Annotated in this window: 36 protein-coding genes and 1 pseudogene (1 of these 37 cut by a window edge); 15 read left to right on the top strand and 22 right to left on the bottom strand. The window is 66.2% G+C overall.

All coding sequences use genetic code 11. From position 1 onward, the window contains the following. Positions 1 to 155: 155 nt before the first annotated feature. On the top strand, positions 156 to 1808 hold the full coding sequence (locus tag D9601_RS13790) for a ShlB/FhaC/HecB family hemolysin secretion/activation protein (protein WP_232474207.1): 1653 nt from the start codon (positions 156 to 158) through the stop codon (positions 1806 to 1808). Positions 1809 to 1870: 62 nt separating this feature from the next. Here the strand turns inward: D9601_RS13790 and D9601_RS13785 are convergent, their stop codons facing one another. Continuing rightward, positions 1871 to 2536, bottom strand: coding sequence for a cell wall hydrolase (locus D9601_RS13785; protein ID WP_198354626.1), 666 nt, complete (start codon positions 2534 to 2536; stop codon positions 1871 to 1873). 155 nt (positions 2537 to 2691) lie between these two features. Further along, complete coding sequence (locus D9601_RS13780; protein WP_198354625.1) at positions 2692 to 3744, bottom strand: zinc-dependent alcohol dehydrogenase; 1053 nt, start codon at positions 3742 to 3744, stop codon at positions 2692 to 2694. 179 nt (positions 3745 to 3923) lie between these two features. Between D9601_RS13780 and D9601_RS13775 the strand changes: the two genes are divergently transcribed. From D9601_RS13775 to D9601_RS13755, 5 genes are all read left to right on the top strand, one after another. Then, a complete protein-coding gene (locus tag D9601_RS13775; RefSeq protein ID WP_198354624.1) occupies positions 3924 to 5432 on the top strand; it encodes an MFS transporter in 1509 nt (502 codons plus the stop codon). An 87-nt stretch (positions 5433 to 5519) separates the two neighbouring features. Next, positions 5520 to 7745 (top strand): hypothetical protein, encoded by a 2226-nt coding sequence (locus D9601_RS13770; RefSeq protein ID WP_198354623.1) that lies wholly within the window; start codon positions 5520 to 5522, stop codon positions 7743 to 7745. A gap of 3 nt (positions 7746 to 7748) precedes the next feature. Beyond that, the gene (locus D9601_RS13765; RefSeq protein WP_232474205.1) at positions 7749 to 8483 is read left to right on the top strand and encodes an SDR family oxidoreductase; all 735 of its coding nucleotides are present in this window, start codon (positions 7749 to 7751) and stop codon (positions 8481 to 8483) included. Positions 8484 to 8776: 293 nt separating this feature from the next. Then, a complete protein-coding gene (gene uxuA / locus D9601_RS13760; protein WP_332838002.1) occupies positions 8777 to 9982 on the top strand; it encodes a mannonate dehydratase in 1206 nt (401 codons plus the stop codon). Next, positions 9979 to 13158, top strand: coding sequence for a glycoside hydrolase family 2 TIM barrel-domain containing protein (locus D9601_RS13755; RefSeq protein WP_198354622.1), 3180 nt, complete (start codon positions 9979 to 9981; stop codon positions 13156 to 13158). The genes uxuA and D9601_RS13755 overlap by 4 nt, the downstream gene beginning before the upstream one ends. Before the next feature lie 16 nt (positions 13159 to 13174). Here D9601_RS13755 and D9601_RS13750 read toward each other — a convergent pair whose 3' ends face one another. Next, entirely contained in the window at positions 13175 to 15367 is a 2193-nt protein-coding gene (locus tag D9601_RS13750; RefSeq protein ID WP_198354621.1) for a GH92 family glycosyl hydrolase, read from the bottom strand. A 127-nt stretch (positions 15368 to 15494) separates the two neighbouring features. Between D9601_RS13750 and D9601_RS13745 the strand changes: the two genes are divergently transcribed. Next, positions 15495 to 18233: a glycosyl hydrolase 115 family protein gene (locus D9601_RS13745; RefSeq protein WP_198354620.1), complete on the top strand. Its 2739-nt coding sequence runs from the start codon at positions 15495 to 15497 to the stop codon at positions 18231 to 18233. Here the strand turns inward: D9601_RS13745 and D9601_RS13740 are convergent. Both D9601_RS13740 and D9601_RS13735 read right to left on the bottom strand, forming a co-directional pair. After that, complete coding sequence (locus D9601_RS13740; RefSeq protein ID WP_198354619.1) at positions 18217 to 19803, bottom strand: rhamnogalacturonidase; 1587 nt, start codon at positions 19801 to 19803, stop codon at positions 18217 to 18219. The genes D9601_RS13745 and D9601_RS13740 overlap by 17 nt on opposite strands. 73 nt (positions 19804 to 19876) lie before the next feature. Next, the gene (locus tag D9601_RS13735) at positions 19877 to 22891 is read right to left on the bottom strand and encodes a TonB-dependent receptor (protein WP_198354618.1); all 3015 of its coding nucleotides are present in this window, start codon (positions 22889 to 22891) and stop codon (positions 19877 to 19879) included. Positions 22892 to 23049: 158 nt separating this feature from the next. Here D9601_RS13735 and D9601_RS13730 point away from each other — a divergent pair, with 158 nt between their 5' ends. Beyond that, positions 23050 to 23802, top strand: a complete 753-nt coding sequence (locus D9601_RS13730) for a FadR/GntR family transcriptional regulator (RefSeq protein ID WP_198354617.1) — start codon at positions 23050 to 23052, stop codon at positions 23800 to 23802. A 309-nt stretch (positions 23803 to 24111) separates the two neighbouring features. Next, the gene (locus D9601_RS13725) at positions 24112 to 24798 is read left to right on the top strand and encodes an HAD family hydrolase (protein WP_198354616.1); all 687 of its coding nucleotides are present in this window, start codon (positions 24112 to 24114) and stop codon (positions 24796 to 24798) included. Between the two features lie 28 nt (positions 24799 to 24826). Here the strand turns inward: D9601_RS13725 and D9601_RS13720 are convergent, their stop codons facing one another. From D9601_RS13720 to D9601_RS13705, 4 genes are all read right to left on the bottom strand, one after another. Continuing rightward, on the bottom strand, positions 24827 to 25342 hold the full coding sequence (locus D9601_RS13720; RefSeq protein ID WP_198354615.1) for a DUF3833 family protein: 516 nt from the start codon (positions 25340 to 25342) through the stop codon (positions 24827 to 24829). A gap of 13 nt (positions 25343 to 25355) precedes the next feature. Next, on the bottom strand, positions 25356 to 26018 hold the full coding sequence (locus D9601_RS13715) for a Dps family protein (protein ID WP_198354614.1): 663 nt from the start codon (positions 26016 to 26018) through the stop codon (positions 25356 to 25358). 96 nt (positions 26019 to 26114) lie between these two features. Continuing rightward, a complete protein-coding gene (locus D9601_RS13710; protein ID WP_198354613.1) occupies positions 26115 to 27470 on the bottom strand; it encodes a sensor histidine kinase in 1356 nt (451 codons plus the stop codon). Then, positions 27457 to 28134: a response regulator transcription factor gene (locus tag D9601_RS13705; RefSeq protein WP_198354612.1), complete on the bottom strand. Its 678-nt coding sequence runs from the start codon at positions 28132 to 28134 to the stop codon at positions 27457 to 27459. Before D9601_RS13705 ends, D9601_RS13710 begins: the two co-directional genes overlap by 14 nt. Positions 28135 to 28284: 150 nt before the next feature. Here D9601_RS13705 and D9601_RS13700 point away from each other — a divergent pair, with 150 nt between their 5' ends. Then, positions 28285 to 29559, top strand: a complete 1275-nt coding sequence (locus D9601_RS13700) for a TolC family protein (protein WP_443024755.1) — start codon at positions 28285 to 28287, stop codon at positions 29557 to 29559. Then, on the top strand, positions 29556 to 32732 hold the full coding sequence (locus D9601_RS13695; RefSeq protein ID WP_198354611.1) for an efflux RND transporter permease subunit: 3177 nt from the start codon (positions 29556 to 29558) through the stop codon (positions 32730 to 32732). The genes D9601_RS13700 and D9601_RS13695 overlap by 4 nt, the downstream gene beginning before the upstream one ends. A 213-nt stretch (positions 32733 to 32945) precedes the next feature. Here the strand turns inward: D9601_RS13695 and D9601_RS13690 are convergent, their stop codons facing one another. After that, positions 32946 to 35762 (bottom strand): exo-rhamnogalacturonan lyase family protein, encoded by a 2817-nt coding sequence (locus tag D9601_RS13690; protein ID WP_198354610.1) that lies wholly within the window; start codon positions 35760 to 35762, stop codon positions 32946 to 32948. A 159-nt stretch (positions 35763 to 35921) separates the two neighbouring features. Here D9601_RS13690 and D9601_RS13685 point away from each other — a divergent pair, with 159 nt between their 5' ends. Further along, on the top strand, positions 35922 to 38921 hold the full coding sequence (locus D9601_RS13685; protein WP_198354609.1) for a TonB-dependent receptor: 3000 nt from the start codon (positions 35922 to 35924) through the stop codon (positions 38919 to 38921). Between the two features lie 172 nt (positions 38922 to 39093). Here D9601_RS13685 and D9601_RS13680 read toward each other — a convergent pair whose 3' ends face one another. The 4 genes and pseudogenes from D9601_RS13680 to D9601_RS13665 all read right to left on the bottom strand — a co-directional run bounded on the left by D9601_RS13680 (position 39094) and on the right by D9601_RS13665 (position 43020). Beyond that, positions 39094 to 39738 (bottom strand): IS6 family transposase, encoded by a 645-nt coding sequence (locus D9601_RS13680; RefSeq protein WP_198354608.1) that lies wholly within the window; start codon positions 39736 to 39738, stop codon positions 39094 to 39096. Between the two features lie 920 nt (positions 39739 to 40658). Next, positions 40659 to 41084, bottom strand: coding sequence for an RHS repeat-associated core domain-containing protein (locus tag D9601_RS13675; RefSeq protein ID WP_232474250.1), 426 nt, complete (start codon positions 41082 to 41084; stop codon positions 40659 to 40661). A 62-nt stretch (positions 41085 to 41146) separates the two neighbouring features. Further along, a pseudogene (locus tag D9601_RS13670) lies at positions 41147 to 41841 on the bottom strand (transposase); the annotation flags it as partial. A gap of 207 nt (positions 41842 to 42048) precedes the next feature. Next, positions 42049 to 43020, bottom strand: a complete 972-nt coding sequence (locus tag D9601_RS13665; protein ID WP_232474204.1) for a DUF4365 domain-containing protein — start codon at positions 43018 to 43020, stop codon at positions 42049 to 42051. Between the two features lie 510 nt (positions 43021 to 43530). On the opposite strand from D9601_RS13665, the gene D9601_RS13660 reads away from it, so the two are divergent. Then, positions 43531 to 44430 (top strand): hypothetical protein, encoded by a 900-nt coding sequence (locus D9601_RS13660; protein WP_198354606.1) that lies wholly within the window; start codon positions 43531 to 43533, stop codon positions 44428 to 44430. 206 nt (positions 44431 to 44636) lie between these two features. Here D9601_RS13660 and D9601_RS13655 read toward each other — a convergent pair whose 3' ends face one another. The 3 genes from D9601_RS13655 to D9601_RS13645 form a co-directional block, all read right to left on the bottom strand. After that, positions 44637 to 46010: an efflux transporter outer membrane subunit gene (locus D9601_RS13655; protein ID WP_198354605.1), complete on the bottom strand. Its 1374-nt coding sequence runs from the start codon at positions 46008 to 46010 to the stop codon at positions 44637 to 44639. A 77-nt stretch (positions 46011 to 46087) separates the two neighbouring features. Then, entirely contained in the window at positions 46088 to 47254 is a 1167-nt protein-coding gene (locus D9601_RS13650; RefSeq protein WP_198354604.1) for an efflux RND transporter periplasmic adaptor subunit, read from the bottom strand. Next, positions 47247 to 50450 (bottom strand): efflux RND transporter permease subunit, encoded by a 3204-nt coding sequence (locus tag D9601_RS13645; RefSeq protein WP_198354603.1) that lies wholly within the window; start codon positions 50448 to 50450, stop codon positions 47247 to 47249. The genes D9601_RS13650 and D9601_RS13645 overlap by 8 nt, the downstream gene beginning before the upstream one ends. Before the next feature lie 185 nt (positions 50451 to 50635). Here D9601_RS13645 and D9601_RS13640 point away from each other — a divergent pair, with 185 nt between their 5' ends. Beyond that, entirely contained in the window at positions 50636 to 51520 is an 885-nt protein-coding gene (locus tag D9601_RS13640) for a LysR substrate-binding domain-containing protein (protein ID WP_198354602.1), read from the top strand. 185 nt (positions 51521 to 51705) lie between these two features. Here the strand turns inward: D9601_RS13640 and D9601_RS13635 are convergent, their stop codons facing one another. From D9601_RS13635 to D9601_RS13620, 4 genes are all read right to left on the bottom strand, one after another. Beyond that, positions 51706 to 51879 carry a hypothetical protein gene (locus tag D9601_RS13635; RefSeq protein ID WP_198354601.1) on the bottom strand — a complete coding sequence of 58 codons (174 nt, stop codon included), beginning with the start codon at positions 51877 to 51879 and terminating at the stop codon, positions 51706 to 51708. Positions 51880 to 51926: 47 nt separating this feature from the next. Beyond that, the gene (locus D9601_RS13630; RefSeq protein WP_198354600.1) at positions 51927 to 53396 is read right to left on the bottom strand and encodes an OprO/OprP family phosphate-selective porin; all 1470 of its coding nucleotides are present in this window, start codon (positions 53394 to 53396) and stop codon (positions 51927 to 51929) included. 112 nt (positions 53397 to 53508) lie between these two features. After that, positions 53509 to 54828, bottom strand: a complete 1320-nt coding sequence (locus D9601_RS13625) for an MFS transporter (protein ID WP_232474203.1) — start codon at positions 54826 to 54828, stop codon at positions 53509 to 53511. Further along, positions 54825 to 55682 (bottom strand): substrate-binding domain-containing protein, encoded by an 858-nt coding sequence (locus D9601_RS13620; protein ID WP_198354599.1) that lies wholly within the window; start codon positions 55680 to 55682, stop codon positions 54825 to 54827. The genes D9601_RS13625 and D9601_RS13620 overlap by 4 nt, the downstream gene beginning before the upstream one ends. Positions 55683 to 55870: 188 nt before the next feature. On the opposite strand from D9601_RS13620, the gene D9601_RS13615 reads away from it, so the two are divergent. Further along, the gene (locus D9601_RS13615; RefSeq protein WP_198354598.1) at positions 55871 to 57079 is read left to right on the top strand and encodes a cation:dicarboxylate symporter family transporter; all 1209 of its coding nucleotides are present in this window, start codon (positions 55871 to 55873) and stop codon (positions 57077 to 57079) included. Here the strand turns inward: D9601_RS13615 and D9601_RS13610 are convergent. Then, positions 57050 to 57671: the 3' portion of a LysR family transcriptional regulator gene (locus tag D9601_RS13610; protein WP_332838001.1), read on the bottom strand. 365 nt of this gene lie beyond the right edge of the window; 622 of the gene's 987 nt are visible here — the last part of the coding sequence; the start codon falls outside the window, past its right edge; it ends in the stop codon at positions 57050 to 57052. The genes D9601_RS13615 and D9601_RS13610 overlap by 30 nt on opposite strands.

Raw genomic sequence — 57671 nt, 5'->3', positions numbered from 1 at the left:
CCCTTTTCGACGCGCGTCACACGACGCGGACCAGGCCGCTTGCACGGCAGCCGCTTAGGACGGGGTTCGCAGACAAAGTTAACGCGATGAAAGGGCTAACTAACCATTTGCAAACGCTTGCTTGCTACCGCGGGGTGATCAGCAGAGGGAACAAGATGCGCCGCATTCCAAGTTGGGCGTCGATCGCTATCGGCACCACGAGTATCGCCATGCCGGCCGTCGCGCAGGTTCGCCTAGATCGGGCTGACCCGACGATCGTCGAACGGGCTCTGCCGGGTCAGGCCGCAACCCCAAGGCCGTCGTCCACGGCGGTGACGGTGGCGCCGAATGCGGGATCTTCGGCAAGCCAGGCGCCGTTACCAGCCCCGCGCGCGATCATCGTCGTTGGCAACGAGGCGGTCGCTACGGAGGCCTTCGCGCCGGCCCTGGTGCCGTTCCTGGGGCGAGCCCTGTCTCCCGAGGACCTCTCCGCATTGGCTGGGGCGGTCGCTTCCATCGCACGGGACGAGGGTTATCCCTTCGCCAGCGCGACGATCCAGCCACAGACCACGGCCGACGGGCTGTTGCGCGTCACACTGGACGAGGGGCGGATCTCTGCGGTGCGCGTGACCGGCGCCGTCAATTCCGTCGCCGACAAGCTCTTGACCGACGCTCTAGTCACGGCCTCGCCCGTTCGACGGAGCACTCTGGAACGCGCGATCCTTCTGGTCGGCGACATGGCGGGGGTCACCGTCAAGGAGACGCGTTATGTCCGGCAGGATGGGTTCGGCATCCTCCTGGTCACGATCGCGCAGGACCGCGCCGCCGCCTATGTGCAGATCGACAATCGCGGGTCGAAGGAAATCGGCCCGTTGCGCGCGACCGCGCTGGCCAGCGTGCGTGGGGTCGCGCAAAGCGGCGACGAACTGAGGCTCCTTGCCGCCACGACGCCAACCGATCCACAAGAATTTGGCTTTTTACGCGCGGCGTATACCGCGCCCGTCGATATGCGCGGAAGCTCGCTTTCCGTATCGGCATCAGCAGGTCGCGCGCGACCGGGCGGCTTTCTGAAACCGCTCGACGTCGTCGGCGACAGCATCGACGTCGCGATCGCTTTCAACACGCCGTTGCAGCGCAGCCGGGATCGCAGCGTCTGGGCGAACGTCGAACTGCGCGCCTTGAAGACCGACCAGTCCTTGCTCGGCAGCATGTTGCGCGACGATCGGATCGTCACTTTGACGGGTTCCCTCGTCGGCACGGCCCGTCTGGGCGGAGGCATCCTGAACGGCACCGTCGCGATGGTTGGCGGCTTACCGCTGGCCGGGGTGACGCAAGAGGGGGATCGCCTGGCATCCCGCCCCGATGGCGACGCGCGTTTCGCGGCGTGGAACTATGCCATCGACTGGACGACGCCATTGCCGGGGCCGTTCGCCCTGTCGCTGGCCTCGACCGGACAGGTGGCATCGCGTCCCCTGCTCGCCACGGCCGAGATCGGGGTCGGCGGCCCGGGGTTCGGCCGAGCCTATGATTACGCCGAGCGGACCGGGGACGATGGCGTCCTCGCATCCGCAGAGTTGCGCACAAACTTCGGCCACATCCCCGGTGCGATCGACAGGGTGATGCTCTACGGCTTTGTCGATGGAGGCTATGTCCACAATCTCCGCGGCGGTTTGGGAGGCGGCTCCCTGCTCTCGACGGGAACCGGGGCGCGGTTGGGCAACGGCCGGTTGGACGGCATCGTCGAAATCGCCTTCCCGTTGAACGAGGATCGCCTCGATACCGGCACCCGCAGCCCCCGGGTCTCGTTTCGCCTCGCCCGCAGCTTCTAGCGGCAACGCTCAGCGCATCGCTCGTCCGTCGCGGGCGGCTCGGCACTCTGCCCGAGCCGCCTTCAGCCGCGTACGTAGAAGAGGTGCGTGTCGACCTTGGCGACTTTGATCATCGTGTCACGCCAATATGGCACCATCCAGTCCGCGTGATAATGCGTGGCGCGGCCCACATTGGCGAAGACCCTTCCCGCCAAGCCTCTCGTCGCGTTTCGTCGCGCCGCAGACCAGCCGAGATGCTTAGTGCGTCGCCGGATCGACCCGTCGCACGTGAACGAGAACTGGCAGCCCGACGTGCGATCGAACCCCTGATAGACGACGCCGCAGATCGTCTTCGGAAAGCCGGGCGCCCGCGCGCGGTTGAGAATGACCTGGATGACCGCCCGTTGCCCGCGCGGGTCGTCCCCCACTTCGTAGAGGGCGGCCGTGGCCAGGCAGTCGACCGCCTGCGCGCGCTCCGCAGGTCCGCCGCGAAAGCGGTAGGGTGCGGCCGTGACGCGCGCCTCCGGGACGATGGGGACCTCGGCATTCGACGCCCGGGCCTCCGCCATCGTCATCTGTCTCGCGCGCTGCGATTTCGGCTTGAAGGCGGCGGGATTGAAAAAGCTGCTGGCGACGGCCAGCGCCGTTTCGACCATGATCAGCAACAGCCATCGATCGGCCACCGCATCACGCTTCACCGGGCGGCGTCTGACGCTGGATGAGGTTCGCCCGGATGCCATCACCAACATGCTAGCGCATCTAGCGGCGTGAAGCAGCGACTAACGCGCTTGCTGCGCAATCAGCACGAGCCTGCGCATGCCTTTCGCCTTTGACGCCTTCCGACGAGTCCACCAACGCCGCATCGCATCGCGGCCGGCACCCTGCAGGGCCGCGGCCGGCGGGTTCAGATCTCCAGGCCGACGAAGATGGCCTTCGTCCGGCCGCGATCCTGTGCCACCTCGAACGCCTCGTTGATACGGTCGAGCGGATATCGGTGGGTGATCAGCTCCTGCGTTTTCAGCACCCCGCGCGTCACCAGATCGAGCGCTTCGACCTGTTCGGCATGGATGTCGTGGAAGGCGAAGCTGGCGCTCGGGATCAGCGTGATTTCGGAAATCTGGATACGCTGCCATTCCAGCGGGATGGCGGTCGCCCCCGCATCGAAGCCACCCACGATGACGACCTTGCCGCCGCGCCGCGCCAGCCGCGTGGCGAGGGGCAAAGTCTCGGGCATGGATTCGCCGCCGGCGCATTCGAACACGATGTCGGCACCCCGATCGTCGGTCAGCCCCAGGATCACGTCTTCGGCCTTCTCCTGATCCGATCGCACGGTGCGATCCGCGCCGAGCCGTGCGGCCAGGGTGAGGGCGTGCGGCATCTTGTCGATGATCGTCACGGTCGCTCCGCTGGCCTTGGCGAGCATCAACTGGCCCAGCCCGATCGGTCCTGCCCCGATGATCGCCACGCGCGACCCGATGGTCAGACCCGACAGATGCTGAGCATGCAGCGCCACGGCATAGGTGTCGAGCAACGCCGCGTCGTCGAAGCCGACCCTGTCGGGTAACGGATGGAACTTGTGCTGCGGCCCGACGACATATTCGGCATAGGCGCGCGAGACGCTGGCGCGCCGGGTCGGATAGAGGTCCGGACAGCGGTTATATTGCTGCACCCGGCACCAGGCGCAGTGGCCGCAGCCGAGCACGGATTCGATCAGCACCCGGTCGCCGACCGCGACCCGCGTCACGGCCTCCCCGATTTCGATCACCTCGCCCGCCAGTTCATGGCCCATGATGCAGCAGTGCAGTTCCTCCTCCGCCTTTTCCCAATGGCGCAGGTCAGTGCCGCAAATCCCCGCCATCCGCACCCGCGCCTTGACCCAATCGTCCGCGGGCAAGCGCGGCTCCTCGACCTCGGCGATCTCGAAACGGCCATCGGCGGTCTTGCGGGCGGCTTTCACGGTATGTCTCCCGAATGAGCGGCAGGCGACGGACTCGCCATCATCGCCGGGCAAACCCGCGAAAGCCGCGATGGTGGCACGGCAAGCAGACTAATAGTCTTAAATCTCAACGACATGGATCAAGGTCTATGGATGCCGATGGCAACCCGCATCGTACACCGGGCGTTGCCCCGCCTCGCATGCCCCTGGACCCGCAAGCCGAATTGACCACCGCCGACCGTGAGCGCGGATTGCGGCTGCTCGTCGTCGAGGCGGGATTCTCGGGCGGGGCGGCCGCACTCACGAGCGGGGTGATCCTGACCGCCTTCGCGCTTCATCTGGGGGCGTCGAACGTGATGGTCGGCATCCTCGCCGCGATGCCGTTCCTGGCGCAACTGCTGCAATTGCCCGCCATCCAGCTGGTCGAGCGTTGGCGTCGACGCAAGAAGATCGCCGTGCTGTCCAGCCTAGTCGGCCGGACGATGCTGGCGGTGATGGCGGTGCTCGCCTTCTTCAGCGGGACGGCGGCGCTGCTGATCTTCCTGGCGGCGCAGATGCTGTTGTGCGGTTTGGGTGCGGTCGGCGGTTGCGCATGGAACACGTGGATGCGCGATCTTGCACCCGACGATCGGCTGGGCGACGTCTTTGCCCGGCGGACCGTCCGGCTGACCGCGATCAGCCTGATCCTGGGTCTGGTCGCCGCGCTGGCGCTCGACCGGACAACCGCCGGTTCCCCGGCCCGTGACATGGTGTTTGCGGCGATGTTCGCGACCGGTTGCGTCACCGGCCTGATCAGCGCGCGGATCGTCGCGATGATGCCGGAACCGCTGATGCCGCCGGCCAGGGGCGCCGTCGCGTTGCGCGCCTTGCTGGCGCAACCGCTGCGAGACCGCAATTTCCGCCGCTTGCTCGTCTTCGTGGGCAGCTGGCAATTCGCGATCAATCTCGCGACGCCTTTCTTCACCGTCTTCATCGTCCGGCAATTGCATTTCGCCGTCAGCTTCGTGCTGCTGCTCAGCGTCGCCAGCCAAATCGCCAACATGCTCGCGCTTCGCCTCTGGGGGCGGCTCAGCGACCGGTTCGCCAACAAGTCGGTTCTGGCAGTGTCCGCCCCCGCCTACATCCTGGCCATCGTCGCGATGATCGGCGCGTCGCAGCTGGGCGATCGGGGCGCGGTCAAGCTGTGGCTGATCGGGCTCCACCTCGTGATGGGCGCGACCGTCGCGGGCGTGACGCTGGCGAGCACCAATATCGCGCTGAAGCTGTCGCCCAAGGGGGCCGCCACCGCCTATGTTGCCGCCAATGCCATGACCACCGCCATCGCGGCCGGGATCGCACCGATCCTGGGCGGCTTGCTTGCCCAGTTCTTCGCCGCACGCCAGTTCGAGCTGATAGCGCGATGGCGCAGCCCGAACGGCATTTCCACCCTGCCGATCGTGCTGACCGCCTCGGACTTCTATTTCCTGCTTGCCGGGCTGATCGGCCTCTATGCCATCCACCGCCTGTCGCTGGTGCGCGAGCATGGGGAGATCGAGCGGCGGGCGATGGTCGGGCAGGTGCTGAACGAAACGCGGCGCAGCATCCGCAACATATCCTCGGTCGCGGGCCTGCGCGCCGCGACCGATCTGCCCGCGACTCTGTTGCGTGATGCCCGCACGCGTATCCGGCTGAAACGGGCTCGATCGGCGCGCACGGCACGAATGCACTGACCCAGTTTAAACACCGCCCCTTTTCCCGGAACTGCGCGCTTTATCAGGTGATTAGAGGTCAACCGCGTCATCCTTTCGGAGTTTCCCATGCCCCGAACAGCGACGGCCGAAGCGCCGCCCGCGATCAGCCCCCATCTGCTGGACCTGCGCGAACTGCTGCGGGACGAGCCGGCGCCGGTGGTCTATTTCACCGTCGGCGACCTGATGATCCGGCTGCACCGGACCGCCACGTCGGTGTTCGCGATCGTCCGGCGTCGGGGCAGCGCGGGCGGGGTGGCGGTCCGCGCCGCCTTCCTGCCGACCAGCTTCGACTGCGCCGTGCTACCGCCGGAGGAGGGCGAAGTCGCCAGGCTCCGGCTGACCAGCGCCATGGGCGAGCATATCGTGTCCTGCCGCGCCGATCGGCTGGCCGTGGAGCGCCTGCGCATCGCAACGCGCTTCATCCCTGCCCGGCCGATGGTCATGCCCCCCGCCCCGCGCGACCTCTATCCTTTCGGCGCCGGCGATGACCCCTTGCGCGCGCAGGGCGTGGTCGAGGCGACGCAACGCGGGCTGAACACCGGCCTCGTATACTTCCGGATCGACGCCCCCGCCTTCGGCAACGTCCTGTACGTCCAGAATTTCACGGCATCGAACGGCTATTTCCGGGCGACCGGCACCGTGCCCCGCGAAGCCGTCGGGGGCAGCTGGCCCGAACTCGGCTATGCCCTGCCCCTGTCCGATGCCAATGCCGATCCGGCCGAGGTGGCGCTGCCGGCCGGCGAGTGCGTGACGCTGTCCGACATGATCCTGGTCTTTCGCCACCACGCCCCCCCGCATGAACGCGAGACCGCCCGCCAGTTCGTCCAGATGCTGGGCAGCGCCTACGACCTGATCGAGCCGCCGCCGGTCGCCTATCGCGACTGGATCGACCGTGCCGAGCGGGCGGCACGCGACCTGGACGAAGCGCCCGACGCGACGATCCGCCACTACGGCCACCGCTATGTCCATCCCTATACCGGGGCGGAATATCCGGACATCATGGTGCAGATGTCGGTGATCGCCGCGCTCCACCGATGGGGCCGCTGGCGGGGCGAGCCGGACCCGCTAGAGGCAGAGTTCAAGGCCGGGCTGCCGCGCTTCTTCGATGAGGAACTCGGCACGCTGCGCCGCTATCTACCCAACGTCGGCAAAGACAAGAATGCCGATGCGATCGACAGCTGGTATCTCTACCACCCTTTGCTGAACCTCGGCACGCTGGCGCTGGACGGCGATGACGAGGCGCGTGCGCTGTTCCAGAAGGCGATTCCCTATGGCGTGAAGGCGGCCCGGCATTTCGAATACCGGTGGCCGATCGAATATGACGTCACCGATTTTTCGATCATCACCAAGGAGGCGCCGGTCGACGGCCGCGGGCAGACCGATGTCGGCGGCATCTATGCCTGGGTGATGCTGCAGGCGTTCGAGCTGACCAATGACAAGAGTTATCTCGACGAAGCGCGTGCCGCGATCGATGCCGCGATCGGGCTGGGCTTCAACCTCAACTATCAGGCCAATCTGACCGCCTGGGGCGCCGCGGCCTGTATGCGGCTGTGGCGGATCACCAATCGCGATGTCTATCGAGAGCAGAGCTACGTCTATCTCGCCAGCTTCCTGCACAATGCGGTGATCTGGGAAAGCCAGATCGGCCAGGCCGCCCATTACGAGACGTTCCTGGCGGTGACGTGTCTTCAGGATGCACCGTACATGGCGATGTATGAATGTTTCGATAGCTTTGTCGCGTTCGAACAATATCTGAACGACGGCGGTCCCGACCTGGACCCGGAGGCGCGGATGCTGATCGGCGAATATTGCCGTTACGCCCTGTCGCGGGCCTGGTATTATTATCCGGACGCGCCGCCGCCCGATGCGATCGCCGAGCATCAGCGCGACGCCAACGGCCATGTCGAACGCGCGCTCTCCTTCCCGCTGGAAGACCTGTATCCGGATGGCCAGCCGGCCGGCCAGGTCGGACAGGAGGTCTATGGCGCAGGCGCGGCGTTCATCTTCGCCACCAGCGCCTTTCATCCCGTCGAGGGCGCGCCCTTCCGGCTCTATTGCGACATGCTGGTGCGCGCGGTCGAGCGGGTCGGCGACCATACGCTCTCCATCCTGCTCGACGGGGGCGAGACGCGCACCGCTTGGCTGCGCCTCGTCCGACTGAAACGGCGCACGCTGACCGAAAGCCGCGTCACCACCGCGGATGGCGAAGCGATCATCCCCGGTTCGGTCGGCGCGGACCGCATCGACTTCCGCGTACCTGCGCACGGACGCCTGATTGTGAGCTGGGAATAGACTATGACCAATAGCCCCACCATTTTGTCCGGCCGCCGCGTCCTGCTGACCGGTGGCACCACCGGCATCGGCCTTGCCACGCTGAAGGCGCTGGCGGCCGAGGGCGCCCGCGTGCTGACCTTCGGGCGGCATCAGGACGCGCTGGATGCGGCGCTGGCCGGGATCGACGGCGATGTCGTCGGCATCGTCGAGGATGCCGCGACCCGCGAAGGCATCGACCGGGTCTTCGCCGCCGTCGATGACCGGCTGGGCGGCATCGACATGCTGGTCGCCTGCGCGGCGATTGGCGCGCAGCCCATCCATGAGATGGCGGATGACGACTGGCGTTATGTCATCGAAGCCAATCTGACCGGCTATCTCGCCTGCGCCCGCGCCGCGATCCTGCGCATGCAGCAACAGGGCGGCGGCCATCTGCTGTTCGTCGGATCGATCAGCACCGAGATCAAGGCGGCGGGCGAAAGCGTCTATGCCGCGACCAAGGCGGGCATCCAGGCTTTTGCCGAGACGCTGCGCAAAGAGATCGCCGACATGCGCATCCGGGTCAGCGTGATCCAGCCCGGATCGGTCGACACAGAGATGCAGGAATGCAGCGCGGAGGAAAAGCAGGCGGCGATCGCCGAGGGGCGAATGTTGCCGGCCGAGGATGTCGCCGATGCGATCCTGTTCGTGCTGAGCCGCTCGCCTGCCTGCGACGTCGTCAATCTGCGGATCGAGCCGCTGATCCAGAAGACCGCCTAGACCGATGCCGCCAGCGGCGACGGGGATCAGCATGACCGGCTGAGATCACCTCGGGTGATGCGCTGAGGCGGCGGATTAGCCGGGCAGGCTTACGCTGACTGGAGCGAGCCGTAGCGTCGCCGGCCCGCCTGCCCGTCGCCCGCCTTCCGATCTCGCGGCGCCCCGGCCGCCTGTTTCGATTGCGGACTTCGCCCATACCGGCTATTGGCCTGTCCAATTGGACAGAGTAGCCAGAAAATCCTGTGTTGTTCAGCGCCGCCATTGGGAGAGATCGCCTTGCGCCATGCCTTGCTGTGTCCTCCTCGTTTCCGGAAGATGGGCTCGCCATGCTGATGACGCAGACGATGCGCTGGTTCGGGCCGGCGGACCCTGTGCCGCTCGCGGCGATCCGGCAGGCGGGCACGAGCGAGGTGGTGACCGCCCTGCACGACATCCCCAATGGCGAGGTCTGGCCCCGCGCGGCGATCGCGGCGCGCCGTGCGATGGTCGAGGCGGCCGGGCTGCGCTGGACGGTGGTGGAGAGCCTGCCCGTCGACGATGCTATCAAAACCCGCGGCCCGGCGTGGGAACCGCGTATCGACGCCTACCGGCAGAGCCTCACCAACCTCGCGGCGGAAGGCATCCGCGTCGTCACCTACAATTTCATGCCGCTGCTCGACTGGACGCGGACGGATCTGGCCTATCGGCTGGACGACGGCGCGCTCGCGCTGCGGTTCGACTGGGATGCGGTCGCCGCCTACGACCTGCACATCCTGCGCCGCCAGGGCGCCGAGGCGGATTACGGCGATCGTCGACGCGATGCCGCCGCGCGCCTCTTCGCCGCGCTCGACCAGGACGGGCGGCGGCGGCTGGAGGCGACGATCCTCGCCGGTCTGCCCGGCAGCGAGGACAGCTTCACCTCGGATCGCTTCCGCGCCGCGATCGATGGCTACGCCGGGATCGATGCGGACACGTTCCACGCGCATCATGTCGCGTTCCTCGAGGCGGTGTGCCCGCATGCCGACGCATTGGGCATCCGGCTGGTCGTCCACCCCGACGACCCGCCCTACCCGATGTTCGGCCTGCCGCGCATCGTCAGCACGGAAGCCGACCTGGACCTACTGTTCACCCGCGTGCCGAATGCGTCGAATGGCCTATGCTTCTGCACCGGATCGCTGGGCGTGCGCAGCGACAACGATCTGCCCGGCATGATCGATCGCCTGGGCTCGCGCATCGGGTTTCTGCACCTGCGATCGGTGCAGCGCGAACCCGACGGCGCCTTTTATGAAGCGGCCCATCTGGAGGGCGATGCCGGCATGCCGGCGATCGTCGCCGCCGTGCACCGGCTGTCGCAAGCCGAAGGGCGCAGCATTCCGATGCGACCGGACCACGGCCATCAGATGCTCGACGATCTCGGCCGGGCGTGCAACCCCGGCTATTCGCTGATCGGGCGGATGCGCGGCCTTGCCGAGCTGCGCGGTCTGGAACGTGGTATCGCCCATGCGAGCGGCGCCGCATGAGGCCGGTGCTGGCGGTCGCGCTGGCCCTCGCCGCGCAGGACCACGGGCCGCAGGTCCAGCCAGTGCAAGTCGACCCGTCACGGCCCGACTGGGAGAATCCGGCGGTGTTCGCGCGCGGCAAGCTGCCCGCGCACGCCACCGGCTTTCCGTTCGAGGATCGGGCCAAGGCGCTGGCCGGCGTGATGGAGCGGTCGCGCCGTTTCCTCTCGCTTGACGGCCGATGGAAATTCGCGCTGTCGCCCGGTGCCGACAAGACACCCGTCGGTTTCGAACAGCCCGGCTATGACGTTTCGGGCTGGAAGGACATCAAGGTCCCGGCCGACTGGCAGGCGGAAGGGTTCGACCAGGCACGCTACAACAACATTACCTACCCCTTCCCCGCCAACCGCCCGCTGATCCCGCACGCGAGCAACCCGGTCGGATCGTATCGGCGCGACATCGACGTACCGGCTGGCTGGCAGGGCAGCGCGATCATCCTCCACATCGGCGCGGCGGGATCGGCCTATGACGTCTGGGTCAACGGCCGGAAGGTCGGCTATTCGGAAGATTCCAAGCTGCCGAGCGAGTTCGACGTCAGCCGCTTTGTGAGGCCGGGCCGCAACACGGTGGCGATCCAGATCCACCGCTGGTCCGACGGCAGCTATCTGGAGGATCAGGATTTCTGGCGCGTGTCGGGGATCGAGCGTTCGGTCTATCTGATCGCGGCGCCGCAGGCGCGGATCGTCGACAGCCGGGTGCGAGCCTCGTTGTCGGACGACGGCCGCGACGGCCTGCTTGATCTCGCGCTCACCGCCAGCGCGGCGGCGAACGGGCTGACCGTGACGACCGAGCTGCGCGACGGCGACCGGCTGCTGATGCAACAGCGTCGCCCGGTCGTGGACGGCACCGTGCAGTTGCGCGCGACCCTGCCGGGCATCCGGCCGTGGAGCGCGGAGACGCCGAGCCTCTACACCTTGCTGATCGAACTGCGCGACGCGCGCGGCACGATCGTGCAGGTGACCGCGCAGCGCATCGGCTTTCGCACCGTCGCGATCCGCGGCGGCCTGGTCACCGTCAACGGCAAGCCGATCACAATCCGCGGCGTCAACCGCCACGAACATGATCCCGAAACCTTCCACGTCATTTCCGAAGCCTCGATGCGGCGCGACATCGAGCTGATGAAGCGCAACAACATCAACGCGATACGCACGTCGCATTACCCCAATGACGAACGGCTCTACGTGCTGGCCGACGAATATGGCCTCTATGTGATGGACGAGGCGAACGTCGAGAGCCACGGCTACATGGTCAATGCGCGCCAGACCGGCATCGATCGCGACAAGGTGGAGATCGGCCGCGATCCCGCCTGGCGCGCGGCCCAGGTCAGCCGCATCGTCAACATGGTCGAGCGCGACAAGAACCATCCGTCGATCATCTTCTGGTCGCTGGGCAATGAATCCGGCAACGGCGCCAATTTCGAGGCGGCGGCCGCCGCCGCGCGGCGGATCGATCCGACGCGGCTGATCTCCTTCCTCGGCTGGTCGCAGCTGCAGGATCATCGCCCCAACGCGTTCGCCGACATCTATGCGCCGATGTACGACAGCGCCGCCAAGATGGTCGATTACGCGCGCCACACCGAATTCGCGCAGCCGATGATCCAGTCCGAATATGCGCACATGATGGGCAATTCGGGTGGCAACCTGACCGAGTATTGGCAGGCGATCTACGCGCATCCCGACCGGTTGCAGGGCGGCTTCATCTGGGACTGGGTCGACCAGTCGATGTACCGCTTTACCGCCGACGGGCGGCGATATTGGGGCGACGGGGCGAGCTACGGCCGCAATCCCGGTGGCGAGATCGAGTTCGGCGACGGGCTGCTGCAATCCGACCGCACGCCCAATCCGCATCTGTTCGAGGTGCGCAAGGTCTATGCGCCCGTGCAGTTCGCCGCAGTCGATGCGGCACAGGGCCGGTTTGCCGTCATCAACCGGCACGATTTCCGCGATCTGTCGGGCTTCACTTTCGACTGGACGGTGACCGCCGATGGCGTGGCGGTGGCGCATGGCAGCGGTCCGGCGCTGCACACGGCGGCGCGGAGCCGCGAGGCATTCGTGCTACCGATCGCGCATCTGTCGCGTAAACCGCGCGTCGAATATCTGGTGACGGTACGCGCGCGGGCAAAGGCGGGAACGACTCCCGCGGTGCCGGCGGGCTATGTCGTCGGGTGGGAGCAATTCGCGCTGACACCGCCCGCGGCGCTGCCAACCGCTGCGCAGGGGGCCGTCACCGCGCGCGAGACGGCGGCGGCGATCACGCTGGCGGCCGGCGGCGCGACGCTCGACATCGACCGGCGCACGGGCGAGATCGTCCGCTACGCGCAGGGCGCGCGCGATCTGCTGACGGGCGGCACGCCCAATTTCACGCGCGCGCTGACCGACAACGACATCGGCACGCGTCCGGCGGCGGACAATGCGCTGTGGGACGGTATGTCGCGCACGCGCCGGACGGAAGCGGTGGTGCTGACCCGGACCGCCGACGGCGGTGCCGACGTCACCGTGCGCCAGACGATGGGCGACGGCGCGGTGCGCTTCGTCACCCGCTATCGGATGACGTCAAACGGCGCCGTCGATGTCGAGGGCAGCTTCACGCCGCTACACGCCAACCTGCCCGACCCGCTGCGCATCGGCTTCGCCTATCGCCTGCCGCAGACGTATCGCACGGTGGAATGGTACGGCCGCGGTCCGCACGAAAGCTATCAGGACCGCAAGAGCGGCGCCGCTATCGGCCTGTGGCGCGGCGCGATCGCCGCGCAGCACCACGATTACATCCGGCCGCAGGAGACCGGCAACAAGGTCGATGTCCGCTGGATGGAGCTGACGGGCACCGGCGTCGCCGGTCTGCGTATCGCGGGCGAACAGCCGCTGTCGGCGAACGTCCTCGCCTTCCCCTATGACGATCTCGCGCGCCGCGCGCCGGGAACCTGGCACAGCAGCGACATCCGCCCGCACGGCGAGGTCTCGCTGCTCGTCGATGCGATCCAGTCCGGCGTCGGCGGCGACACGCAGTGGAACGCCGACGGCCGGCCGCTGCCCCGCTATCGCATCCCCGTCGCCCCGCGGCGCTTCGCCTTCCGCCTGACGCCGTTCGCGGGCGCCGGCACCGCTGTCGCCGCCGCAGCCCCTGCCCGCGCCGAATAAGGCGCGGGCAAGCCCATCACCGCCCCCAGCTGGTCGGCGTGTCCGACAGGACGAGGCGCAGCGTGCCGCCGGCGGTGATGTCCGCTTGATGTAGGAAGGGCGTCGTCAGCGGCCGGCCGTTGAGCGTCGCCGAGGCGATGTAGATCCGCCCCGGCCGCCAATTGGGCGCGAGGATGGTGAACGGCCGCCCGCTCTCGCCAGTGATGACGCCGCGCGGCTGATGCGGCGCGTGCAGATAATAGAGGTCGGTGGTCAGCTTCGGGAACAGCCCCAGCCGGTTGAACACGTAATGCGAGCTCATCGCGCCATTGTCCTCGTCGCCCGGATAGGCGTCGGGCGTGAAGCGCTGGAAGATGCGGTTCGCCCAATAGCTGGCGAGGTCCGGCCGACCGACGTCGCTGAACAGCCACGGCGTCGCGAAGCTCGGCTCGTTGGTGATGTCGATCAGATTGGCGTCGAGCGCATGACGCAGCCGGGCGATGAACCGGTCACGGCCCCCCATGGCCGCGACCATGCCGGGGATGTCGTGCAGCATCGTATAGGAATAGACCCAGGCCGTGCCCTCGTAGAAGCCGACGTTCTCGTACTTCTTGCCGTCCCAGCCGATCTTGGGATCGAGCGGCTGGAAGCGGCCGTCGGCGAAGCGCGGCATGATGAAGCCGCTATAGCCGTCGCTTGTCGCCGCCGCGTTCCACACCTTGCGCCAGTTGCCGGACCGGGCCTGCAGCGCCGCGGCATCATCGGGCCGGCCGGCCGCCGCGGCGATCCGCCCGGCGTAGAAGTCGTTGAGCGCGAAGGCCGGAGTCGACGATCCCGACCGGGCGCGCTGATTGTCCGGTTCCGGACTGCGGTCGCCAACCGCGAACCAGCCGTCGATCAGATAGCGCGGCCGGCGTTCCTCATAGGCGTTGTGCAGCGAGACCGGCGCTACGCGCGCCCAATCGATCCCCGGCACGCCGCGGATCAGCGCCTCGCCCAGCACATTGTCGACCTCGTCGCCGCCCTGCCCGACATGATAGTTGCGGCCGGCGATGAAGGCAGTATGCGCCGCGCCGAACCTTTCGAAGGTGCGCACGATCGACGCGACGTTGCCCCGGTAGACGTCGGGACGCAGCAGCGACATCAGCGGAAAGCCGGTGTGATAGGTGTCCCACAGCGTGTAATAATCGTCCCAGTGCGGCGTCGCGCGGTCGGCGGCGGCCTGGTCGCGGGTGCGGTCGCGCGGCTGCACCGCGCTGTGGAAAAGCGCGGTGTAGAAGCGGCGCTTGTCCGCCTCGCTCACGCCATCAATCGTCGCGCGCGCGAGTTCGCGGTTCCAAGCGTCCTGCACGCCGCGCCGCACCCCGTCGAAGTCCCAGCCGGGGATATCCTCCGCCAGCAGTTCGGCCGCGCGCTCGCTGCTGGTGAACGACACCGCGATCTTCATCTGCACCGGCCGGTCCGGTGCGGCGTCGAACTGCCACCAGCCGGCCAGCTGCGTGTCCGCCGGCGCGCTCGCGGTGGTCGCGCCCGGCCGGTCCTGCTGCCCGACGTGGATGCCCCAGCGGGTCGGCCGCCGGTCGAGCTGCGCGACGAACCAGATGTCGGTCTCGGCAGGGTTCCAGTAGCTCTTCGCCCGCACCCGGCCGCTGATCCGCCCCAGCGCCGGATCGAGCGCGACGTCCGCCCCGGCGCTCGCCAGCTCACCGCGGATCTTCCGCGTGACGTCGAACACCATCGTCGCCGGTTTGCCGGCGGGATAGGTAAAACGGTACAGCGCGGCGAAGGGCGCGGGCGTCACCGCCGCGCGGATGCCATAACGGGTCAGCGTCACCGCATAAGCGTCCGCCGCCAGCCGCTCGTCCGCCTTGGGCGACAGATGCGCGGCCTCGTCGAACACCGGATCGCCGGTCTGCGGCGAGACGAGGAAGGTGCCGTAGGTGGTCCGACCGCCCGACCCTTGCGTATGCAATTGCGCAAAGCCGCTGATCGGCGCGTCCTGGTCGTAACCGGCGTTGCTGCCGACCAAGGTTTCAGGGCTGGGGTGGATCGATCCTGCCGGGCGCGTCGGACCGGGCACGGTATCGCCCTGGTCGTCGTTGCCGGTGCCGATCCGCGGGTCGACGTAACGATAGAGCTGCGGTGCGGCCATGGTCGCAGGCGCGACGGTGGCGGCAGTCGCTCCGCCGATCAGAACCAGGTCTGCGACGCGCGCCAGCTTGCGCTGCATAGTCTCTCCCCTCCATGCCTGCTCGACGCGGCTGACGGATAGTGGCATGACCAGCGTCATTAAGCCAGCACCGACTGGTATTTCCAATTTTGGTCCGGGGGCGAGGATGCGGTTGTGGCTTACGCTGATGATAGCGACCTTTCCCGCGGCAGCGGCAGCGGCAGCGGCGGCGGCGCCGCTATCGCTCGATCGCACCTCCCTCGTCGTCGCGCCGGGCGGGGGGCGGACGGAGACGCTGGCGGCGACGATGCTCGCCGGCGATCTCGCCTCGCTCGGCGCGGCGCGGCCGCCGGTCGTCGCAGCGCTGGCGCAATGCCGCGGCACCTGCATCGTAATCGGTCGCTACGACACGCCGCTCGTCCGCCGTGTCGCCGCCGGTGGCGGGGTCGACCTGTCGATGCTGCGCAGCGCCTGGGAACGCCACGTCCGCGCCCGTGTCCGGGTGGACGGACATGACGTGCTGCTGATCGCCGGATCGGATCGGCGGGGCGTGATCTACGGCGTCGTCGACCTATCGCGCGCGCTCGGCATCTCGCCGTGGAGCTGGTGGGCGGACGTCACCCCACGCCGGCGCGACCATATCGCCATCGACGATGCGACGGTCGTGTCGCGCCCGCCATCGGTCCGGTATCGCGGCATCTTCCTCAACGACGAGGATTGGGGCCTGCAACCCTGGGCCGCCAAGACTTTCGATCCCGCCAAGGGTAATATCGGGCCGCGCACCTACGCGCGCGTCTTCGAACTGATGTGGCGGCTCAAGGCCAACACGCTGTGGCCGGCGATGCACAGCGTTTCGACGCCCTTCTACGGCGATCCCGGCAACGCCCCGCTGGCCGACGATTATGCAATTGTCGTCGGCACCAGCCATGCCGAACCGATGCTGCGCAACAACCTGCGCGAATGGGACGAGGCGCAGCGCGGCCCGTTCGACTTCACCCGGCGGCCGCAGGCGATCGTCGACTATTGGCGCGAACGCGTCGCGGCGACGCGGCAGCAAGAGACGATCTACACGCTCGGCCTGCGCGGCATCCACGACGGGCCGATGCAGGGCGCAACTACCAATGCGCAGCGCCGCGCGATCCTGGAAACGGTCTTCGCGCGCCAACAGGCGCTGCTGGCGGACACGTTGCACAAGCCGCTGTCCGACGTGCCGCAGGTGTTCGTCGCCTATCACGAACTGCAGGAGGCCTATGACGCCGGCCTCGCCGTGCCGCCCGACGTGACGCTGATGTGGAGCGACGACAATTACGGCTATCTGCGTAGGCTGAGCGACGTGAAGGAACGACAGCGGCCGGGCGGTGCCGGCATCTACTACCATCTGTCCTATTGGGGACGGCCGCACGATTATCTCTGGCTCGGCACGACCCATCCCGCCCTGATCCGCGAGGAGATGGAGCGCGCGTGGCAGACGGACGCGCGGCGGATGTGGATCGTCAACGTCGGCGACATCAAGCCGATCGAATATCTGACGCAATATTATCTCGACCTCGCCTTCGACGACCGCTTGCTCGGCGAGCCGCCGCAGGCGCATCTGGCGCGGTTCATGGCCGAACAGTTCGGCGAGGCGGACGCCGCGGAAACCGCCGCGATCATGATGCGCTTCTACGATCTGGCATGGGAGCGTCGGCCCGAATTCATGGGCTTCGGCGAAACCGAATGGGTCACGCCCAACCGCCCGAGCGCCTATGTCCAGTCCGATGGCGAGGAGGCGGAGGACCGCATCGCCGCCTATCGCGATCTGGTCGCCCGCGCCGAAGCCGTGGCGGCGCACATGCCGGCCGACCGTCGCAACGCCTTTTTCGAACTAGTATTGTATCCCGTTCGCGCTGCGGCAGCGCTGAACACGCGGATCCTGTCGCTCGACCTGGCCGGGCTGTATGCACGGGAACAGCATGGCGGCGCAAACGTCATGGTGGAGCGGGCGCGCGCCGCCCATGCTCGGCTGGTCGCCGACACTGCCGCCTACAACGCCTCGGCAGGAGGGAAGTGGCGCGGCATCATGGACATGGCGCCGCGCCGGCTGCCCGTCTTCGACGAACCCGTCTGGCCGCAATGGTCGATCTCCTCCGCCAAGGGCTGCGGCGTCTCCGCGTGGGGCGAATGGCTGGACGACGGCAACACCCTCGCTTTCTCCGCCGGCCGCACCGATACGCGGACGTTCACCCTGTTCGCGCACCAGCCGCAGGCCGCCGACTGGTCGCTGATCAGCGCCCCGCCGGGCTATCACCTGTCGGCGGACTCGGGCGCATTGACCCGGGACGGTGCCTATCAACAGCGCATCACCGTTCGCTACGACGGCACGACAGGTGCCAAGGGCAAGCTCCGCCTGCGCTGTGCGGGACAGGAATTCTCCGTCCCCGTCGACACGCTGGCCGAAGCCCGTGGCGCGTTGGTCGAGCGCGAGCGGCGGGTGACGCTGCCCCCCGCCGTCGCAGCCCGCGGCGGATGGCAGATGCTCAACGGGCTCGGCAGCATGGGCGCGAGCCTGCGCAGTTCCTTGCTCCTGTCCGCGTCCGTCGATCCGGCGCGCTGGACCTTCTCGACCATGACGACCAGCGATGCGGTCGTGCGCGTCGTCGCGCTCCCGACGCATGCCATGGACCCGTCTCATGGCGTCAGGGTGGCGGTCAGTCTCGATGGCGCGCCGCCGGTCACGCTCGATCTCGGCACCATCGGCCGCAGCGACCGGTGGCGCGGGAACGTGCTCAGCAACACCAGCGTCGCGACGATACCGCTGACCGCCCTGGCCGGGGGCACGCACCGGCTGGCCGTGACGCCGCTCGACCCCGGCGTGATCCTTGATCGGGTCGAGATCGTGCTCGACCGGGCGAAGCCGCGTTACGGCGCGGTCACCACGCCGCGCTGACGGGCCCTGCCACTTGGCGGTCGGAGAGATCGCGGCTGCCCCATAGCCGGAACCGCCGCACCGCGTCGAGGCGAAAGGCGGGTCCGGACGGCAGCTTGACGTCGTGGAGGTCCACACCATCGACGTCGCGCATCCAGAAGCCTGGCCGCGCATCCTGCACCCGCGTCCGCACCTCGACATGCGACAGCGCGATGTTGCGCGCATGGCGCACGAAGAACCCGGTCGCGGGCAGGTCGCCGAACATGTTGGGCTCCGGGTAACCGGCCGCGTTTTCCGGCGGATCGAGCGCGGCCATCGCCGCCCCCTGCCCGCCGACCTGCTCGACGAACATGTTGCTGATCCGCACGTCCTCGACCGGATAGCCAGGCTGGCCCGCGATGATCGACGGCAGCGGCGCGGCGCCGGTTACGGTAACGTTGTCGATCTGCACCCGCTTCAGTGTGCCCGGCTTCGACCCCGCCGGCCCCCGCATCCGCGTTCCCAGCCACAGGAAGATCGGCGCGGTGGTAATGTCGCGCATCGTCAGGTTGGTGACGCTGATATCCTCCAGCCGCGCGCCGTCGGTCGTCTCCAACGCCAGCCCGCGGCAGGTATCGAACACGCAATTGCTGATCGCGAAGTTGCGGAATCCGCCATTCGATTCCGTGCCGAGCTTGATGCGGCCGTGCGTGCTCTTGGGCGCGGGCGGGAACGGTTTGAAGCTGCCGTCCAGCACCGATCCAATTGCATAGCTGCCGCTGACGGTGCAGTCGCTGATCGTCACGTTCTCCGTCCAGCGCGGGTAGCCGAGCGCGAACGAGGATTTGGGGCAGATCGCATCGTCCCACGGCGAATTGATCGTGCAGCGCGTGACATGGACGTTGCGGCAACAGTCGATGTCGAGACCGTCGCGATTGGTGTCGATCAGCAGATTGTCGATCGTCAGATTGTCGCAGCCGGTGGCGAGCAGCGCGAACCAGCCGCCTTCCAGCATGCGGAAATCGCGCAAGGTGACGTTGCGGCAGAGCTTCAGCGCGATCGCCTTGTCACCGACGCCGGGGCGGCCGGAGATCGGCCGGCTGGCGTCATAATCGTGGCCGCGGCCGAGGCCCCGCCCCCAGATCAGGCCCGCCCCCTCGATCGTGATGTCCTCCAGTCCCTCTCCCCAGATCAGCGCGTTGCGCCAATGGCTGTGGCCATGGTCCTGGAACGCCGCATAGCTGGCCGGCAGGTCAGGCGACCGGTCGTAGCCGCCGCTCGCCATGCCCTCGACCGGCGTGTCCGCCGCGATCAGCCGGGCGCCGGCGTCGAGGTGCAGCGTGATATGGCTCTTCAGCTGGATACTGTACGACAGATAATCACCGGCGGGCAGCCAGACGACCCCGCCGCCGCGCGCCGCGGCATGGTCGATCGCGCGGTTGATCGCCGGGCTGTCGATGGTCCGGCCGTCGCCGCGTGCGCCGAATGCGCGCACGTCGACCACCGCTTTGCCCTGCGCCAGCGCCGCCGCCAGCGGCAACGCCAGCCCGGCACCCGCGATCGCGGCCGCGCCACCCAGCACGCCGCGCCGGTCGATCAGCCATCCCGTCATGCACCCTCCGGGCCAAAAGAGCGGCGGCGTCCCCGGATGATGGGAACGCCGCCAGGGGAGGAACCCATCGCTATCAGAAGGTCGCGCGCGCCGTCACGGTGAAGGTCCGGCCGTCGTAATCGGCGCGGCGGATCAGGCGCGGGTCGTTCTCATATTCGACCCGGATCGCGTTGGTCAGATTGTAGGCGTCGAACGACAGCGAGACCGTGTCGGTGACGTTGTACGAGGCCGACATGTCGAGCTGACCGCGCGCGCGCACCTGCCGCGCCGCACCGGTGAAGGTGCCGGCGGAGGCGAGGTCGTACTTGCTGCGCACGTTGTAGACCAGGCGTACGCCATAATCGGTCGTCTCGTAATAGCCGATGACGTTGGCATTGTGCTTGGACACGCCAGGCAGCGTCGCCGCCGCGCCGGTCGCGGTCGTGCCGCTGATGTCGGTGTACGCGTAATTGAAGCCGCCACCCAGGTGACGCAGCGCCCCGGGCAGGAAGTCGAGCGACTGTTGCAGGTTGAATTCGAGGCCGCGCACCGTGATCGGGCTGTCCTGGTTCACGAAGCCGCTGGCGGAGACTAGGTACGGCGTCGGCACCGCGCCGCCGGTGTAGATCAGGCTGCTTTCGCAACGGTCGCCGTTGACGCGCAACGTGCCGAGCCCGAGCGCGCTGGCATCCGCCGGGCACAGCCTGGTCGGGTCGGTAACCTGGCCGATCAGTCCGGTGATCCGCTTCTGGAATGCCGCGAGCGAGACGATGCCGTTGGGACGGTTGTACCATTCCACGGACACGTCGAACGACGTCGCGTCATAGGGCTTGAGATCGGGATTGCCGAGCGTCACCGAATAGACGCCGTTGACCGGGTTGCCGACGATCGTCGCCGGGGTGAACTGGCGCGGCTGCGGCCGCACATAGGTGCGATAGGCCGCGCCGCGCAGCACCAGCTTGTCGGTCAGATCGGCGACGAGGATGAATGACGGCAGCAGCTTGCCGTATCTCTGATTGTAGGTGTTGGTGCGGAAGTCGGCGGGCGATCCGATCGTGCCGGTCAGCGACACGCGATCCAGCGAGTCGATCGTGTTGTTGGCATATTCGTAGCGCAGGCCACCGTTGCCGCGGACGCGGATGCCGCCGACCTCGAATTCATATTTCAGCTGCGCATAGCCCGATGCGATATCGGTCTGGTTGGTGAAGTTATACAGCGCGTAATTGTTGTCGTTGTAGCGGATGTTGTAGCCCGAGGGCGACAGCGCACCGCCCGGATAGAGGGTCACTGGCGTCAGCTTGCCGATCGCGTAATCGTAGCGCGTCACCTGCCAGTTGGTGCTGTAGGTGCCGAGCTTGCCGCCGAAGAAATCGTCGACCGTGGGCGAGGTGGTCAGGAACGTATTGTCGATGTTCTGGACCTGGAGGCCATAGGCCGAGATACGATAGCCGCGCGAGACGAAGCGATTGTGCTCGAAGCGGAAGCCCGCCTGGATGCCGGTCAGTACGCCGCCGTGGAAGGTGCGTTCGGCATCCCATTGGTAGGCGAGCAGCTCGTTGCCGCCATAACTCTGCGTGCCGGTGAACTGCAGCCGGTTGGTCCGGCCGACAGAGGTCGGCGTGTTGTAGAATTGCGTCGGATCGGTGACGCCGCCCCAATACCAGGTCGGCACATTGGTGTTGACCAGCGGTGTCGGCGCCAAGGAATAATAGAGGTCGGCGACATTGCCGGCGCCGGTGCGGATCGTACCGGTTGCGCCGTTGCCGGTCGCGGTCTGTACCCGGTCAAAATCGATCGAGGTCTCCTCGGAATTGTTGTCCGCCTTGGACGCCGTGAGCACCGTCGACAGGCGCCAGTCGTCGTCGCTCCAGTCGGCCCTGCCGTTGATGCCCCAGGCGCGCTGCTCGATGCCGAGACGGCGCGTCGACATGCGCGAATCCGGGTTGGCGAAGTCGAAATCGGTGACGACGTAACGGCCGTCGTCGAGCTGGATCGGCGACGAGCGCGGCGTCAGGAAGCTCGCGTCGTTGTTGCTGATGATCGACAGATACTGCATCGTCTTGGGCAGACGACGATCGGTGTAGAAGCCGGTCAGGCTGACCTTGGTATTGTCGTCCGGCTTCCATTCCGCGCCCGCCGCGCCGGTGTACAGGTCGCCGGGATTGATCCGCGAATATTGGCGCAGCTGGCTGTTGTAGAGCACGCCGTTGGTGGTGACGCTGCCCGTGCACGACGGACAGGCCGTGGACTTCGCATAGTAACTGCCCAGCACCGACGCGTTCGCCTGGGCCTGCGCCGCGGAGAAGCTGGAATAGCTGTTGTATTGCAGCGTATCGCGGCGGAAATTCTCCTTCTTGTAGGTCAACACGGCGAAGACGCCGAAGCTGTCGGAGAAATGGTGGTTGTACCCCACGGTCGCCGCGGGCGCGAAGCGCTTGCCGAGCTGGTTGTATTCCAACGCCGCCTTGACGAAGCCGCCTTCCTTGCGGGCCAGCGCGGTGGCGATCTGCAGGTCGACGTTGCCCGACAGGCCACCCGACTGGGCATTGGCGAGCGGCGACTTGTCGATGACGATGGCGCTGAAGATGTCGGCGTTGAACGCGCCCAGCGGCGTCGCTTCGGCCAAGATCGGCTCGGCGAAGGCGACGCCGTTCAGCGTCAGGCGCGCATATTCACCGGGCAGGCCGCGCAGGTTGATCGTCGCGTTGCGCCCCTCCGCCTCGCGATTGATCTGCACGCCGGGGACGCGCTGCAGCGCCTCGCCGACGTTGAGGTCGGGGAAGCGGCCCAGACCATCGGACGAGATGCCGTCGGTGATCGCGATCTCGTTGCGCTTCGATCGGATCGCGTCCGAATAGCTCTGGCGGAAACCGGTGACGACGATGTCGCTCTGCGGCTGCGGGATCGGATCGGGCTGCGAATTGGGGTCGGCGGCGGTGCTCTGGTCGGGGTTCGCGGGGGTGGCGACGGTCGGCGTCGCGGGATTGTTGACCTCGGACGCGGGCGGCGTCGCGCTCTGCTGGGCGAGGACCGGCGTCGCGGACAAGGCGCTGCCGGCCAGCCATATGGCGGCGAGCGAGCGGCTTCCTGCGGTGACGGCGAATTTCATACGACCCCCTCTCCTATTCGGGCTGCCGCCCGCCGCGCCGGACGGCGCGCATTCCTGCCCGCAGGCCGGCTTCTAAAATTGGCCGATCCTTTTGGTTAGGCCAATTAGGCGCAACTGGTCTGTTGTGTCAATCGGCGTTCTGTGAGAGTCACGGGGGCATGAAGCCGCGCACCGAAAAGCTGTACCAGCGTGTCGTCAACGCCATCGCCGACTCGATCGCCGACGGTCGCTACACGATCGGCACGCGGCTGCCGGGCGAGCGGGAGCTGGCGGAGGAGTTCGGTGTCAGCCGGCCGACGATCCGCGAGGCGATGATCGCGCTGGAGATCCGCGGCCTGGTCGAGGCGCGGCATGGCTCGGGGCTCTACGTCACCTCGACCCCGGCGAGTTCGACGGCGCCGGCCGAGCTCGACATCGGCGCCTTCGAATTGATCGAGGCGCGAATCCTGTTCGAAGGCGAGGCCTGCGCCGTCGCCGCGACGGTGATCGACGACGAGGCACTGGCCGATCTCGACCGGCTGCTCGCCGAGATGGCCGCCAATGCCGAAGCCAGTCCCGAAGCGCTCGACGCCGACCGGCGCTTCCACCTGCGCATCGCCGAAGCGACCGGCAACACGGTGATCTCCACGGTCGTCGAGATGCTGTGGAACCTGCGCGAACGCGCGCCGCTCAGCGCACATATGTTCGCCGAAGCGCGGCGCGAGGGCGTCCACCCGCGGGTCGACGAGCACCGGCTGATCGTCGACGCCTTGCGCGCCCGCGACTCCGCCGCCGCGCGCCGCGCCATGCGCGACCATCTGCGCCGCGTCATCCAGGACCTGCTGTCCGCCACCGAGGTGGAGGCGATGCGCCGCACGCAGTCCGAGATCGCCGAGCAGCGCGGCACGCTGGAACGCCGCCTCCACGCCTGATCCCCTCGGCCCGGTCCACCACCGCCCATCCCCTTCCGCACGGCGTAGGTCAGGCTGCGGTAAGCAGCGCTTGGCTCGCGCAGATTCACCAGTCCGCCAACGCGGCGGAGCGCCGCTCAGCGTCGCGTGGTAAGCGTTGACGGGACGCTCGAGCGGGGAACAGGCCGCGCCGAGCGTCCGGGGCGAGGGATCGAGGCCCCCTACCTCGCCCTGGCCACCCGCCGACGCTTCCCGTTCGACAATATCATTCCCTGCGGCGCCGATGATCGCGGCCGGTGCGTTGAAGCCTGAATCAGGAGCGATGACACCATGGCGATCAAGGCGGTTCTCTTCGACATCGACGGCACCCTCGTAGACAGCAACGACTATCATATCGCGGCATGGCAGGCCGTCTTCGAGCAGATCGGCGCGACGTTCGATGATCAGATCGTCCACGACCAGATCGGCAAGGGCACCGACATGCTTGTACCGACGCTGCTCCCGGACACCGACGAGGACGAACAGGAGAAGATGGGCCAGGAGCACGGCAAAATCTTCAAGACGAAATATTTGGAGCGGGTGAGGCCCTTTGCCGGCGCCAGGGATTTGCTCGCGAAGGTCAAGCAAAGCGGCCGGCAGGTGGTGCTGGCGTCCTCCGCGTCATCGGATGAGCTCGAACATTATGTGGACCTGCTGGACGCCGAAGGGATCGTCGACGTCTCGACCACGGCGGACGATGTCGAGAAGACCAAGCCCGCTCCCGACATCTTCGCTACCGCGCTCAAGAAGCTGTCGTCGCTTGATGCGAGCGAGGTGATCGTCGTCGGTGACACGCCGTATGACATCGAAGCGGCCGCCAAGTGCGGCATCGCGGCCGTCGCCGTGCGATCGGGCAAATTCAGCGACGAGACGCTGAAGGCCGCGGGCGCTGTGGCCTTATACGACGACGTCGCCGCGTTGCTGGCCGGATTTGAGGGCTCACCATTGAACCACTGGGGACGGTATCGCATACACTAGCGGCGCAGCGGCGATCTTTGCGGGGCCATCAGATCCGTTCGATCCGTTCGTCCAGGCGCGCCACCACGATGCCCCATTTGCGGACGGTCATCGTGTTGACGGCGGTCCGGCCGCCGGATTGAAGGTAGAGATGCTGGACGACCTTCAATCCATGCCGCATCGTGAAGCGTATGATCAACTCGGCGCCGGCGCTCTCCGCGGTGACCGGGCCGATCGCGTCGGTCAAGGTGCCGACATAGCGTCCGGGCGCGATGCGATGCAGATGCCAGGTGCGATGCGTCGCCGCCGCATCGCCCTGCCTGACCTGCTGGTCGAGCGTGATCGCCTCCGGGCTAGGCGATGTGCCATAGCCGACGACGTCGGTCTGCCTTGGCTTGGAGGCAATGACGTGCAGCACGCCCGTGCCATGGGTCTTGCCCGCAAAGAACGCGACGGGATCGAAGACCGGCGACGCCGGGGCGACATGGGGCTGCATGCCGACCGGAGACACGCAGCCACCCAGACCTGCAAGCGCGGCGAGTGCGAAGAACCGGCGATAGCCCACGGCGCCGTGGCGATCAGCCGGCGACCGGCTGCGTCGGTATCGCCACCGCCCGCCCGGCGTTCAGATCCTGGCCACTGTTCGGATCGGTCGGCGTCGGCTGGATCATGGCGCGCATTTGCCATTGATATTTGTCGATGGCGTGCTGGACCTCCTGCAACAGGTTCGACGTCGTCGGGTCCTTGTCCTCCGTCGCCTTGATCCCCTGACCGATCTCGTCGCTGGTCACCTTGTAATAGCGGGCGAACCAACCAATCACCTGGGCATCATCGGTGAAGCCACCGGCATATTCGGGGATGCGGCTGGTGCGCACGATCGTATTGGCGCGGCCATCCGCCGACACGCCGATCGCGAGCAGCCGCTCGGCGACCTCGTCGGCATATTTGCTCACGCCTTCGTAATGATCCTGCAACAGCTCGTGCATCGGGTAGAACAGCGTGCCGGATACGTTCCAATGGGCCTGCTTCGTCTGCAACTGCAGCTGCTGAAGTTCGGTCAGCGTTTGCTGCAGGGCCTGGATCGACGCGCGCTGATCGCCGCCCTGCGGACCGCCGTGCAGCCGATCGCTGATGCTGTTGGTCGGAAAGCTGCCGATGCCTGCCGTCGTCTGGGCGCAAGCGGGCGCGGCGATCAGGGTGACGGCTGCGGACGGCGTGGCGAGATACGGGACGGAGCGCATGGATGATCCTTTCGTCGAGCCCACCGGCAACCATATGGCCGGAGCGGCTTCACCCGACGAACGTGCGGCGCTGGCTCGGGTTGTCTAAATTCCCGTTCAGAGTTCGGGATCCGGCCTTTCCAGGGTGACGACGCTGCCACGATCCGCGAAGCGGAGCGCGAAGCCGTGCATCTCGGCGATCGCCTTGACCAGGCTGAGTCCCAGACCAACACCGCCGCACTCGTGGCGGCCGCGGTAGAAACGCTGCGTCACCAGATCATGGTCGGACGGCGGAATGCCGGGCCCCTCGTCCGCGACGGCGATGCGGATCGTCCCTGCCGTATGCCGTAGCGACACCACGACACGGCTGGCGGGCGGACCGAACTTGATCGCATTGTCGATCAGATTGGCCAGCGCCTCGATCAACAAGCTGGCGTCGCCTTCGATCACTACCCCCTCTTCGATCTCGCACACAAGCGTGATGCCACGATCTTCGGCGGTCGGGTGATACAGGTCGCAGGCATCCGCCGCGATCCGGGCGAGGTCGACCGGCGCGAACCTGCTGCGGCGGGCATGGTCCTCCAGCTCGCGAATGCGCAGCAGCGCGGCGACGATGCCGAGCAGTTGGTCGATCTCCGCCAGCGCCGCCTCCGCCACCTGCTGAAACTCTGCGGCGCCCTGCGCTTCGCGCATGCCACGCTCGATACGCGCGCGCAGGCGGGTCAGCGGGGTGCGCAACTGATGCGCGATATCGTCGCCCACCCCGCGCACATCGATGATCAGCGATTGGAGTCGATCGAGCATCGCGTTGATGTGGACCGCAAGCAGACCGAAACTGTCAGGACGGCGCGCGACCGGCAAACGCTCGTCAAGCGCCCCGGTGACGATCCGGGCGGTCAGTTGCCGAACCGTATCGACCTGTCGCGCCGCCCGCCGTCCCGCGACCAGGCCGACCCCGATCGCCAGCGCGAGACCGGGGAGCAGGCCGAGCAGCAACGCGTGCCCTGCGAGGCCCAGAGCTTCTTCGGCGTCGTCGAGGTCGAAACCGGTCAGCAGCCGCTCGCCACCTGGCAGAGCACAGACGGTCAGCCGGGCGACATCCTCGCTCTTGCCCGGCAGTTCGGTCGGCACGATCGTGGCTACCGCCGTCCCCGGCCGGTCCGCCGGCACGTCGGGCAGGCGCGCGACATTGCCGTCGATCAGCTGCCCATGACTGTCGAACAGCGCGAGGAAGCGTTCGCGATGGATGTCGCGCTCCAACATCTCGCGCAACTCCTCGCGCCGCTCGGCCGGATCGACCTGCGCGAAGAAGCGGCAATCGCCCGCCAGCGCCTCCTGCATGGTGCGGCGGTGGCTGGCGTTGAGCAGCGCCCAGAAGATCGCCGCCGCCATCAGCGACTGGACGATCAGCAGCGCTGCGATCGCCCCGCCCCAGCGCAGCGTCGCGCGGGTGCGCGGATCAGCCTGGTACATCGAACACATATCCCTGGCCGCGCACGTTGCGGATCAGCGCGGCCTCGCCAGGGGCATCGACCTTGCGTCGCAGCCGCCCCATATGCACGTCGACGACGTTGCTGTTCGGCAGGAAGGTATAGCCCCACACGTCCTGCAACAGCATCGAACGCGTCACGATCCGTCCCGGACGACGGACGAGATAGTCGAGCAGGCGCAATTCGCGTGGCAGCAGTTCCAGCGGCCGGCCGGCGCGCGTCGCATTGCCGGCGAGCAGGTCGAGATCGAGCGGCCCGACGATCAGACGGGTCTCGCGCGTCTCGTTCGGGCGGCGCAGCAGCGCCTCCACCCGCGCGATCAGCTCGACCAGCGCGAAGGGCTTGGGCAGGTAATCGTCGCCGCCGGCGCGCAAGCCCCGCACCCGATCGTCGAGGCTACCGAGTGCGCTCAGCACCAGCGCCGGTGTCCGGCCGCCCTCGGCGCGCAATCGCGCGATGAAGTCGAGCCCTTCGCCATCGGGCAGCTGCCGATCGACGATCAGCAGGTCGACGGCTTTGTCGCTGGTCGCTGCCAAGGCCTGCTCGATCGATCCGCAATGCGCCACGGCATGCCCTGCCGCGCCCAGCTCCAGCGCGATCTCCCGCGCGGTGCCCGCATCGTCCTCGATCAGCATTATCAGCGCCATCGTGCCTGTTCGCCCTGCCCCCGTCGGAACGTCAACCCGGTACTGATCAGCTCGGGCGCAAACCACGGAATGTGAAACGGGTTTTAGTCGCGCCGTCCACCCCGGCTGACTACCGGCGGGACAGACGCCGACGGGATAGGCAGGATGACGATGACGCGATGGACCGTGGTAGCCGGGATCATGGCGGCGGCACCCGTCGCGGCCGTCGCGCAGGATCGGACGACGCCGGATGCGACCGCCATCTCGCTCGACCGGCTGGTGCAGGAGGTGATCGCCAACAATCGCGAACGGCAGTTCTACGAACGCCAGATCGAGACGGCGGGCATCGAACGCACGGCGGCGGGACGCTTGGCCGACCCCGAAATGGTGGTGGAGTTCGGCGAACGGCGCGCAACCGATCCGGGCACCGGCGCGCCGCTTGGCGACGGCCAGACCTATGCCGTGTCGGTCGTCCAGCCGGTCGAATTCGGCGGCCGCATCGCGCTCAGGCGGGCCATTGCCGAACGGCAGATCGGCCTGGCGCGGCTCGGCCTGCGCCAATTCGACGCGACGCTGGCGGCGCGCGCACGTTCGCTGGGCTATGGCCTGTTCGCCGCGGATGAGAAGGCGGCCGCGGCCCGCACCGTCGCAGCGCGGATGCGCGTGTTGGCGCGGGTGATCGTCTCCCGCGATCCCGCCGGCCCCGCCCCCCAGCTCGAAGCTGCGGCATTGCAGGCCGACGCGATCAATGCCGAGCGCACCGCGGCGACGGCGGATGCCGAGGCCAATTCGATCCTGTACGAACTCAATCAGCTGCGCGGCACGGCGTTTGCGGCGCGTATCCGCATCATCCGTCCCGACATGTCGCTCCCCGCCTTGCCCTCGGCCACCGTGCTGGCGTCGCGCGCCGCTGCCAACAATTTCGAGCTGCAATCGCTACGCGCGCAATTCGAGCAGCAGGGCCTGCGCGTCGACCTCGCCCGCAAGAACCGCATCCCCGTCGTCAGCGTCGGGCCTTATTACGACCACGCCCGGTCCGACGTCCGCGAAACCAATTACGGCGTGCGGCTGTCGACAACGCTGCCACTGTGGAACCGCCAGGCGGGCGAGGTCGCGGCGGAACAGGGTCGCCAGGCGCAGGCGAACGCCACGCTGATCGCCGCCGAACGACGGATCGATCGCGACGTGTTCGACCAGGCGGCGCAATATGAGGCGAAGCGGCGCGCACTCGCCCAGTGGGACGGGGAGTCGGCCCAGCGTTTCGCCGCCGCGGCCGAGGATGCAGACCGCAACTACCGGCTCGGCGCGATCCCGCTGACCACCTATACGCAGATGCAGCAGGCCTATGTCGACGCGACGGTCGCGATCCTCGATACCCGGCGTGAAGCGCTCGAGGCGCTGCTGCAGCTGCGCGCTTTGAACGGCGGGACGGCGCTCGATCGATGATCGCGCGGCTGCTCGACGGCGTCACGCGGCATCGGCTCGTCGTCGCGCTTATCACCGCGCTGGCCGCGGCGGTCGGCCTCTGGGCGTTCGCAACGCTGAAGATCGACGCGATTCCAGACATCACCGGCGTCCAGGTCCAGATCAACACCACGGTCCCCGCGCTCGCGCCCGAAGAGATCGAGCGACTGGCGACGCTACCGATCGAGCGCGCGATGGCGGGTCAGCCCGGCCTCGACGAGACGCGTTCGCTGACCAAGACCGGGCTCAGCCAGGTGACGCTGCTGTACAAGGACGGCACCGATCAGCTGCGTGCGCGCCAGCTGGTTACCGAACGGCTGGCGGCGGTGCGCGACCAGCTGCCCGCCGGCGCCTCGCCACAGCTTGCGCCGATCACCACCGGGCTGGGCGAAATCTATTACTACACGCTCGAATGGCGCACCCCGCCGCCCGGACTCGACGCGCAACGCCAGCTGATGGAGCTGTACGAGGCGCAGGAATACACGGTGCGGCCGATGCTCCGCGCGGTTACCGGGGTCGCCGACGTCAATTCGAACGGGGGGATCGAACAGCAGTTCGTCGTCCAGCCCGATCCCGTCCGCCTGACGCTGCACGGCGTCACCGCCGCCGAACTGGCGAAGGCGGTGGGCGACAATGTCGAGAATGCCGGCGGCGGCATCATCGCGCAGGGACCCGAGCGGTTGACGGTACGCACCGACGCGCGCGTGATGAACGCGACCCAGATCGGCAACATCCCGGTCAAGTTCGCCGCCGGCGTACTGCCGCTGCAGGTCCGCGATCTCGCCGACGTCGTGATCGGCTCGGCGCCGCGGCAGGGCGCGGCGACGCAGAACGGGCGCGAGACGGTGCTTGGCACGGTGATGATGCTGGTCGGCCAGAACAGCCGCGAGGTCGCGTTGCGCGCCGAACAGGCCCTGCCCGACATCCAGGCGGCGCTGCCCAAGGGCATGGTCATCCACCCCCAATACAGCCGGTCCGACCTGGTCGACCGGACGATCGCGACGGTCGAGCACAACCTCGGCGTCGGCGCGCTGCTCGTCGCGATCGTGCTGCTGCTGGTGATGGGGAATTGGCGCGCCGCGCTGATCGTCGCGATCGTCATCCCGCTCGCCTTCCTCGTCACCGTCACCGGCATGAACGCGATTGGCCTGTCGGGTAATCTGATGAGCCTCGGTGCGCTCGACTTCGGCCTGATCGTCGACGGATCGATCGTCGTCGTCGAAAACAGCCTCCGCCTGCTCGCCCAGCGCCGGCGCGACAAGGGTGAGCCGCTCGATGCCGAGGAACGGCGCGAAACGGTCGCCCAAGCGGCCCGCATGGTCGCGCGTCCGACGCTGTTCGGCATCGCGATCATCGCGCTCGTCTACGTGCCCGTCCTTAGCCTCGGCGGCGTCGAGGGCAAGCTGTTCCAGCCGATGGCGCAGGCGGTGATGCTGGCGATCGGCGCCGGCCTGATCTGGACCTTCACGATCGTGCCGGCCTTGTCGGCGTGGCTGCTGCGGGCGCCGGATACCAAGGACGGCGACGACCGCGACACCGGACTGATCGGCTACGCCGAACGCGGTTATGCGCCGATCCTGGAGCGCGCCATCGCGCACCCGGCGTGGTTGACGCTCGGCGCCGTGGTCCTGCTCGGCCTGACCTATCTCGTCTTCCGCTCGCTGGGTTCGCAATTCACGCCACAGCTCGACGAAGGCGCGATCACCGCCATGGTCTATCGCCCGGTCGGCATGTCGCTCGACCGCAGCCTCGCGATTGAGGAGGCGACCGAACGCGCGATCCGCCGCGCCTATCCGCAGATCACCCACACCTTCTCGCGCATCGGTACCAGCGAGGTCGCGACCGACCCGATGCCGCCCAACGAGAACGATCTCTACATCTTCTACGCCCCCGAAAAGGATTGGCCACAAGGCGACGGCAAACCCAGGACCAAGCAGGATCTCATCGCCGGGATCGAAAAGATCGGGCGGCAGGTCTATCGCGGCCAAACGTTCGAATTTGCCCAGCCGATCGAAATGCGCTTCAACGAGATGCTGGAGGGTGTCCGCGCCGATGTGTCGGTGAAGATCTTCGGAGAGGATTACGACGTCCTCGAACGGGCGGCGAAACAGGCCAAGGCGATCCTCGAGAAACAGCCCGGCACCGAAGGCGTCGAATTCGAAACCGCGGGACGCCCCGAAAACCTGGTCGTGGAACTCGGCCATGATGCGATGCTCCGCCTCGGCCTCGGCACCGCGGAGGTCAACAGGGCGATCGCCGACGGCGTCGCCGGGGCAGAGGTCGGCTTCATTCCGGAAGGCGAGGCGCGCCACATGATCGTCGTTCGCATGCCCGAGGCGTTGCGCGCCGATCCCGCCGCGATCCTCGCGCTGCCGCTCCGCGTCGGCGACTATGGCATGGTCCCGCTGTCGCGCGTCGCCCGTCTGCACCGGGTCCATGCGGTGGAACCGATCCTCCACGACGGCGGCAAGCGGCGCGCGGCATTGATGGTCAACCTCAGCACCAGCGATCTTGCCGGCTATGTCACCAAGGCGCGCGCAGCGGTGACGCAGGGCGTCAAGCTGCCGCCCGGCTATCGCATCGAATTCGGCGGCCAATACCATCAGCTCGAAGCAGCGCAGAAGCGGTTGGCGATCGTCGTGCCCGCCGCGCTGCTGCTGATCTTCCTGCTCGTCTACGCCGCGCTCGGCAGCGTCAAGGAAGCGGCGATCGTCTATACCGGCATCCCCTTCGCGGTCACCGGCGGGGTGCTGGCGCTGTGGCTGCGGGGCATGCCCTTCTCGATCACCGCGGCGATCGGCTTCATCGCGCTGTCGGGCATCGCCATGCTCAATGGATTGGTGCTCATCGACCACATCAACGCGCTGCGCGACGGCCGGGAAGGCGGCGATCCGCTGTCGAGCGACGAGGCGGTCCGCCAGGGCGCCCGCGATCGCTTGCGCCCCGTGCTGTCGACGGCGCTCGTCGCTTCGATCGGGTTCGTCCCGATGGCGATCGCCAGCGGCGCCGGCGCCGAAGTCCAGCGACCGCTCGCCACCGTCGTGATCGGCGGCATCGTCACCTCGACGATCCTGACGCTGCTGCTGCTACCCAGCCTCTACCGCTGGCTGGCGGTTCCGGCGCGCGGTGGCGGCGGCGCGGGCGCTGCGGATTAGTGCTTCCTTGCCCGAGGATCGGCACGCAAGCCGCCCTGACGGAACGGCAAGGGGGAAAGCTCCGATAAGCGCCGGCGATGAGGCAGGCTCGCGGGACCAGGCGTATGGCCCCACCCTACCCCGCTTCGCATCCGGTGCATGGGTTCGACAGCGGCATCGCTTCTTGATCGTTCCTCATGCGCGGGTCCATGCCGCCATGTGCCGGTCGTTGCGTTACCCCCCGGCTCGCGCACCTGCCCCGTCGATTGCGGCAAATCGGCGCAGCATCTGCGGCATCGAGATGAGGTTGATGGCCCATTGCGCGACCTCCGGGGTGGCGATCGCCGGCGTGAAGGTACTCGTTCCCGGATTTTCCAAGACGGTCTGACTCGTCGTCGGACCCTCCACAGCCACCGGCTGTGCCCGGAAGTAATCGGTGGAACCGAAGCGCAGCAGCCCGCGGTAGAGATCGATCGCCCGGCGATAGAGGTCCACCCGGCCGGTAGCCACCGCTGCGAGCGCATCGACGCGCGGCTCGAAATACCAGTTGGCGCGCTTCCCCTCGGTGAACTGAACGCACAGCTTGTCCCAAGCCGCAACGAAGGAGCGACACGGGATCGACGCGACAAGGTCGGTCACGATCTGGTCGCCGGCAAATAGGAACACGAACTGCCCTGGTTTTTGGTTGGGCTCGCCCCCGCTCTTCAGGTGCTTGGTGACCGGATCGAAGATGTATCCGGCATAGTCGAGCAGGCCCTGCGGATCCGCGCCGATGTCGTGCATGCCGGTCAGGCACCAATCGCGGTAGCGTGGATCGCCGGTGCGTTCCCATTCGGTGAACCAGTTGCTGGCCATGGCGAGCCAGTCCGGACCGAAGCGGATAAAGGCAAGGGGGCTCTTCACATCGGGCCGGGGCACCACCTCCCGCAGCGGCGGATTGGCGGCGAGCGAGCGCTCGATCTGTGCGATCGGCTCGCGCAGCAGGTCGCCGGTGCGCTCGTCCGTGGTCAGATAGTAATAGAACCGCTTGATGAAGGCCTCGTTGATGCGGGCCTCCTTGGCATCGCCCCAATGACTGACGTTGTGGCGCGATCCCAGGCCGGCGAATTGACCGACGTGATATACGTCCACCTCGTTGGTGTTGCGGGTCATCGCCTCGGCGATGCGGAAGATGTCGGCGCGGCCGCTGCGCAAAAAGGCGAACCACAGCCAGACGTTGGGCATCAGCTCGGTCGCATTCCAGCCGTGACCGCCGATGTCGTACATCCACTGGTGGCGGATCGGATCATAGGTCCTGCGGAAATCGCCATAGTCCCAGAAACCGTACCAGCGCCGCCGATCCACCTCCCCTTGGAAGAAGGCGAATGCGCGGTCGAGCTGCGCATCGGCGGACGCCACCTCGGCCGGCGTCAATCCCGGGACCGGCTGGCCCGGCAGGCTCCACACGCCCAGCGTCTGCGTGTCGTGATAATGCTGCGGCGGACAGATCGGGAGCGGCGGCGCCGCCGCGATCCGCCTCATCGCCGCCAATGCGTCCGGGGCCGGCGTGTCCCCGGTCGCCCACAGCATCAGTTCCGACGTGTTCGCGGCACCATAGGCGTCCGCATGCCCCGGCTCATAATCCTCGTAGGTGACCGCAAGGCTGTGGCCGATCGTGTCATAGTGCCGCAGGTCCATCGGCGAGGCATCGGGAGACCATAGCCAAACCGTCAATTCCCCTTCGGCCGACTCGGCGTGGGCGACCTCAATCGCCGCAGGATATTTCTGCCAGAAGTCCTTGATACCGACGGCAAGGCCGCCCGATACATCGCCCAGGAAGCCGAGGCCGCCGGCGCGGTCGCCGCCGGTGACGTGCAACCACGCGCTGTCGGCGTTGGTGCGCTTGGACAGTTGCCACCCGTCGGCGTTAAGTTGCGTCAGCTTGAACCCGCTCCAGGTCGCCGTGCTTTGTATGTTCGCGCGGTCCTGCGCGGGAAGCGCCGCCTGGTTCGGGATGCGCACGCCGGCCAGCTGATCCCGCTCCTGATCCGCCGCACCGCCGATCGCCTGCGGCCGATAGCCTGGCGACAGCAGCACCGGCTCCGCGAACAGATGATCGCCGTCGGTCGCCAATCGTATGTGCCGGTTCTGCAGTTCCTCGCGGAAGGGGATGGTGAAGCGGATGCCCAGCCCCTTGACGAAGTCACGTTTCTGATCGCCGGCGAAGACGAACGAATGTACCATCCGGACCGATGACAGGCCGGCGGTGAAGTAGAGACGCACCGTGAAGGGCAGCAAGTCCCGCCCTGCAGAGACGTGCATTCCGTCGATGCGGACGACCGCCCGGATGGGGCCGCGCTGCTCGACCGTCACCCGGTCCACGCGCGGCTCGAGATGGAGGTCTTGCAACAGCCCCTCCGAGGCATAGCGCGACCGGTCCTCGCATAGGGCGACGAGACGCCCTTGGCGGGCTACTTCCCGACCATCGATCGCCAGCGATCGGATGAAGTGGCCGCCCTGCCGATCGAGCACCGCGGTCAAGGGCCCGGTGTGGATGGTGACCGAATCCGCGCGCTCCGCGACCGCGACCCGCACACGGGGCGGGACCTTGCTGCCGCGCCCGATCCCAACCGTCAGACCGGTTGATTGTGCATCGGCGGCGATCGCCAGCCCGGTCCATTTGACCGAGCCGTCAGGCCAGAATGCCAAAGGCCACACCTGCGCCGGAAGGGCCCCCCCCGCCGCGTTCCTGACCTCGATCGCCGCGGTGCGCGGAACCGCGCCTCGCGGCCACGGTACGCCCCATGCGACGCCCGTCGGCAAGGTAGGCGCCTCGTCATCCAGCCACTTCAGAGCGACCGAGGGGGCGGCGGTGCCGGTCGCCGGTCCGGCGTGCCCGCCTGCCGCATCCGCACGGGTCGGCGCCATCGTCAGCCCCAGGCCAGCTAGGCCCGACCGGACGAGAAAATTTCTGCGGTCTACGTCGATCATGGCAGCAGCCTCTCCGTCCGACGCCTCGGCACGGAAACCCGAGGTGGCGGCACCGACAAGGGCGACCGGCCATTCCGTCATGCAAGACCTTATCTCATTATCTGGCAGTGCGGGCAAGCCGGGCTGGAGGCACAGGAGCGTTAGAAACGCTGCCCTTTCCGCTTGACGAAGCCGCAAAATGGGCGTTGATATCATTCAACAGAATGCGTTCCCATAATGTGGTATTCAGGAGAGGCTTACATGACGCCCCGGTCGCGCTTCGGCTGTATCGCACTTCGTTCCACCTCCCTCGCAGCGATGCTGATCGCCGGCCTTGCCCAGCCCGCACTGGCGCAGCAGTCAGCCACGCCGCCAGCCACTGCTACCGACGCGCAGCCACAGCCGCAGGGTACGCCGGCCCAGGACGCCGCAACGACCGCCGCAACCGCCCCTGCCGGTGATCAGGGCCCGGACATCGTGGTGACCGGCTTCCGGCAGAGCCTCGCCTCCGCCCTCAGCATCAAGAAGCAATCGACCGGCGTCGTCGACGCGATCAACGCCCAGGACATCGCAGACTTCCCCGATGCGAACCTTGCCGACTCGTTGCAGCGTATCCCCGGCATCTCGATCGAACGGGATGCGGGCGAAGGCCGGCAGATCACCGTCCGCGGCCTCAGCGGCGATTTCAGCCGGACGCGGTTCAACGGCTTGGAAGCGATCGCCGCCACCACCGGTTCGACGCTCGGATCGGGCGTCAATCGCGGCCGTTCCTTCGACTACAGCATCTTCGCGTCCGAACTATTCAACTCGATCGTCGTGCGCAAGACGCAGTCGGCCGAGGTCGACGAAGGATCGCTGGGCGCGACGGTCGATCTTCAGACCGCGCGGCCGCTCGACAATCCCGGCTTCCATGGCGCGGTCGGGGCGCAGGCGGCCTATTACGACATCAACAAGAATACACAGCCGCGGCTGGTCGGGCTGATCAGCAAGACCTTCGACGACGACCGATTCGGCATCCTGATCTCCGCCGCCTACAACCGGCACAAGGTGCAGGAGGACGCCTATTCGAACACGGCGCTGGCCGACTTCAGCGACGTCAACGGCGGCTTCTGCCCGATCAATCCGGCCAGCCCGGTCACGCCGGTCAATCCGCTGGTCGGCACCACGCCTCATGCGCCCGCCTGCATTGCCGCGCCCGGGCAGTTCCCCGGCTCGACGCCATCGGCCTACAACACCGTCAACCAGCCCAACGTCTTCGTGCCAAAGCTACCGGGCTACGGTCGCTTCACCGACGACCAACAGCGGATCGGCGCCACGACGACCTTTCAGGCGAAGCTGACGGATGACTCGCTGATTACCGTCGACCTCGCCTTCGCACGCCTCAAGCAGGATCGGTTCGACCTCGCCACCAATCCGATCAGCTTCAACCGCAGCACCGCCTCGGCGGCGGGCGGGCTCACCGCGCTGCAGCTCGCCGGGCGGCCGAACATGAAGATCCGCGACGCCGCGGTGGAGAACGGCGAGCTGGTCTACGGCGTCTTCGACGACGTCGATTTCAGTGTCACCAACAGCCACGACATCTCGACCACCAGCTTCTATGAAGGGGACATCCAAATCGAGCAGAAGGTCGGCGATCGCGGTAAGCTGAACGTGATGTACGGCCAGTCGGATTCTGTCTTCGACAATCCCTATTCGCGACTGGTGACGTTCAGCCGCTTCGACAGCGACGGCTTCGTCTACGATGCGCGCGGCGACAAGACGCGGCCGATCCTCAACTACGGCTTCGACGCCACCAATCCGAACAATTGGCAGTTCCAGAACGGCTACGACAACATTCGCGAATTCACGTCGCGCGTGATCAACCGGCTGCGCAACGTCAAAGCCGACTTCAAATACGACCTTTCGGACGAGTTCACGGCCAAGGCCGGTGTGTCGTACAAGCGCTTCGACTTCATCTCGCGCCGTCAGCAGCGAATCGCGTCGACAACGGCGATTCCGTCGCTGTCCTCGGCAGGCCTCACGATCAGCGACGTCAGCTCGGCGCCGATCACCATCGACACGATCGGCCTGCCGCAAGGCGCCACCAACAGCTTCATCGTCCCGAACATCGACAAGATCATGTCGGCGTTCAACGTCGACTGTTATTGCGTCAACCAATATGGCGACTTCCGGATCGGCAGCATCGGCACCGGATCGCAGGGCGACAATCGCAGCGTCCGCGAACAGGACGTCAGCCCCTATCTGCAACTCGATTGGAAGCTACCGCTCAGCAACGGCATGACCCTGCGCGGCGACGCCGGCGTGCGCTATGCCCATACCCATCAATTCTCGAGCGGCTTCGTCGGCATCGGCGTGCCCGTGCAGGTGACGCGGGATTACGACGACATCCTGCCCGCGTTGAACGTCGCGCTGGACCTCACTTCGAAGCTGACGGTGCGTGGCGCGACCGCGCGGGTGATGTCGCGTCCCTCGCTCGGCTTCCTGACCCCCGGCGGCTCGGTCGGCACGGCCAATCCGCCGTTCACGGCGACGGTCGGCAACCCTTATCTCGATCCGTATCGGGCGACCAACATCGACGCGAGCGTCGAATGGTATTTCCAGCCCGGCGCCGTCCTCTCGGCCGGCTTCTTCCACAAGGCGGTGGGCAGCTTCGTTCAGCAGCTCAGCACCACGACCACCTATGCCGCGGCCGGCCTGCCGCTGGGGCTGCTCACCGCGGCGCAGGATCCGAACACGACGACCACCGTCACCTCCTACCAGAACACCAATGGCGGCAAGATCGACGGCGTCGAGCTGCAATATCAGCAGCCCTTCACCTTCCTGCCGAGCTTCCTGCGGCACTTCGGCACGATCCTGAATTATACGCACATCAAGTCGAACATCACTTATGTTCTGACTACCAACGCGAACGGTGCCACGCTGGTCGCGCCGCTGACCAACGTTTCGCCGAACGCCGCCAATGCGACCCTCTATTACGAGGACAACAAGCTGTCGGCGCGCGTCTCCCTCGCCTATCGCGACCAGTATCTGCGCCAGGTGCCGTTGCGTTCGGGTCTGGCCGATTACACCGGCTCCTATTCCAATACGAACGTCGATGCCTCCGCCTCGTACAAGCTGACCCCGAGGGTGACGCTGTCGTTCGACGCGATCAACCTCACCAACCAGCCGACCAGCTACTGGGACGGCGAGAATCTGCGCGATCAGCAGGTCTATAGCCAGACCGGGCGGCAATTCTTCCTCGGCGCGCGCTACAAGTTTTGATGCGCCGGGCGGCCGTGGGATCTTTGTTTCGACGCGGAGCTATTTCGCTGGAATAGTCATTCCAATGCGATCACGTAACTCATAGGCGCGGCCGCCCTTTGAAGCCAGCAGCTTGGCACGCGAGCTCCTGCCACTCCGCCAGCGCAGCAGAGCGTCGTTCGCGGTCGGTTTGTCAATCAATGAGGTGGCGCTCCAGGCTGATGTCGGGACGGACTGAGGCCAACTTGTGCAAGCTCTTTATCTGTCGGAACCGCAGCATCGCCCGCTCTCGTCGTCGGAACGGTAGATGACTGTTCTCCACCCGGTTGTTCACCCAGCGACCGATCTCCTGCCGGTCACGGCAGCCGAGCTCATCCATGGCAGCACCATAGCTGCGCAGGCCATCTGTCGTGATTGTCGCTGGTGAGCCATGCCGCTTCAGCGCCTTGCGCATGAAGGTTAGCGCTGCCGCCTTGTCGCGGCTGCGCGCAACATAGCTCTCGAGCACTTCACCTTCGTGATCGACGGCGCGCCACAGATAGACCATCTCACCGTTCAGCTTCACGTACATCTCGTCGAGATGCCATTGCCAGTGGCGAAACCCACGCATGCGGCTGACACGAGCGCGGCGGATGTCACCGGCAAACAGCGGGCCGAACCTGTTCCACCACAGCCGCACCGTCTCATGGCAAATGTCGATGCCGCGCTCAAACAGCAGATCCTCGACGTTGCGCAGCGACAGGGGAAAGCGGACGTACATCAGCACGACCAGCCGGATCGCCTCCGGCGATGAGTTGAAGTAGCGGAAGGGCGAGGCAGGCTTGCGGGGGCGAGGCATGGAAGCCCCCCCCTACCCCGCCCCGCTTACCATCCGGTGCATTTGATTTGACGGTGCCCCCTTACCCGATCCCGCTAATCATCAGATGCATTTGGTTTGATGAACCTTGACCATACAAATTGAGAGCAATCGTGCACCCAGTGCAAGAGCACAACTTCAGCCAACCCTAGATCTTGGTGCATTGACCTTATACAAGAGGACAATGAATGACAAAATCATTAACACAAAACTGAAATAAATTAAGCCTGCTGATGTTGCGTTCGGCCTAGCGGCAATCGTGAAAAGCGCCATCGCACAAAAGAAAGCAGTCGCGTAGATCAACAAGCCCCTAAAAAGTCCGAACGATTTTAGCTTATCGATAATCGCCAACAAAACGAGTATAGTCGACGCTATAGCTACACAGTACGACGAGCTATCGATTAAGAGATGTGACCCCGCGAAGACGAAGTAGTATAGCAAGGCGATCGCCGTCACTGCAGCGTAGTTTTGTATTATTCTGCTCATATCGGCTTACAACTTTTCACAATTTACGGGCGAATCCGGGGAGAACGCGTATCCAACCAGCTTACCGGAAGCCGCGCCGTAGGCGTCTTCAATAAACTTGCGCGTCCCGCTTGACAGAAAAGAGCCGATTCTTTCGGCATTACCTATACGGCTTATGACTTTTCCGCCCCCAAAATTGAGCGCAAACCGCGCGCCTCCCTCGCCGAGGTTCCCCCCGAGAATATCCACTGCTGCGTTACCGAATGCAGAGATAGCACCGCCGATCCCGGAGATGGTAAGCCCGGGCGAAGCGCCTCCGATTGTTCCCGGCACGGCCCCTACACCACCAGCATCGGCACCCGCCACAAAACCTGCGGTGCCGCCAAGACCTGCCGCAACGAGTCCTAGATCGGAGACTACGTCGCCAGCGCCAGCAATCAACTTTGACAGTCTACAGACACCTTGCTTGGCTTTCTGTACAGCTGCTGAGCCGCAGCGCCGCCGCCGCCGCCGCCGCCCAGAGGCCTTCCCGATCCGCTACCGCCGCCCGGTTGCGCGAAATCAGAGGCCTCATACTGCCAGCCGCATTGTTGAACTGACTGAGAAAACGAAGAGGACGGCATAAACGGATAGGTATAAGTATACACTGGGACGCTTTGGCAGACCATCTGCATAAGCCCCGTCGGATCAGAGCGATTGATCGGATCGCCGCCGACATAGTTATACCAGTTGAGGCCATCACCATACCCGATGGGATCGGTCTGCATGAAGCGGCCGAGGGTTGGTGAGTAGGTGCGCGCCTTGTAGTCGTAGAGGCCTACACTCGGCAGCCACTTCTGGCCTGTGTACTGGAACCGGCCCAGGTTGCTGGCGCCGGGAATGCCATATTCGTCATAGGTGTTGATGGCGATCGCGTTGCCCGCATCGTTACGTCGTCGACGATGTTGAGCACGCGGAACCGCCGGCCGGTGGCAAGCTGGTCATGCACGAAGTCCAGGCTCCAGCGCTGGTTGGGGAGCGCCAGCACCGGCCCCGGCGCCCGCGCGCCCACGGCGCGCCTTCGCCCCTTCCTGCGCCTGACCGTCAGTCCCTCCTCCCGGTAGAGCCGCTGCGTCTTCTTACGGTTGATAGTGACGCCGTCCCGCCGCAGCAGGATGTGCAGTCGGCGGTAGCCAAAACGGCGCCGCTGGCCGGCCAACTCGCGCAGCCGTGCCCGCAGATCCTCGTCGCCATCACGACACGGGCGGTAGCGCATGCTCGTCCGGTCGGCCCCGATCACGGCGCAAGCGCGCCGCTCGCTCATCCCGAACCCAGCCTGCAACCGCGCGACCGCCTCCCGCTTGGCGGCTACGCTCACCACTTTTTTGCCAGCAGGTCTTTCAACCCCGCATTGTCCAGCATGGCGTCGGCCAGCAGCCGCTTGAGCCTGCCATTCTCATCTTCCAGTGCCCGCAGTCGCTTCGCCTCGGACACCTCCAGGCCGCCATACTTGGCCTTCCAGGCGTAGTAGGTCGCGCTCGACATGCCGTGCTTGCGGCACAGCTCCGTCACCACCGCGCCGGCCTCGGCCACCTTCAGAATGCCGATGATCTGCTCTTCCGAAAACTGCTTCCGCTTCATTCCGTCCGTCCCTTCGATGGGCCGGCCTCTAGCTCCAGGTGGATGAAGAAACGGGGGTCACGTCAACCTATCGCGATTGCGCCGTACCTTGCTTTGCGCTAACTGAGAGTGGATGGACCAACGTCTGCGGCACCCTTTGCCGGCAGAAAATGCAAGTTAGGGTGAGGCCTCTCGAGTTGCCTCAGTTGTGCTTGGGCGTTGCGTCCATCAATGCTGACCATAATAAATTGCGTTTCCCCGGCGCAGTTCATGCACACTGTAGAAGTAGAGGCGCGAACTCGCATGTCCGGTTAACTTGCAGATATTTCTAACTCTCCGAAGGATAACCTGCACAGTGGCCGGTGCTCGCGACTTAAACACTACAATGGCCCTGAGCGACAAAGCGTCAACGACGTCCGTGGTCTGCTTACGATCTCGAGTTTTGGCGCTCCCTAGTTGCCTCCATCCGGCGCCTTGAATCACCATTTGCCGCGCGGCTTCGAGTAGCAGGAATGAGTTGCGTACGTTCTCAAGGTTTCTGCTACGCCTCGTCAAATGCCGCCAACCGGCATTGGTGATTTCTATCTCACCTAGTTCGGGATGCTGGCGCTCGATCGATTTCGACCATTCCTTGTAGAACGACCGCGCAGTCGATCTGTCGCGGACGGAAAAATCGACCAACCGCTTCACGTTACGCATGTCTATGCGCTTGAGCGGCGCATCGTCGGGCATGGACCCGGTGAGCCGGCGCAGGGCGCCTTTAGCTTCACTGCCGAAGGTCTGCGATCGGGGAACAAGGACTACTCCCTTGTTGCTTTGCGAGTAGGATGCGTCCCTTTTCAGGTCCTGCCAGTAGATTGCAGGTACTAATTTATAGGGGTCCTCGACATAGATAAGAATAACGGGTCCGGGCATAGCATCCCATCGTGGTCGATGCGACGCTATGTACTCTTCACCGATGTCAACTCCTATCAGGCCGTCGAATCGTTTTTGCTTGTAGTCCTTCATGAAGGAAGGACCACTCTTCACCTGAACGAACAGCAGCCTGCCGAGGAATGCGTTTCGATGTCGCAGAAAAATGACCCCATCGATACCATTATCGTTCTCAGCATCGATGTTCTGCCAATCGCTTTTGAGGAACGCTCTCACCTGGCGGGTTACCAGATCCCTCCCTGCCGCCCCCTGCCGTATAGTTTCCAATCCGCCCCTCTGAGGTGATATGCCAGCCAACGACGACCGTCGGCCTATGCCGGCAAATCTAAACCTCGAACTACTGTCGAGCAATCATAACCCGCATCACGTGATACAACGCTTGTCGAGCTTTTTAGAGATAAGGGAATGTCTGCTACCCAGGCGATAACAGGCCAACGGCATCGCGGGAATCGGAGACCCACCTCCGGTCATTCAGCGGCCACTTCTACCTTCCCAAAAGTAGACGCTTGTTCATCTCGGCAGATACGTGGCGCATGTAGATGGTGGGTCGACACGGATGGCCGGTCAGTCCTCTCCGGCGCGCGGTGGTCCGTGTCCAGCTGCGGCGCGCGCACCCTCGGAGTGTCTGCGCGGCTGATGGACCGCGATCACCTGTCCATCTAATCCCTGCATAGTCCTGTGGAGGCTGCCGCGATGAAATGGCATGTAGTTCTCGTCCTGCCCTTGCTGCTGGCGGCATCGCCGAGACCGCCAGATGAACTGCTTCAGGCGGTCCGTATGAAGCATGCGGTCTGGCTTCTTCGTGAAAACGGTCAGGTGTTCCGCCTCGACGACGAGGCACCGGCGCCAGTCCCCGTGGCCGTTCCCGCTCCGGCTTCCGGGATATGCCGGCTGCGCGGCGCGGTCGCGCTGGTCGGAAGGACTGAAGCGGGGTGGCAGGTCTTCCGCCGCAGGGGCGCCGGCTGGGACGCAGGTCCACCGACGCCCGTTCTGTCCGGAGAACTATATCTGGGTGCGGGCTGCACGATCGACGATGTGACGCTTCTGACGAATCATAGGATCGTCGATGAGCGACGCGGCGTCGTCTCCTTGGTCGGGTACAAGCCTGCGAGGTCGATTCGGACGGTCGTATACCGTGAACCGGATGCATTGCTGGTCGGCACCAACGCGGGCGAGTGGGGAGGCAAGCTGCTGCGCATCACCCTCGTGAGCGGCCGCGTCGAAGAGGTGCCGGATCTGGAGGACCCGATTCATGACATCGCACCTGCTCCTGGCAGACCAGGCTGCGTGGTGCTTGCCGTCGGATTGGTGCACTTCCTGCCATCGGGCAATCTGACCGAATTGTGCGGTAGTCGTACCCGCCGGCTGTACGCCCGCGCATGGGAGGAGCAGGGCTTTAAGGTCAAGCCGATGGCGGCGGACAAGGATTCGTATTCCTCGGTCGCCTTCTACGGCCTCGCACGAGCCGGGGACGGCACCCTGACGGCGATCGCGATGGACGGCCTCTACGACATAGCGCGCGACGGAAGGGTGAGCGGTCCAAAGCCCTTGCCGGCGTTCAAGCTCAGGGGCGACGTGCGGATTTCAGATGCAGCTCGGACGCCGGAGCTCGTCCTCACTGGAATCAACGGGCGCGCTTCCCTGGGTGGAGCGATGCCGATCGTCGTGCAGCGCTGAGTTTTCCATCTAATCGCGGTCATGCTCAATCGGTCGCTCCTCACGAGGTCCGCTCATGACGCGGTGCACATGGTGCGCCGGACGCAGAAACGAGTGCCGTGCGCAATCGACGCACTCGATCCGCTTGGTCGACTGGGCCAACGATCTGGCGACCCCTGCCGCGGCGCGGGAGGGTGCAGGCGGCGCTTCCGAGCATCGGAGCCGGATCAGGATCGCACGTCGACGCCGCCACCGAGCGCACGGACGAGATCGGTGGCGGTCTGGAGCTGCTGACTGCGTACCGTCAGCAATGCGCGCTCGGCATCCAAAGCTGCGGTCTGTGCGGTCACGACCTCAAGATAGTCCGCTGCACCATCACGGTAGCGGACAAGCGCCAGCTCGCGCGTGCGCTCCGCCGCCTCGGCGGCGGCCCGCTGGTCACGCTCCTGCGCGGCAAGCAGCCGCTGACTCGCAAGCGCATCTTCCACCTCGCGGAAGGCGGTCAGTACGGTCTGGCGATACGACGCGGCGGCCTCGTCGTATTCGGCGCGCGCTTGCTGCACGCCGGCACGCCGGCGGCCGCCGTCGAAGACCGACAGCGCAGCGGATAGAGGACCTAGCGCCCAGAAGCCGTTGGCAGCGCTTAGCAGCGAGCCGCGAGCCGCCTCGAACCCACCCGTCGCGCCCAGCGTCAGAGTGGGAAAGAGGGCAGCGCGGGCCACGCCGATGCGTGCGTTAGCCGCCGCGACGCGGCGCTCGGCCGCGGCGATGTCCGGTCGGCGCTCGAGCAGCGTCGATGGAAGACCTGCCGCGATCGGCGGAGGCGTCAGCTGGCGGTCCTCGACGGCCAGCGCGAATTCGGCGGGCGCTTCGCCGATCAGCACCGCGACGGCGTGCTCGTCCCGCTGCCTAGCGGCGGCAACGGCTGAAAGTTCTGCCCGGGCGCTCGAAAGTTGGTTTTGGGCGCGGCTGACGTCGATGCCCGATGCGATGCCGCCCTCGTGCCGCGTGTCTGTGAGCCGGTAGGCGCGCAGGTTCGCCTCCACGGTCTGACGCAGGAGCACGATGCGCGCGTCGAGCCCACGCATGTCGAAGTAGATGCCGGCCAGCTGCGCCTGCAGTCCGAGCGTCACCACGGCGATGTCGGCCCTGCTCGCATCGGCATCCGCGCGGCTTGCGCGGACCGAACTGCGAACGCGGCCGAACAGATCGAGTTCGTAGGCAAGCGACGCCCCGACCGTTCCGACCGTGTAGGGTGCGGCGCTGCCGAGCGCGAGAGGGCGCCCGGAAGAGACGCGATCACGACTGACGTCGGCCGAGAGCCCAACCTGAGGGACGAGGTCCGCGCGTGCCTCGCGCGCGATCGCGCGCGCCTGATCATAGCGCGCTACCGCCGCGGCGAGATCCTGGTTGCCCACGCTGACCCGATCTTCGAGGCTCGACAGGACAGGATCCGCGAACGCCTCCCACCACCTGCCGGTGGGTGGCACCTTGGTGCCGGCGGCTTGCCAGCCGGCAACCTCCTTGTAGGTGGCCGGAGACGCGGCGGTGGGGCGGACGTAGTCGGGCGCGGCGGAGCAGGCGCCGGTCGCGAACAGCATCGTCGATACCGCGAACAGCGATGCCCTGCGCCACTTCGGATCTGCAGCGCCCGAAGCCGGCGTCGAAGGAGACGACCTCACCGCGACGAGGCCTTCTGCACCACGACCCCGTCGCCGTCGGCAAGGGAGTCCGGCGGATTGTCGATCACGTGGTCGCGCGGGGTGACGCCAGAACTGACCTCGACGGTCGCGCCATGGTCCTGACCGATACGGATGGTGCGGAGGTGGGCCTTTCCGTCCGTCCCGGCGATGGCGACCTGCGTGCCGCTCTCACCGACGATGAGGGCGCTGGCGGGCAGCGCGACGGCACCGCTCGTGCCGGCGACCGGGAAGCTCGCCTGCGCGTACGCCCCCGGTTTCAGCGCGCGATCCATATTGGACGCCTCGACCTGGACCAGCACCGTGCCCGAGGACTGCTCCACGGCGCCTGCTGTGCGGGTCAGCGTAGCGTCGAACGTGCGGCCGGGATATTCCGGCAGCGTGAGGGTCACGTGCATCCCCGGACGCACCTGCGCCGAGTAACTCTGCGGCACGCGGATGTAGGCGCGTATTCGTCTCACGTCCGAGACGGTGAACAGAGGTGTGGATGCCGCCGTCCCGGCGGTCACGAGTGCGCCGATGTCGGTGGAGCGGCTCGTGACGATGCCGGCGAACGGCGCGATTAATCGTGTAAAGCCCTGCGTGTACGTCAGCCGGGAGACGTTGGCGCGGGCGGCGTTGGTCACGGCGGTCTTCGCGGCAAGGTCACCGACTTTCTCGTCCGTCTCCTGCTTCGAAACTGCATCCTTCGCGAGCATGTTGCGCCAACGCGCAGCGGTCGAGGCGGCGAGCTGCTGGTTCGCGCGGGCGGTCTCGAGGTCGGCGCGGGCGGCGACGAGCTGCTGGTCGACCTCGGGTGCATCCAGCACCGCAAGCGTCTGACCGGCGCGGACGGGATCGCCGATGTCGACATACCACTTCCGCACGTAGCCGCTTGTCCGCGCGAATATCGGCGCGCTGTTGATCGCCTGCAGGTTGGCCGGCAGGGTCAGCGCCGCAGTCGCTGCGGCCCGCTTGGCGTGTATCACCGCGACGGTCGGAGTCGACTGCGCTTCGGTCCAGGCGGCGAGCCTGCCTTCCGTGTGCGAGCGCGCAGCGATGCCGACTCCGACGACGCCGACCGCAACCACGGCCGCCGCGATGCCAACGGTGCGCAGCGAGCGCGACGGTGGCTTGGGGGACGTCCCGAACGACGCCTCAGACATGAGCTTGCTCCAGGTTGCCAGCCTCCCGTGCCGGAGCGGTCGAGCCGCGACGGCGGTGGACGAGGCTGAAGATGACGGGGACGAACATCAGCGTTGCGAAGGTCGCGACCATCAGTCCGCCAATCACAGCGCGTCCGAGGGGAGCGTTCTGCTCGCCGCCTTCACCAAGACCGAGCGCCATCGGCAGCATGCCGATGATCATCGCCAGGGCGGTCATGAGGACCGGGCGGAAGCGGGTCATGCCGGCTTCCAGCGCGGCGGCGGTGGCGTCACCGAGGTCCGCGAGGCGCTCGCGGGCGAAGCTCACCACAAGGATCGCGTTGGCGGTGGCAACGCCCATGCACATGATGGCACCTGTGAGCGCCGGCACCGACAGCGTCGTGCCGGAGACGAATAGCATCCAGACGATGCCCGCAAGCGCTCCCGGCAGAGCGGTGATGATCACGAACGGATCTAGCCAGCTCTGGAAGTTCACGACGATCAGCAGGTAGATCAGCACGATCGCGCCAAGCAGGCCGTAGCCGAGACCCGAGAAGGCGCTGTTCATCGTGGCATACTGGCCGCGCAGCGCGACGGTCGCACCCTTGGGCGCCTGCCCCTTGAGGTCCTCCAGGACCTTGCGGATGTCGCCCGCCACCGCGCCGAGGTCCCGGCCGGCCGGGGTGGCGTAGATGTCGATCACCGGAGCGATGTTGTAGTGCGACACCACGGCGGGCGCGTTCGCGCGCACGATCGTGCCGAGCCCGCCGAGCACCTGCGAGCGGCCGTTCGTGCCGGTCACCGGAATGCTCGACAGGTCGCCCATCGAGCCGACGCGATACTCGGGCGCCTGCGCCACAACCGGATAGGACACGCCGTTCTCGGGGTTGAGGAAGTAGACCGGCGCCGTCTGCGCAGTGCCCGCAAGCGAGCTTGCCAAGCTCGTGGTCACGTCGCGCTCCGTCAGCCCGTACTGGCCGATCCGGCTGCGGTCGACCGCGACGTCGAGCTGCGGGTAGCGCGCCGACTGTTGGATGCGTGCGTCGGCGAGGCCCGGGATCCGTGCGATGCGCCGCATGATCCGCTGCGCATAGGCGGCGTTGCCGGCGGCGTTCTTGCCAGCGATCTGGATGTCGATCGGTGCCGGCGCGCCGAAGTTCAGGATCTGGCTGGTGATGTCGGCCGGCAGGAAGGAGAATGTGGCGCCGGGGAAGTCGCGGGGCAGCTGCTCGCGCAGCTTGCGGACGTAGTCCGCCGTCGGAGCGTGGTCCTTCGACAACTGGATCAGCACGTCGCCGTCCTGCGGACCTACGGTACCGGAGTTGTTGTAGGTCGTGTTGATCGAGCTGACCGGCAAGCCGATGTTGTCGACGATAGAGACCAGCTCGCCGGCTGGGATGATCTGGCGGACTCGGCGCTGGATGCGATCGAACTCGGCCGAAGTCTGCTCGATCCGGCTGCCGACGGGCGCACGCACGTGCATCGCGATCTGCCCGGCATCGACCGCAGGGAAGAAGTTCTGCCCCAGGAAGGGCACCAGACCGAACGACAGGAGCACCACGGCCAGAAAGCCGATCACGAAGCCCCGGGGCGCCGCCAGCACGCGCTCGAGCATGCCACCGTAGCTCGCGCGAATCGCCTCGAAACGCATCTCGAAGCCGCGCTGGAACCGCACGAGCGGGTTCCGTGAGGCGGACGTGCCGGCGCTGTGCTGGTCGTGGTCGTCGCCCGAGCCGTGCGGCTTCAGCAGGTACATCGCCATGGTCGGCACCAGCGTGCGCGACAGGACGAACGAGGCGATCATGGCGAACACCACCGCAAGTGCCAGCGGCACGAACAGGAAGCCGGCCACGCCCGGCAGGAAGAACATCGGCACGAACACGATGCAGATGCACAGCAGCGAGACGAACGCCGGCGTCACGATCTGCGCAGCGCCGTCCAGGATCGCCCGATGCACTGGCTTGCCCTGTTCCAGGTGCCAGTTGATGTTCTCGATCGTCACGGTGGCATCGTCGACCAGGATGCCGACTGCGAGGCTGAGGCCGCCGAGCGTCATCGTGTTGAGCGTGTTGCCCGTCACCGCCAACCCGATGATCGCGGACAGGATCGCAAGCGGGATCGAGATCGCGATAATTACGGTGGAGCGCCACGAGCCGAGGAACAGCAGGATCATCAGGCTGGTCAGCGCCGCAGCGATGGCACCTTCCTTGACCACGCCCTCCACCGCGGCGCGCACGAACAGCGACTGGTCGCCGATCGGCACGATCTTCAGCGCGCTCGGCAGGGTCTCCTGGATCTTGGGCAGCGCGTCCTTGATCCCCTGCACGATCGCCAGGGTGGAGGTCGCACCGTTCTTGAGCACGGTCATGATCACGGAGCGGGCGCCGTCGACGTGGACGACGTTGGTCTGCGGGGCCGAGCCGTCACGGACGTGCGCGACGTCGCGCATGTAGATCGTGGCGCCGTTCACGACCTTCACGGGGATGCTGTTCAGCTCCTCGACGGATCCCGGCGCGTTGTTCAGGCGGACGCTGTACTGGAAGCCACCGATCTTCGCGAAGCCCGCCGGGTTGATCTGGTTTTGCGCCGCGATCGCGTTGCCGACGTCCTGCGCGGACAGCCCCTTGGACTGCAGGGCGTCGGGATCGAGATCGATCTGGATCTGGCGCTGGCGCCCGCCCGAAGGATAGGGAATGGCAGCGCCCGGCACGGTCACCAGCCCCGGTCGGACCTGATTGACGGCGAGATCGAACATTTGCCCCTCGGACAGTCCTTTCCCTGACAGCGCCAGCTGGACAATCGGCACCGTCGATGCGCTGTAGTTGAGCACCAGCGGAGGGGTGATCCCTGGCGGCAGCTGCTTCAGCACCGTCTGCGACACCGAAGTCACCTGCGCGGTGGCGGTGCGGATGTCCGCACCCGGCTGGAAGTAGATCTTCACGACGCCGATGCCCGGCAGCGACTGGCTCTCGATGTGATCGATGTCGTTGACGGTGGTGGTCAGCACGCGCTCGAACGGCGTGATGATCCGACCGGACATCTCGTCGGGCGAGAGGCCGGAATACTGCCAGGCCGTGGCGATTACCGGGACCTTGATGTCGGGGAAGATGTCGACGGGGGTCCGGATCGCCGCCAGCACCCCGACGATGGCAATCAGGATCGCCATCACGATGAACGTCAGCGGCCGTGCGAGCGCAATGCGTACGATGCCGATCATGGCCACAGCTTCCCTTGATGGCGCCCGTACCGGCGAGCGGCGACGCGTGCCAGCCTAGTGCGCGGCGACGGAGGACCGGTGACGGGCGGCAGCACGAGACCATGCCGCGGCGCAGCAAATGATCGCGCGTTTCTGCTTTGTCTAATATTGTTTCCGCCACGATTGATATCTAGAGGATATCAATCATGGAGCTGCGCCACCTGCGCTATTTCGTCCAGGTCGCTGAAGACCTGCATTTCGCCCGTGCCGCCGCCAGGCTCGGTATCTCGCAGCCGCCGCTGAGCCTGCAAATCCGTCAGCTTGAGGAGGACATAGGGGTGCGCCTGCTCGAGCGGACGAGCAGGCGCGTAACACTGACCCCGGCGGGTTCCGTATTTCTCGATGCCGCGAAGCGTGCACTGGCGGAGGCCGAGCGAGGAGTCGCCCTAGCGCGAGCCGCCGCCCGTGGGGAGCTGGGCGGGCTGCGAGTGGGGTTCAATGCTTCGGCGCCGTTCATTCCAAAGGTCGCCTTGGCTATAAACGCCTACCGCCGTCTCTTCCCCGAGGTACAGCTCGCGCTTTCCGAGGTCGTCGGACACGCGCAGATCGAGGCGATAGCAGCGGGCGAACTGGACGTCGGCTTTCTGCGTAGCGCCACGCCGCCTGGGCTACCCGCGGAACTGACCGCGACGCGCATCCTCGAGGAGCGTCTGATGGTCGCGACGAACCCGGACAACCCTCTCGCCGGGCGACCAGACCTGAGGTTGGCGGATGCGGCCGCCCACCCGCTCGTCGTCTACGGAAACGATCGCGGGGGTGGCTTTACCGAAGAGCTCTTCGCGCTCATCCGCGCGGGCGGCCTCGAACCGAATGTCGCACAGTCGGTTAGCGAGGTTTCCACCCTTCTCGGGCTGGTCGCCGCCGGTGTGGGCATAGCCGTCGTGGCTAAGTCATTGTGTGCACTGCAGTCTGCCAGCTTGGTCTACACAGAACTGGTTGACGAAGGGATGGCGAGTTCGGTGTGGCTAGTTCACGCGATTTCCTGCCTCCCGACCGCGACCGCCTTCGCGGCGATCGTAAATACGAATTGATCATCGCGCACGGTGGTACTGTCAAAACAACTGCACGCGAGGTTCCAAAGGGCGGTTTTCCGCCCCCTTTGCCTGCCCAACGGCAGGCAAACGGCGTCATTCCCGGAACGAGCCGAGCAGTTCACTATACTGACAGCGCAGCCACCAGGCCCCTAGCCCTTTGAAGGAAGCGTTAGCCAAACGACTCAAATCATTGGTGCGTTACATTTGACAGCACCCTGCTGCGTAAACAGGGCGGAGGCGGCGACCAGCTCGATGACGCGGTAGTTGTGGCCGGTCAGGCCGCTGGTCGTGGCTTCGTCGGCACGCAAGACCGTACCCACCGCCGGCGTCAGGCCATCGCGGACGTCTGCGTCCATCGAGGCGAGGTCGCGTTGTCTCCATCGCATCGGCTTCCGGTTCGCCATCAAAAGGCGATCTGCGCTCGTCCGACCACGGTCTGCCCTCGATCGTTGCCGATCGCCACGGTCGCAGGATTGGAGACGGTCCAATCGACTAGGTTCATCTGCAGGCGCACGAAGTTGTTGAGGTACCAGTTTACGCCCAAGGTGGCCGCGGTGCCGCGCCCGGCCGTCGGGTTGCTGCTGTAGTCGATCGCCTCGTATCGTGCGGCCAGTTCGATCGCCCCACTGCCGCCGGTGGTAACGGGATTGAGCACGCGGGGACGGCTCCACACCCCGCCGCGGCTCAAGTACGGTGGCGACTCGCCGGTTAGGAACCAACCGCCTTGCAGAGCCCAGGCGTTCTGATCTGTCGAGCCCGTCGCATTGCGCAGCGTTCTCGCGCCATATTCCCCGTAGGCCCAAAGTGATCTGTGGAACGCACCCAGTTCAAGGCCATAGCCATCTCCCGACTGCGGGTTGGCGAACGTGCCGGGCGAAATGCGAAGATTGTCGTTGAGGAACCCGCCCACTGCGATGGCGCGGGTCGGCCGAGTGACGTCGCTCGCCAGATCTTCGTGGAAGCCCCAGACGCCCACGTGGAGAAGCCACTCGTCCGTCTTGACCGGGTTCCAGTGGGCGCGTCCCGCAATCGTCACGCTGTCGCTCGCCGTCCCGGGATTGTTGATGTCGTCGCCTGATATCTGCACGCCGACATGCCACCGCTCGCCGTAGACGCGCGCTGCGGCACCCAAGCCGAAGAAGCCGCGCACAGGAACGATCCCCTGCGCTACGAAGTTGCGCTCGAGAAATGGCACCGAGATGGTGCCGCTCGACCCGTCCAGTCCTCGATCGTTCAACCGATTGCCCAAGGCGAATTCAGCCTGCCGTCCCATGATCCTGGTCGTCCATGCGAGATAGGCGGACTTGATAGTAACGTCGTTGTCCGCGAAGTCGCCTTCCAGGACGTAGGAAAGGTGCTGGCCCGCCGTCCCTTCGAACCCGAAGCGCAGCGACCGCGCCTGCGTCGCGGTGATATTGCGACTGGAGACCTTGCTACCCGTCGTGGTGCCAAGGTCGATCAGGACGCGTCCACGCGGCCGGAACGAGAAATTGCCATCGGCGCTCGCAAACTCCGGCGTCCCCTTCGACCAGTCGACATGCCCACCTTCCTTCTGCGTCTTCTCGATCTGCGCCAGCCGCCCGTCGAGCGACGGCGGGTGCGCGTCGGACGGCAACGCCTGACCTAGCGGCAGGGGTGAGCGCGGCGGGGTGGCCTGATCGGCGAGCCGCGGCGATACGGGGTGCAAATGGCCGGCTTCTGGCCGAATGACCGGCGTGGAGGCCACCTTCTCTTCCTCGACCGCTGCCAACCTCGCCTCGAGCCGCGCAATCTGCGTCTGCTGCTGCTCGATCAGACGGGTTAGCCGGGCCACGTCATCCTCCCTCGACTGAGCGGAGGCGGGCACGGCGGCACACAGGCCCATGACGAACATGGCTCCTCGATACATTGCTGACATCCTCTCCGGGCGTGGGCACCGGCTCTCTTGGCCAGCGCATCACCGACTTGGCTGCCCGCCGCGTCTTGATACGCAGCGGGTGACAGGATCAGTGCGTTTCGCGCTCGGTGGTGAGACGCGATCCGACGATCAGAGCGAGCAGCGACAACAGCGCCGCCCCAGCGCACCAGGCGCCCGGGATGGCCTTGTCTCCGGTCGCCCCGATCAGCGCGGTGCTGATCGCAGGCGTGAACCCGCCGAAGATCGCAGTCGCCAGACTGTAGGCCAGGCTGAAGCCGACGGTGCGCACGTGAGGTGGGATGACCTCGGTCAGGTAGACGATGAAGGCACCGTTGTAGGTGGCGTAGATGGCGGCGAGCAGAAGCTCGACCGTCAGTAGCCGACTGAAACTTGGCGCGGCGACCAGCCAGCTCATCAGCGGGTAGGCAAGGATCGCGCCCAGCAGGGTCGCGGTGATCAGCAGCGGTTGACGCCCGATCCGGTCGGACAGCGCGCCCATGACCGGCAGCAACACGAAGTTGGTCAAGCCGACGCAGGCGGTAACGAACAACGCGGATCCCGGGGTCAGCGACAGGACCTTGTTGCCGAAGGTCGGAGTGTAGGCGGTGATCATGTAGAAGAAGACGGTGGTCATCACCGCCATCAGCGCGCCTTGAAGGACGATGCCCCAATTGCCGCCGATGGTGCGGATGATCTGCGAGAGCTGCGGATGCACCTTGCGCTTCAGGAAGACCTCTGTTTCCTCCATGTGGCGGCGGATGACGAAGAGGAACGGGATCATCACGCAGCCGATGATGAAGGGGATGCGCCAGCCCCAGGCTTGCATCGTGACGGGGTCCAGGCTGGTTGACACGATCAGGCCGATGAGTGCGGCGAAGACGACCGCCGCCTGCTGGCTGGCCGACTGCCACGAGCAGAAGAAGCCTTTGCGGTTCGGTGGTGCGATTTCGTTGAGGTAAACGGAGACGCCGCCAACCTCGACGCCTGCCGAGAGGCCCTGGACCAATCTACCGATCAGGATGATGATCGGAGCGGCGACGCCGATCTGGGCATAGGTGGGCGTGATCGCGATCGCGAGGGTGCCGAGCGCCATCAGGCCGAGCGTCAGCAGCAGACCCTGCCGCCGCCCGTGCTTGTCGATGTAGGCGCCCAGCACCAATGCGCCGATCGGGCGCATCAGAAAGCCCGCGCCGAAGGTCATCAACGTCAGCATGAGCGAGGCGAATTCGCTGCCGGTCGGAAAGAACGCCTTGGAGATGTACGTGGCGTAATAGCCGAACACCATAAAGTCGAACATCTCCAGGAAGTTGCCGCTGGCAACGATGAAGATCGACTTGAAGGCGGACTTGCGGCGCTCGGCCGACACGGGCGCAGCTGTTGCCGCAGCCGAGAGAGTGGCTTGGGTCATGGCTTGGCCTTTTGCGAAGCGGGCTCCAATCCGCTGTCGCGGATGATCGGATAGGCTTCCGGGGATGCGAGGTAGGCGATCAGCCTGCGGGCATCCGCCTGACGCGGAGAATAGGCGACAACGCCGGCGGAGAAGGCCGTGACCTTCTGCAGCGTTTCGGGGAGTAGGCCGACGATGCGGATGCCCTTCACCGGCTTCAACTCGCTCAGCTGTTGAAAACCAATTTCCGCCTGTCCCTCCGCAACGATCTTGCCGACCGGCGTAGCGGGGATCATGCGGCCCTTGGGACGGACCTGATCCGCGATGCCGAGACGATCGAGCATCGTCGACTGGATGTAGACGCCCGATGCACTGTCCGACCAGGCGACGGACCTGGCGTGGATCAGCGTGTCTCGGACTGCGTCCGGCGTGCTGATGTCCGGAACCGGCGCCCCTGCTTTGACCGCAACGGCGATCCTGGACAGACCAAGATCTGTCACTGTGGCGCCGTTGACGGTTCCGGCCGCCGCCAGTTTGTCCAGACCGCTACGTGCAAGGATGGCGATGTCGGCATCCTCATGCCGCGCCAGCCGGGCGGGGATCGCCTGCGGCGTGTCTCCCATCGACGGTCCATGCTCGGTGACGACATGGACGCCGGTATCGCGTTCATACTGCTTCGCCAGCGCTTCGAATGCGGTGGTAAAGCCGCCTGAAGTAACAACGTGGAGCTCACGCACTTTGGCGGGCGTGACATCCCGCGCGAGCAATGGACCTGCGAACGAGGTCAGGCCCAGCAGCAGTGCCGCGCCGACGATGCCACGCAAAGTCCGCCGTCGAGGCCCGACTGCTTCTAAGTTGAAGGGTTGCTCTTCCATCAGGAACCTCTCTTACGCCCCGCTTGGCGCGGGTTCTCGATCTGGCAGAGGCTTGAGCCGTCACGCCTTGCACGCCAATAAGCACCGACACGCATCGATTTGACAAATGCAATGATCGGTATGCTTAATGCGCGGGACGCATGATTTGGAGAGTGGAGCTGCGGTTGATCCGCCACCTATATGTCCAGATGCTGGTTGCAATCGTCGCGGGGACCGCGATCGGCTGTCTGACGCCTGCGTTAGCCCAGGACCTCGGGGCCTTGGGTATCGCCTTCATCAAGGCGATGCGGATGATGGTGCCGCCCGTCCTATTCTGCACCATCGTCGAGGGCATCGTCCGCAACGGCGCCGCCGGGGACACTGGTGCGACGCTGCTGCGCAGCATGGTCGTCTTCCTCGGCATCACCATCGCCGCGCTAGGCATCGGTCTGGGTGTGACGATGCTGATGCAGCCGGGACGCGGGCTCCCCCTCCCCGTCGATGCCGAGGCGGCGGTGGAGTTGCAGAAACAGCTCGCGGGGCGGCATATCACCGGGCCGGGTGACTTCCTGGTCCGAATGGTGCCGGACACGTTCTTCTCGGCCTTTACCGCAGGTGACGTCCTGCCGGTGCTGTTTGTTGCGGGGTTGGTCGGCTTTGGCCTGCTACGCATCGGCGATGCGGGCGCGCCTATCGTGCGTGGGATCGAAGCATTGACCCGGCTCCAGTTCGTGATCTTTGGCTTTCTGATCCGCGCTGCCCCCGTGGGTGCCTTCGGTGCGATCGCCTATACGGTCGGGACCTATGGCATCGGCTTCATCGGCTCGCTTGGCCTGTTGCTGGCGACTTTGGCTGTGGCTTGCGGCATGCTGATTGTCGCCCTCGTACTCGCCGTCCGGGCAGCAACCGGGCTTACGGGCCGGACACTGCTCCGTACCTTCCGAGACGAGATCCTGATCGTTCTCGGCACCTCCTCGACCGAGGTCGTGCTGCCGCGCCTGATCGAGAAGCTGGAGCGGCTTGGCTGCCCGCGAAGCATCGTTGGGCTGACCGTACCGCTCGGCTATTCGTTGAACCTCGCAGGGACCGCAGCGTATCTCATCGTCGCGACGTTGTTCCTAGGCGAAGCGCTCGGCGTCGCGCTCTCGCCGGAACGGATCGTCGTCTACCTCGGTGTGATGTTGGTCACCTCGAAGGCCGCGGCGGGGGTGACGGGCAGCGGCTTCTCGGCTCTGCTGCTGACCTTGTCGCTGCTGCCCGACGTACCGGTCGGGTCCGCCGCGATGCTGATCGCGGTCGACCGCTTTCTCTCCGAAATCCGTGCACTGACCAGCGGCACAGCCAACGTTGCAGCCACGCTGCTCGTCACCCGGTGGAGCGGCGGGCAGCTATCGGCCGACCCAGGCCGCGGCAAGTAAGGTCATTAGTCGAGACGCCGCTACCGACAGAGGCGCGGAGGCACGCCGCAGGACGCCGATCGTCCGCACCACCTCGCCCCCCCGTAGGGGGCGCCACACCAGGTCGCGAGCGTCTGGTCCTTGACAGGCGAGCCGTGGCAGCACCGATGGCCCAAGCCCTGCTTGCACCAGTGCAAGGGCCGAGGTGAGTCTCGTCACCTCGTAGAACCATCGGAGCTCGACACCCGCTCGCGCCAGTCCCGCCTCTAGTGCGGTGCGGTTGCCGCTGCCCATATGCACCGTCACCAGCCGGCGTCCGACAAGATCGGACCAGCTGGGATCCGCCAACGCCGCCAAGGGATCGTCTTGGCGGCAGACCAAGCCATAGGGATCATCGATGAGCGGCTCGAACGCCAGATCACCGTCGGACGTGACGGGAAGGGTGATACCGAATTCCGCTTCGCCGGTCCGCACCGCCTCGGCGCATTCAGTCGCCGACAGGTCGAGCACCCGCACCCGCACGTTGCGGAACTCCTGGCCGAAGCGCTCAAGCACCTCCGGAAGGAACCTGACCATCGCACTTGGAATGCTGGCGATCGTCAGACGCCCGGCC

Source organism: Sphingomonas sp. MA1305 (assembly GCF_016107325.1).
In the GTDB taxonomy this organism is placed as follows: domain Bacteria; phylum Pseudomonadota; class Alphaproteobacteria; order Sphingomonadales; family Sphingomonadaceae; genus Sphingomonas.
This window is presented reverse-complemented; position numbering and strand designations above follow the sequence as displayed.

Excerpts from the sequence above, each read along its gene's own strand:
- D9601_RS13790 (WP_232474207.1), top strand. The coding sequence starts at position 156 with ATGCGCCGCATTCCAAGTTGGGCGTCGATCGCTATCGGCACCACGAGT.
- D9601_RS13785 (WP_198354626.1), bottom strand. The coding sequence starts at position 2,536 with ATGTTGGTGATGGCATCCGGGCGAACCTCATCCAGCGTCAGACGCCGC.
- D9601_RS13775 (WP_198354624.1), top strand. The coding sequence starts at position 3,924 with ATGCCCCTGGACCCGCAAGCCGAATTGACCACCGCCGACCGTGAGCGC.
- D9601_RS13770 (WP_198354623.1), top strand. The coding sequence starts at position 5,520 with ATGCCCCGAACAGCGACGGCCGAAGCGCCGCCCGCGATCAGCCCCCAT.
- D9601_RS13765 (WP_232474205.1), top strand. The coding sequence starts at position 7,749 with ATGACCAATAGCCCCACCATTTTGTCCGGCCGCCGCGTCCTGCTGACC.
- D9601_RS13755 (WP_198354622.1), top strand. The coding sequence starts at position 9,979 with ATGAGGCCGGTGCTGGCGGTCGCGCTGGCCCTCGCCGCGCAGGACCAC.
- D9601_RS13750 (WP_198354621.1), bottom strand. The coding sequence starts at position 15,367 with ATGCAGCGCAAGCTGGCGCGCGTCGCAGACCTGGTTCTGATCGGCGGA.
- D9601_RS13745 (WP_198354620.1), top strand. The coding sequence starts at position 15,495 with ATGATAGCGACCTTTCCCGCGGCAGCGGCAGCGGCAGCGGCGGCGGCG.
- D9601_RS13740 (WP_198354619.1), bottom strand. The coding sequence starts at position 19,803 with ATGACGGGATGGCTGATCGACCGGCGCGGCGTGCTGGGTGGCGCGGCC.
- D9601_RS13735 (WP_198354618.1), bottom strand. The coding sequence starts at position 22,891 with ATGAAATTCGCCGTCACCGCAGGAAGCCGCTCGCTCGCCGCCATATGG.
- D9601_RS13730 (WP_198354617.1), top strand. The coding sequence starts at position 23,050 with ATGAAGCCGCGCACCGAAAAGCTGTACCAGCGTGTCGTCAACGCCATC.
- D9601_RS13725 (WP_198354616.1), top strand. The coding sequence starts at position 24,112 with ATGGCGATCAAGGCGGTTCTCTTCGACATCGACGGCACCCTCGTAGAC.
- D9601_RS13715 (WP_198354614.1), bottom strand. The coding sequence starts at position 26,018 with ATGCGCTCCGTCCCGTATCTCGCCACGCCGTCCGCAGCCGTCACCCTG.
- D9601_RS13710 (WP_198354613.1), bottom strand. The coding sequence starts at position 27,470 with ATGTACCAGGCTGATCCGCGCACCCGCGCGACGCTGCGCTGGGGCGGG.
- D9601_RS13705 (WP_198354612.1), bottom strand. The coding sequence starts at position 28,134 with ATGGCGCTGATAATGCTGATCGAGGACGATGCGGGCACCGCGCGGGAG.
- D9601_RS13700 (WP_443024755.1), top strand. The coding sequence starts at position 28,285 with ATGACGCGATGGACCGTGGTAGCCGGGATCATGGCGGCGGCACCCGTC.
- D9601_RS13695 (WP_198354611.1), top strand. The coding sequence starts at position 29,556 with ATGATCGCGCGGCTGCTCGACGGCGTCACGCGGCATCGGCTCGTCGTC.
- D9601_RS13690 (WP_198354610.1), bottom strand. The coding sequence starts at position 35,762 with ATGACGGAATGGCCGGTCGCCCTTGTCGGTGCCGCCACCTCGGGTTTC.
- D9601_RS13685 (WP_198354609.1), top strand. The coding sequence starts at position 35,922 with ATGACGCCCCGGTCGCGCTTCGGCTGTATCGCACTTCGTTCCACCTCC.
- D9601_RS13680 (WP_198354608.1), bottom strand. The coding sequence starts at position 39,738 with ATGCCTCGCCCCCGCAAGCCTGCCTCGCCCTTCCGCTACTTCAACTCA.
- D9601_RS13660 (WP_198354606.1), top strand. The coding sequence starts at position 43,531 with ATGAAGCATGCGGTCTGGCTTCTTCGTGAAAACGGTCAGGTGTTCCGC.
- D9601_RS13655 (WP_198354605.1), bottom strand. The coding sequence starts at position 46,010 with ATGCTGTTCGCGACCGGCGCCTGCTCCGCCGCGCCCGACTACGTCCGC.
- D9601_RS13650 (WP_198354604.1), bottom strand. The coding sequence starts at position 47,254 with ATGTCTGAGGCGTCGTTCGGGACGTCCCCCAAGCCACCGTCGCGCTCG.
- D9601_RS13645 (WP_198354603.1), bottom strand. The coding sequence starts at position 50,450 with ATGATCGGCATCGTACGCATTGCGCTCGCACGGCCGCTGACGTTCATC.
- D9601_RS13640 (WP_198354602.1), top strand. The coding sequence starts at position 50,636 with ATGGAGCTGCGCCACCTGCGCTATTTCGTCCAGGTCGCTGAAGACCTG.
- D9601_RS13635 (WP_198354601.1), bottom strand. The coding sequence starts at position 51,879 with ATGGACGCAGACGTCCGCGATGGCCTGACGCCGGCGGTGGGTACGGTC.
- D9601_RS13630 (WP_198354600.1), bottom strand. The coding sequence starts at position 53,396 with ATGTTCGTCATGGGCCTGTGTGCCGCCGTGCCCGCCTCCGCTCAGTCG.
- D9601_RS13625 (WP_232474203.1), bottom strand. The coding sequence starts at position 54,828 with ATGACCCAAGCCACTCTCTCGGCTGCGGCAACAGCTGCGCCCGTGTCG.
- D9601_RS13620 (WP_198354599.1), bottom strand. The coding sequence starts at position 55,682 with ATGGAAGAGCAACCCTTCAACTTAGAAGCAGTCGGGCCTCGACGGCGG.
- D9601_RS13615 (WP_198354598.1), top strand. The coding sequence starts at position 55,871 with ATGCTGGTTGCAATCGTCGCGGGGACCGCGATCGGCTGTCTGACGCCT.